The organism is Enterobacter sp. MGH 38 (assembly GCF_000492855.1).
In the GTDB taxonomy this organism is placed as follows: domain Bacteria; phylum Pseudomonadota; class Gammaproteobacteria; order Enterobacterales; family Enterobacteriaceae; genus Enterobacter; species Enterobacter hormaechei_C.
Genome location: NZ_KI535608.1, coordinates 1563629 through 1620758 on the forward strand (window position 1 = coordinate 1563629; position 57130 = coordinate 1620758).

The 57130-nt window shown below is 54.2% G+C and carries 59 protein-coding genes and 1 other annotated feature (1 of these 60 only partly in view); of the genes, 31 read left to right on the top strand and 28 right to left on the bottom strand.

Translation table 11 applies throughout. The features are described 5' to 3' along the window. The 9 genes from L384_RS04080 to pspA all read right to left on the bottom strand — a co-directional run. Positions 1-91, bottom strand: the 5' end (the start) of a protein-coding gene (locus tag L384_RS04080) for a zinc-dependent alcohol dehydrogenase (protein WP_023324788.1). Its footprint begins 962 nt before the window's first position; 91 of the gene's 1053 nt are visible here — the first part of the coding sequence; its start codon is at positions 89-91; its stop codon lies beyond the left edge, outside the window. Between the two features lie 28 nt (positions 92-119). Further along, positions 120-962 carry a carbohydrate ABC transporter permease gene (locus tag L384_RS04075; RefSeq protein ID WP_015570402.1) on the bottom strand — a complete coding sequence of 281 codons (843 nt, stop codon included), beginning with the start codon at positions 960-962 and terminating at the stop codon, positions 120-122. Further along, positions 949-1830: a carbohydrate ABC transporter permease gene (locus L384_RS04070; protein ID WP_003856862.1), complete on the bottom strand. Its 882-nt coding sequence runs from the start codon at positions 1828-1830 to the stop codon at positions 949-951. The genes L384_RS04075 and L384_RS04070 overlap by 14 nt, the downstream gene beginning before the upstream one ends. Before the next feature lie 21 nt (positions 1831-1851). Then, a complete protein-coding gene (locus tag L384_RS04065) occupies positions 1852-3144 on the bottom strand; it encodes an ABC transporter substrate-binding protein (RefSeq protein ID WP_003856860.1) in 1293 nt (430 codons plus the stop codon). A gap of 13 nt (positions 3145-3157) precedes the next feature. Beyond that, positions 3158-4855 (bottom strand): sugar phosphorylase, encoded by a 1698-nt coding sequence (locus tag L384_RS04060; protein WP_023324789.1) that lies wholly within the window; start codon positions 4853-4855, stop codon positions 3158-3160. A 195-nt stretch (positions 4856-5050) separates the two neighbouring features. After that, complete coding sequence (gene pspD, locus L384_RS04055) at positions 5051-5275, bottom strand: phage shock protein PspD (RefSeq protein WP_003856857.1); 225 nt, start codon at positions 5273-5275, stop codon at positions 5051-5053. Positions 5276-5287: 12 nt separating this feature from the next. Then, positions 5288-5647, bottom strand: coding sequence for an envelope stress response membrane protein PspC (gene pspC / locus L384_RS04050; protein ID WP_003856855.1), 360 nt, complete (start codon positions 5645-5647; stop codon positions 5288-5290). Continuing rightward, positions 5647-5871 carry an envelope stress response membrane protein PspB gene (pspB, locus tag L384_RS04045; RefSeq protein WP_003856853.1) on the bottom strand — a complete coding sequence of 75 codons (225 nt, stop codon included), beginning with the start codon at positions 5869-5871 and terminating at the stop codon, positions 5647-5649. The genes pspC and pspB overlap by 1 nt, the downstream gene beginning before the upstream one ends. A 49-nt stretch (positions 5872-5920) precedes the next feature. Further along, positions 5921-6589, bottom strand: coding sequence for a phage shock protein PspA (gene pspA, locus L384_RS04040; protein WP_022651342.1), 669 nt, complete (start codon positions 6587-6589; stop codon positions 5921-5923). Between the two features lie 151 nt (positions 6590-6740). Between pspA and pspF the strand changes: the two genes are divergently transcribed. The 6 genes from pspF to sapF all read left to right on the top strand — a co-directional run bounded on the left by pspF (position 6741) and on the right by sapF (position 13101). Then, positions 6741-7733, top strand: a complete 993-nt coding sequence (pspF, locus tag L384_RS04035; RefSeq protein WP_162184626.1) for a phage shock protein operon transcriptional activator — start codon at positions 6741-6743, stop codon at positions 7731-7733. An 88-nt stretch (positions 7734-7821) separates the two neighbouring features. Continuing rightward, positions 7822-9462 (top strand): ABC transporter substrate-binding protein SapA, encoded by a 1641-nt coding sequence (gene sapA, locus L384_RS04030; RefSeq protein WP_003856847.1) that lies wholly within the window; start codon positions 7822-7824, stop codon positions 9460-9462. Next, positions 9459-10424 (top strand): putrescine export ABC transporter permease SapB, encoded by a 966-nt coding sequence (gene sapB / locus L384_RS04025; protein WP_003856845.1) that lies wholly within the window; start codon positions 9459-9461, stop codon positions 10422-10424. The genes sapA and sapB overlap by 4 nt, the downstream gene beginning before the upstream one ends. Continuing rightward, positions 10411-11301 (top strand): putrescine export ABC transporter permease SapC, encoded by an 891-nt coding sequence (gene sapC / locus L384_RS04020; RefSeq protein ID WP_003856843.1) that lies wholly within the window; start codon positions 10411-10413, stop codon positions 11299-11301. Before sapB ends, sapC begins: the two co-directional genes overlap by 14 nt. After that, positions 11301-12293 (top strand): putrescine export ABC transporter ATP-binding protein SapD, encoded by a 993-nt coding sequence (sapD, locus tag L384_RS04015; RefSeq protein ID WP_003856840.1) that lies wholly within the window; start codon positions 11301-11303, stop codon positions 12291-12293. The genes sapC and sapD overlap by 1 nt, the downstream gene beginning before the upstream one ends. Before the next feature lies 1 nt (position 12294). Beyond that, positions 12295-13101 (top strand): putrescine export ABC transporter ATP-binding protein SapF, encoded by an 807-nt coding sequence (sapF, locus tag L384_RS04010; RefSeq protein ID WP_003856838.1) that lies wholly within the window; start codon positions 12295-12297, stop codon positions 13099-13101. Here the strand turns inward: sapF and L384_RS04005 are convergent. Continuing rightward, the gene (locus L384_RS04005) at positions 13098-13688 is read right to left on the bottom strand and encodes a TetR/AcrR family transcriptional regulator (protein WP_023324791.1); all 591 of its coding nucleotides are present in this window, start codon (positions 13686-13688) and stop codon (positions 13098-13100) included. The two genes, sapF and L384_RS04005, sit on opposite strands and share 4 nt — an antisense overlap. A 132-nt stretch (positions 13689-13820) precedes the next feature. Between L384_RS04005 and L384_RS04000 the strand changes: the two genes are divergently transcribed. Then, positions 13821-14222 (top strand): RidA family protein, encoded by a 402-nt coding sequence (locus tag L384_RS04000; protein ID WP_023324792.1) that lies wholly within the window; start codon positions 13821-13823, stop codon positions 14220-14222. A 47-nt stretch (positions 14223-14269) separates the two neighbouring features. Beyond that, a complete protein-coding gene (locus L384_RS03995) occupies positions 14270-15091 on the top strand; it encodes a helix-turn-helix transcriptional regulator (protein WP_023324793.1) in 822 nt (273 codons plus the stop codon). A gap of 8 nt (positions 15092-15099) precedes the next feature. Here the strand turns inward: L384_RS03995 and L384_RS03990 are convergent, their stop codons facing one another. Beyond that, positions 15100-16440, bottom strand: a complete 1341-nt coding sequence (locus tag L384_RS03990; RefSeq protein WP_023324794.1) for a sensor domain-containing diguanylate cyclase — start codon at positions 16438-16440, stop codon at positions 15100-15102. A gap of 393 nt (positions 16441-16833) precedes the next feature. Between L384_RS03990 and fabI the strand changes: the two genes are divergently transcribed. From fabI to pdeR, 4 genes are all read left to right on the top strand, one after another. Continuing rightward, entirely contained in the window at positions 16834-17622 is a 789-nt protein-coding gene (gene fabI / locus L384_RS03985; RefSeq protein ID WP_003856831.1) for an enoyl-ACP reductase FabI, read from the top strand. A gap of 152 nt (positions 17623-17774) precedes the next feature. Next, a complete protein-coding gene (locus tag L384_RS03980) occupies positions 17775-18761 on the top strand; it encodes a CMD domain-containing protein (RefSeq protein WP_022651347.1) in 987 nt (328 codons plus the stop codon). Positions 18762-18849: 88 nt separating this feature from the next. Then, complete coding sequence (locus tag L384_RS03975) at positions 18850-20784, top strand: exoribonuclease II (RefSeq protein ID WP_023324795.1); 1935 nt, start codon at positions 18850-18852, stop codon at positions 20782-20784. A 204-nt stretch (positions 20785-20988) separates the two neighbouring features. Further along, positions 20989-22980 carry a cyclic di-GMP phosphodiesterase gene (pdeR, locus tag L384_RS03970; RefSeq protein WP_003856827.1) on the top strand — a complete coding sequence of 664 codons (1992 nt, stop codon included), beginning with the start codon at positions 20989-20991 and terminating at the stop codon, positions 22978-22980. Here pdeR and L384_RS03965 read toward each other — a convergent pair. Next, positions 22977-23846: a crotonase/enoyl-CoA hydratase family protein gene (locus L384_RS03965; protein ID WP_003856826.1), complete on the bottom strand. Its 870-nt coding sequence runs from the start codon at positions 23844-23846 to the stop codon at positions 22977-22979. The two genes, pdeR and L384_RS03965, sit on opposite strands and share 4 nt — an antisense overlap. A 191-nt stretch (positions 23847-24037) precedes the next feature. Between L384_RS03965 and L384_RS03960 the strand changes: the two genes are divergently transcribed. The 3 genes from L384_RS03960 (at position 24038) to osmB (ending at position 25491) form a co-directional block, all read left to right on the top strand. Next, positions 24038-24220 carry a YciZ family protein gene (locus tag L384_RS03960; protein WP_003856825.1) on the top strand — a complete coding sequence of 61 codons (183 nt, stop codon included), beginning with the start codon at positions 24038-24040 and terminating at the stop codon, positions 24218-24220. A 37-nt stretch (positions 24221-24257) separates the two neighbouring features. Next, complete coding sequence (locus tag L384_RS03955) at positions 24258-25010, top strand: DNA-binding transcriptional regulator YciT (protein WP_003856824.1); 753 nt, start codon at positions 24258-24260, stop codon at positions 25008-25010. Between the two features lie 262 nt (positions 25011-25272). Continuing rightward, positions 25273-25491, top strand: a complete 219-nt coding sequence (osmB, locus tag L384_RS03950; protein WP_003856823.1) for an osmotically-inducible lipoprotein OsmB — start codon at positions 25273-25275, stop codon at positions 25489-25491. Between the two features lie 103 nt (positions 25492-25594). Here osmB and yciH read toward each other — a convergent pair whose 3' ends face one another. From yciH to pgpB, 5 genes are all read right to left on the bottom strand, one after another. Next, complete coding sequence (gene yciH, locus L384_RS03945; RefSeq protein ID WP_003856822.1) at positions 25595-25921, bottom strand: stress response translation initiation inhibitor YciH; 327 nt, start codon at positions 25919-25921, stop codon at positions 25595-25597. Then, positions 25921-26658 (bottom strand): orotidine-5'-phosphate decarboxylase, encoded by a 738-nt coding sequence (gene pyrF, locus L384_RS03940; RefSeq protein ID WP_003856820.1) that lies wholly within the window; start codon positions 26656-26658, stop codon positions 25921-25923. The genes yciH and pyrF overlap by 1 nt, the downstream gene beginning before the upstream one ends. A gap of 184 nt (positions 26659-26842) precedes the next feature. Beyond that, on the bottom strand, positions 26843-28012 hold the full coding sequence (gene lapB, locus L384_RS03935; RefSeq protein ID WP_003856819.1) for a lipopolysaccharide assembly protein LapB: 1170 nt from the start codon (positions 28010-28012) through the stop codon (positions 26843-26845). A gap of 6 nt (positions 28013-28018) precedes the next feature. Beyond that, positions 28019-28327 carry a LapA family protein gene (locus L384_RS03930; RefSeq protein WP_003856817.1) on the bottom strand — a complete coding sequence of 103 codons (309 nt, stop codon included), beginning with the start codon at positions 28325-28327 and terminating at the stop codon, positions 28019-28021. A gap of 148 nt (positions 28328-28475) precedes the next feature. Continuing rightward, entirely contained in the window at positions 28476-29243 is a 768-nt protein-coding gene (gene pgpB, locus L384_RS03925) for a phosphatidylglycerophosphatase B (protein WP_003856815.1), read from the bottom strand. Between the two features lie 197 nt (positions 29244-29440). On the opposite strand from pgpB, the gene ribA reads away from it, so the two are divergent. Continuing rightward, positions 29441-30031, top strand: a complete 591-nt coding sequence (ribA, locus tag L384_RS03920) for a GTP cyclohydrolase II (protein WP_003856813.1) — start codon at positions 29441-29443, stop codon at positions 30029-30031. Between the two features lie 35 nt (positions 30032-30066). Here the strand turns inward: ribA and acnA are convergent, their stop codons facing one another. The 6 genes from acnA to topA form a co-directional block, all read right to left on the bottom strand. Beyond that, a complete protein-coding gene (acnA, locus tag L384_RS03915) occupies positions 30067-32742 on the bottom strand; it encodes an aconitate hydratase AcnA (RefSeq protein WP_022651350.1) in 2676 nt (891 codons plus the stop codon). Positions 32743-32907: 165 nt separating this feature from the next. Beyond that, positions 32908-33006: a small membrane protein YmiC gene (ymiC, locus tag L384_RS22840; protein ID WP_032103392.1), complete on the bottom strand. Its 99-nt coding sequence runs from the start codon at positions 33004-33006 to the stop codon at positions 32908-32910. A 137-nt stretch (positions 33007-33143) separates the two neighbouring features. Beyond that, positions 33144-33314 carry a hypothetical protein gene (locus L384_RS22650; RefSeq protein ID WP_006810843.1) on the bottom strand — a complete coding sequence of 57 codons (171 nt, stop codon included), beginning with the start codon at positions 33312-33314 and terminating at the stop codon, positions 33144-33146. A 2-nt stretch (positions 33315-33316) separates the two neighbouring features. After that, positions 33317-33457, bottom strand: coding sequence for a YmiA family putative membrane protein (locus L384_RS03910; RefSeq protein ID WP_213808033.1), 141 nt, complete (start codon positions 33455-33457; stop codon positions 33317-33319). 336 nt (positions 33458-33793) lie between these two features. Next, complete coding sequence (gene cysB / locus L384_RS03905) at positions 33794-34768, bottom strand: HTH-type transcriptional regulator CysB (protein WP_006810844.1); 975 nt, start codon at positions 34766-34768, stop codon at positions 33794-33796. A 186-nt stretch (positions 34769-34954) separates the two neighbouring features. Beyond that, the gene (topA, locus tag L384_RS03900) at positions 34955-37552 is read right to left on the bottom strand and encodes a type I DNA topoisomerase (protein WP_003856806.1); all 2598 of its coding nucleotides are present in this window, start codon (positions 37550-37552) and stop codon (positions 34955-34957) included. Between the two features lie 398 nt (positions 37553-37950). Between topA and L384_RS03895 the strand changes: the two genes are divergently transcribed. Continuing rightward, positions 37951-38202: a YciN family protein gene (locus tag L384_RS03895; protein ID WP_003856804.1), complete on the top strand. Its 252-nt coding sequence runs from the start codon at positions 37951-37953 to the stop codon at positions 38200-38202. Between the two features lie 36 nt (positions 38203-38238). Here the strand turns inward: L384_RS03895 and sohB are convergent, their stop codons facing one another. After that, positions 38239-39285 carry a protease SohB gene (gene sohB / locus L384_RS03890; protein WP_023324797.1) on the bottom strand — a complete coding sequence of 349 codons (1047 nt, stop codon included), beginning with the start codon at positions 39283-39285 and terminating at the stop codon, positions 38239-38241. A gap of 252 nt (positions 39286-39537) precedes the next feature. Between sohB and L384_RS03885 the strand changes: the two genes are divergently transcribed. Both L384_RS03885 and cobO read left to right on the top strand, forming a co-directional pair. Continuing rightward, positions 39538-40299, top strand: coding sequence for a YciK family oxidoreductase (locus tag L384_RS03885; protein WP_017384219.1), 762 nt, complete (start codon positions 39538-39540; stop codon positions 40297-40299). After that, the gene (gene cobO, locus L384_RS03880; protein ID WP_023314251.1) at positions 40296-40886 is read left to right on the top strand and encodes a cob(I)yrinic acid a,c-diamide adenosyltransferase; all 591 of its coding nucleotides are present in this window, start codon (positions 40296-40298) and stop codon (positions 40884-40886) included. The genes L384_RS03885 and cobO overlap by 4 nt, the downstream gene beginning before the upstream one ends. Before the next feature lie 36 nt (positions 40887-40922). On the opposite strand, the gene rluB is transcribed toward cobO, so the two are convergent. From rluB to rnm, 3 genes are all read right to left on the bottom strand, one after another. Next, a complete protein-coding gene (gene rluB, locus L384_RS03875) occupies positions 40923-41798 on the bottom strand; it encodes a 23S rRNA pseudouridine(2605) synthase RluB (RefSeq protein WP_023324798.1) in 876 nt (291 codons plus the stop codon). A gap of 97 nt (positions 41799-41895) precedes the next feature. Further along, positions 41896-42516, bottom strand: a complete 621-nt coding sequence (locus L384_RS03870; RefSeq protein ID WP_003856793.1) for an L-threonylcarbamoyladenylate synthase — start codon at positions 42514-42516, stop codon at positions 41896-41898. Further along, positions 42513-43406, bottom strand: coding sequence for an RNase RNM (gene rnm / locus L384_RS03865; protein ID WP_023314252.1), 894 nt, complete (start codon positions 43404-43406; stop codon positions 42513-42515). The genes L384_RS03870 and rnm overlap by 4 nt, the downstream gene beginning before the upstream one ends. A gap of 127 nt (positions 43407-43533) precedes the next feature. Here rnm and trpL point away from each other — a divergent pair, with 127 nt between their 5' ends. The 8 genes from trpL (at position 43534) to yedF (ending at position 51821) form a co-directional block, all read left to right on the top strand. After that, positions 43534-43578, top strand: coding sequence for a trp operon leader peptide (gene trpL, locus L384_RS22550; RefSeq protein ID WP_071524153.1), 45 nt, complete (start codon positions 43534-43536; stop codon positions 43576-43578). Then, positions 43555-43649 (top strand) — a sequence feature (Trp leader region). (Overlaps the previous gene by 24 nt.) Positions 43650-43672: 23 nt before the next feature. Then, complete coding sequence (locus L384_RS03860; RefSeq protein WP_023324799.1) at positions 43673-45235, top strand: anthranilate synthase component 1; 1563 nt, start codon at positions 43673-43675, stop codon at positions 45233-45235. Continuing rightward, positions 45235-46830: a bifunctional anthranilate synthase glutamate amidotransferase component TrpG/anthranilate phosphoribosyltransferase TrpD gene (gene trpD, locus L384_RS03855; protein WP_003856782.1), complete on the top strand. Its 1596-nt coding sequence runs from the start codon at positions 45235-45237 to the stop codon at positions 46828-46830. The genes L384_RS03860 and trpD overlap by 1 nt, the downstream gene beginning before the upstream one ends. A gap of 3 nt (positions 46831-46833) precedes the next feature. Further along, positions 46834-48192: a bifunctional indole-3-glycerol-phosphate synthase TrpC/phosphoribosylanthranilate isomerase TrpF gene (gene trpCF / locus L384_RS03850; RefSeq protein ID WP_003856781.1), complete on the top strand. Its 1359-nt coding sequence runs from the start codon at positions 46834-46836 to the stop codon at positions 48190-48192. A gap of 10 nt (positions 48193-48202) precedes the next feature. Further along, complete coding sequence (trpB, locus tag L384_RS03845; protein WP_003856780.1) at positions 48203-49396, top strand: tryptophan synthase subunit beta; 1194 nt, start codon at positions 48203-48205, stop codon at positions 49394-49396. After that, positions 49396-50205, top strand: a complete 810-nt coding sequence (gene trpA / locus L384_RS03840; RefSeq protein ID WP_023324800.1) for a tryptophan synthase subunit alpha — start codon at positions 49396-49398, stop codon at positions 50203-50205. Before trpB ends, trpA begins: the two co-directional genes overlap by 1 nt. Positions 50206-50379: 174 nt before the next feature. Further along, a complete protein-coding gene (yedE, locus tag L384_RS03835) occupies positions 50380-51591 on the top strand; it encodes a selenium metabolism membrane protein YedE/FdhT (RefSeq protein WP_023324801.1) in 1212 nt (403 codons plus the stop codon). Continuing rightward, positions 51588-51821 (top strand): sulfurtransferase-like selenium metabolism protein YedF, encoded by a 234-nt coding sequence (gene yedF, locus L384_RS03830; protein ID WP_003856774.1) that lies wholly within the window; start codon positions 51588-51590, stop codon positions 51819-51821. Before yedE ends, yedF begins: the two co-directional genes overlap by 4 nt. Positions 51822-52107: 286 nt before the next feature. Here the strand turns inward: yedF and ompW are convergent, their stop codons facing one another. Then, positions 52108-52740 (bottom strand): outer membrane protein OmpW, encoded by a 633-nt coding sequence (ompW, locus tag L384_RS03825; protein WP_003856769.1) that lies wholly within the window; start codon positions 52738-52740, stop codon positions 52108-52110. A 282-nt stretch (positions 52741-53022) separates the two neighbouring features. Here ompW and L384_RS03820 point away from each other — a divergent pair, with 282 nt between their 5' ends. The 4 genes from L384_RS03820 (at position 53023) to L384_RS03805 (ending at position 57116) form a co-directional block, all read left to right on the top strand. Then, on the top strand, positions 53023-53427 hold the full coding sequence (locus L384_RS03820; RefSeq protein WP_023324802.1) for a YkgJ family cysteine cluster protein: 405 nt from the start codon (positions 53023-53025) through the stop codon (positions 53425-53427). Between the two features lie 25 nt (positions 53428-53452). Continuing rightward, positions 53453-54196: a YciC family protein gene (locus tag L384_RS03815; protein ID WP_003856765.1), complete on the top strand. Its 744-nt coding sequence runs from the start codon at positions 53453-53455 to the stop codon at positions 54194-54196. Positions 54197-54209: 13 nt separating this feature from the next. Then, a complete protein-coding gene (locus L384_RS03810; RefSeq protein ID WP_023324803.1) occupies positions 54210-54749 on the top strand; it encodes a septation protein A in 540 nt (179 codons plus the stop codon). A 180-nt stretch (positions 54750-54929) separates the two neighbouring features. Continuing rightward, positions 54930-57116 carry a TonB-dependent siderophore receptor gene (locus L384_RS03805; RefSeq protein ID WP_023324804.1) on the top strand — a complete coding sequence of 729 codons (2187 nt, stop codon included), beginning with the start codon at positions 54930-54932 and terminating at the stop codon, positions 57114-57116. Positions 57117-57130: the final 14 nt, after the last annotated feature.

A 57130-nucleotide genomic window follows, 5' to 3' on the forward strand; every position in this document is an offset into this window, starting at 1 on the left:
CACGAATCTTCACCTCATGTGCTGCAACAGGACGATCTTCGTATTCCACCAGCGCCGCTACACGAGGCGCTGTCGCAACTAATTTTTTCATGACTGACTCCTTGTTAATATCGGCCGCCTCAGCCCTTCACGCCGCCGGCGGTCAAACCACTTTTAATGAAACGTTCAGACAGGGCATACATAATGACGACCGGAAGTGCCGTTACCAGCGATGCCGCCATCATGCGACCCCAGATGTAATCTGGCGTACTGAAGAGCGTGTTCAGCCCCACCGGCAACGTGAAGTTGCTGGCGCTGGACAGGAAAATGGAGGCGAACAGATAGTCATTCCACGCCACCATGAAGCAGTAGACAAAGACCGACACCAGACCCGAGATCGCCAGCGGCACGGTGATGCGGAAGATGATTTGCAGGCGGTTCAGGCCGTCCATCATCGCGGCTTCTTCGATTTCGTCCGGGATGGTGTCGAAATAGCTGCGCAGCATAAAGACCGCGGTAGGCAACGTCTGCGTCACCATGGTGATGATCAGCGCCAGTTCGGTGTCATAAATGCCGAGCGCGGTGATGATTTTGAACAGCGGCACCACCAGCAGGATCCCGGAGAACATATAGACGGTGTAGAAGCTCGCATTGATCGTCGTACGCCCTTTAAAGCGCAGTTTGGATAACGCATACGCGCCCAGCGTGCCGAGAAACACCGCAATGACCGAGGAGGTCAGCGACACCACCATGCTGTTACGGAAGTAATCCACAAACGGGAAAATCAGCGGGTTAAAGATGTCGATGTAGTGCTGTAGCGTCCACTCCTGCGGCAGAATGGTCGGGTGCAGCGAGATCGCCTCTTTCGCGCTTTTGAATGACGTCATCAACATCACAAAAAACGGAAACAGCGTGATAATCAGAAATAGCGCCAGTCCCAGATAAAAACCGATACGGCCCAGAACGCGTTTATTTGTTGCCATTGAGGTTTACCCTTTTTCTGGTCAGCAGAATGACCGCGAAGATGATCACAAACAGCACAACGGAAATGGCGGCTGCTTTACCCAGGTCATTGAACGCAAAGGCGGTTTTGTAGAGATATACGCCCAGAATGTCGACCTTGGTGGTGAGCAGATACACATCCGCAAACATGTAGAACATCCAGATGGTTCGCAGCGTGACCACCGTGGCCAGCACCGGCATGATGGCGGGCAACGTCACGATACGAAAACGCTGCCAGGCATTCGCCCCGTCCATCTCTGCCGCTTCGTACAAGGATTTATCAATGGTCTGTAGAATCGCGAGGAACGAGATAAAGGCGTATGGGAAGTAACGCCAGATGGCGAACAGCACGACCAGGACAAAACTGCTGCCAGGGTTATCGAACCACAGCGGCGCCTGATCGTAGAGATGCAGCAGATCAACGCCCAGGTAGTTCACAATCCCGTAGCCGTTGTTGAACATGTATTTCCAGGCAAATACCAGTGAAATAGACGGCGTCACGTAGGACAGAATCACCAGTGAACGTGCCGTTTTCCGCATGCGGAATTCACGGTTAAAGAAGATCGCTACGGCCAGTCCCAACCCGGTGCTGCCGAGCACGACCAGGGCCGTATACCAGAACGTCATCCACAGGGAGTGCCAGAACGCAGCATCGCCCAGAATGCGAATGTAGTTATCCAGGCCGACGAACACCGCATCAATACGCGGGTTCAGCGGTAAACGTAAAAAACTGATTTCAATGTTGGAAATCATTGGCCAGGCCACCAGGCCCCCCAGCAAAATCAGGCTGGGGGCCAACAGCAGCATGGCGAAAGGCATATCTGAACGACCAGAAAACAACGTCTTCATAATTCCCTTCGCAAAGCGCTCCTATCGTTGTGAGATCAGGTCAGTCAGTTTCTTCTGGCTGTTGCTTAACGTCGCATTGAGATCTTTTTGTCCCACCGTTACGTTATGCACCATGGAACTGATAATGCCGGACCCGGTAACATCTCCCATGCGGGTAAAGTTTTTGTCGCCTACGGCGCCAAATACCTGGACGTTCGGGAACTGCGCAATCAGCTCGTAAGGCAGTTGACCAAAGGCTTTGATCACGTCGTTGTTTTTCCAGCTCTCAGTGCCCACCACGAGTTTGTTCACCGGCAGCGCCGCACCAGGGGACATCATCACCCAGTCAGACGCGTTTTGAGCCTGCTCCATCCAGGTCACAAATTTTTCTGCCGCCTGCGTTTCCTCTTCGGTCTGGCCGGTCGTGATCGTCAACGAGGTGATCATGCCGTACACGGCTGATGATTTTTCCGTCGGGACCACGAACCCCAGGTTGGCCGGATTGCCATCTTTGTAGACCGCGGGCAGGATATAGGTGGAGTAAACGGCCATCGGCGCAGAGCCGTTCATGAAGGCGTCTTTGATCTCCATGACATCATTCGAGCCCGGCATGGTGTTCGCGGCCAGTGCCCGATAAAACGCCAGCGCTTTCGACATTTCAGGGGTATCGATTTTCACGTTGCCGTTTGCATCAAAGACGTTGGCTCCGCCTGACAACGCAAACTGCGAGAAAGCCTGCTCGGTCATGACGCTTTCTGCGGTTGGCAGCGCGATACCGTAATGTTTTTTCGCCGGATCGTTGAGCGACTGACTGGCCTTCAGCAGTTGCTCCCAGTTGTGCGGTTCTTCGATTCCTGCTGCCGCGAGCGCATCTTTGTGATACCAGACGCCGGACAGCCAGGCGCTAACCGGCACCCCCGTCCATGCCTTGCCGTCTTCAGTGCGAACAACGCGTAAAATGCCGTCATAAAAGGTATCTTCACCGACGGCTTTAATCGCGTTGCCGATCGCGTCACGGTCCAGCAGTTGCTCTTTATCCATGACTTTGGCGTAGTCATGGCTGACTTCAATCACTTCCGGCAGCGCGCCGGTACGGGCCAACGTAATGACCTTGGTGTTATAGGCATCTTCCTCAACGGGTACCTGTTTCACCGTAATAGTCGGGTTCTCTTTCTCGAATTTTTCGATCAGTTTCGTAATAACTGCCTGACGCTCCTGTTCTACCGACGAGTGCATAAACTCAATGGTGACCTGAGATGCTTTATCGTCCTTACAGCCTGATAACAGGGCGCACGAAACCAGTGCTGATAACAGCACAATTTTGGGCATTTTCATTTTAGGGTCCTTTTTAGTTTTCTTTAATCCACATTACCTGCCATGGATTGAGGTTCAGTTCCGTACCGCTAATATCGTGTCCTGATAGTAATTCCCTACCAAAGAGTGTTTGTCCATAAATGGTCTGCATTTTAGTGCTAAAATTAAATAATGCTGTCATTCGCTCGCCATTTTCAGCAACACGAACAATTTTAAGGATATGTTCGCCGATTGCGTCAAAAATAGCCTGACTATCCGGATGGAACGCACTCTCGCCGCGACGAATAGCAATAAGCTCACTCAAACGAGAATAAATTTGATAACGAATACTCTTCTTATTATTGAGTTCCAGATCAACCTGACCTGCGGTGTATTTCTTCCTGTTTATTGCGCGGTTATATCCAAGACGTTCGACACCTTCATAATCGTTACGCGAACCGAGAATGCTTTGAATATATACAGCCGGTACGCCAGGAAAACTTAACAACACAGCATGCGCCAGGATGAACCGCGCAATGCGCTCATCATCTGAGCTGTCTCGCAAACTCAACGCATCAAGATAGGTGACATTAATTTCATAGGGGCTTCGCGTACCGTCAGGATTATTTTTCCAGTTGACCAGCGCGCCTTCCTGCTGAAGCTTTTCAACCAGCGAGAGGAGCTCTGATTCCGGAAGGATGCCGCGTAACGGGTTCAAACCGATACCATCATGCGAGGCCAGGAAATTAAACCAGGTGGTATGAGTTGAAGGCAGCGCCAGTGACCCCGCCCACTGGCATAGGGCTTTAACATCCTGACGATGAACAGCATGCAGCACCAGCGGAGGTAAGGAAAACTGATAGACCATCTGGGCTTCATTTTCACCATCACCGAAGTAAGAGACATTGTCTTTGTGGGGAACATTTGTCTCAGTGATGATCACCGTTCCAGGCGCCACAGCGTCCGTAATGGCGCGGAACAGCTGGATAAGGCAATGGGTTTGTTCCAGATGGATACAGGTGGTTCCCGGGATCTTCCACATAAACCCGACCGCATCCAGACGGATATAACGCGCCCCTTCCATGAGGTAATGGAGCAGAACGTCAACCATGGCAATCAGCACCTGCGGCGAGGCGAAATTGAGATCGATCTGGTCATCGCTGAATGTGGTCCACAGATGACGAACGCTGCCATCATGAAGCGTGAACGGCGTCAGCAGCGGTAATGCGCGTGGACGCGTCACCGCGGATAAATCGGTTTCGAGGTCGACAGAAATAAAGAAATCTTCGTAGCCCGGCTTCTGCGCAAGATAATTAGCAAACCATTCGCTTTTCGCTGACATATGATTGCAAACGAAGTCAAACATTAAGCTGGCTGACTGTTTTAATTCTGCGACATCTCGCCAGGTTCCTGTTTCAGGAGCAACCTCGTGATAATCAATGACGGAAAATCCATCATCCGAAGACCACGGATAAAAAGGTAACAGATGGACATGGGAAAACGTACGAGAAAGCCATTCATTATAGAACCGGGTAAATACCGGCAACGCTTGCTCCCCTTTTGTGGAGAACTGATCGGCATAGGTAATCAGCACAACGTCTTTTTCATCCCAGCCTGACTTACGCTTTTCCGTAATATTAGCCGCCGCTTTTTCAAGCTTAGTTAATAACACGTTAAGGTGTGCATCTGAAAATGATTCACCGTAGATATGATTGATGAGTTTTTTAATTTTTGCGTTCACATTATTTTCCATGGTAGCGGTCCCACGGAGTGGCAATCTACTCCCATGAAAAATAACTGTCAACGGACCCGGGGGCAGAAAGCAGCATTCTCAGCGCAGCGCAACGCATTATTGTGAGCTGCCGCAAAGAAAGCAGAAAAGCAGAAGAAACGCAGAAAGGAAAGTCATGCCCCTTCTCTGGGGGAGAAAGGGCTTATGCGGGAGGATCTAGCGTGACAAGTAGCGCCGGGAAACGCGTTTTGCCAGTTTCTGTAACAGCGGCTCCAGAGCGACCGCCAGCATCATTCTGACCGGCTTGCGGGCAACAGACTTGATCGCCCAACCCGCCACACCGGCCGGGCCATAACGTAACGCCGTCATCAGAACCAGTTTACCTGCGATTTTCAGGCCGGGTTTTACCTTCTGACCGGCCTGTTGCCAGTTTTGTTTCATGTAAGTTCTCTCTTAAAGCTGACGAAAACGACTTCTCAGCGTAAAGGTATCGGAGGTGACATAACGTTCCATCTCGCGCAATCGCTTCTCCCCTGCGCTCAGCTGTTCATCCACCGCGTTCAGGAGATCGCTGCTGGTTGGCGTGTTCTCAGCATTCAGCTCACCTTCCGGCATAGGATCGAGTACAAACGACAGAATGATGTATGCCACCAGTGTAATAAAGGCCAGACCGAAGAAAATCGACAATACGGTGACCACACGCACCAGTTTTACCGGGACATCCAGATAGTGCGCCAGCCCGGCGCAAACGCCCCGAACCATGCCCTGCTGTGGGATCCGCCACAGTTTTTTATTCAGATTCAGTCCAGCCATTACCGTTCCCTCCAGTTTGGGTGTTCCGCGTCCAGGATGGCTTCCAGCGCCTGAATACGTTCGCGCATTTTATTTGCCTCGGCAGAGAGCTGCGCCAGCCGCTGTTGTTCACTCTGCGACAGCTCACCGCGTGAAGAGCGGTTGCTGTAGTGCAGCCATAACCAGATGGGCAGAACAAACAGCACGAAAATGGTCAGGGGTATAGCCAGAAAAAGCGCGCTCATGTGTACTCCTTGTCTAACGATGCGGCACGCTCAGGTGCCGCAGGAATTATTATTGGTTGTCTTGTTTCATTTTGGCTTTCAGCGCAGCCAGTTGCTCGCTAATTTCATCATCGGCCTTCAGGTCAGCAAACTGCTGATCCAGGGTTTTCTGCTTACCGATGCTGTGGCTTTCGGCTTCCGCTTCCATGTGGTCGATACGACGTTCAAACGATTCGAAACGCGCCATTGCTTCATCCAGTTTGCCGCTGTCCAGCTGGCGACGCACGTCGCGGGACGAGCTTGCAGCCTGGTGGCGCAGCGCCAGCGCCTGTTGACGTGCACGGGTTTCGCTGAGTTTGTTTTCAAGCTCACCAATCTCTTTCTTCATACGCGTCAGAGTATCATCCACCAGCGTCACTTCATGTTCCAGCGTGGCAACCATGTCGGTCAGCTTCTGCTTCTCAATCAGCGCAGCGCGGGCCAGATCTTCTTTATCTTTACGCAGCGCCAGTTCCGCTTTTTCCTGCCACTCGTTAAGCTGGGCAGTCGCCTGCTCGATACGACGTGTTAACTGCTTTTTCTCTGCCAGCGCGCGGGCGGAGGTGGAGCGTACTTCAACCAGCGTGTCTTCCATCTCCTGAATCATCAGGCGCACCAGCTTCTGCGGATCTTCCGCTTTCTCCAGCAGCGAGTTGATGTTGGCGTTCACGATGTCGGCAAAACGAGAAAAAATACCCATAATTCAATCCTCATAGTTCTGTTATCGGGCGATGCCCTGCTCAACAGATAATACAAATCCCATGCCAACTTTTTATCTTATTGATTTTACTCAATGTGATTGATATTTATCCATCCAGCGGCTATTCTCACCTGGTGAATATCACTAAGGAGTGGTTAATTTCATCATGACTGACTATAAGGATAATTTGCTTGGCGAAGCCAACAGCTTCCTGGAAGTGCTTGAACAGGTTTCGCGCCTCGCGCCGCTGAATAAACCGGTGCTGATTATCGGTGAGCGCGGAACGGGTAAAGAACTTATCGCTAACCGCCTGCACTTTCTGTCTGGCCGCTGGGACGGCCCTTTTATTTCCCTTAACTGCGCGGCGTTGAATGAAAATCTGCTCGACACCGAGCTGTTTGGTCATGAAGCTGGCGCCTTTACCGGCGCACAAAAACGCCATCCCGGACGCTTTGAGCGCGCCGATGGCGGAACGCTTTTTCTCGACGAGCTGGCGACCGCGCCGATGCTGGTGCAGGAAAAGCTGCTGCGCGTCATTGAGTATGGCGAACTGGAACGCGTTGGCGGCAGTCAGCCGCTCCAGGTCAACGTTCGCCTGGTGTGCGCCACTAACGCCGATCTGCCCGCGATGGTGGCAGAGGACAAATTCCGCGCCGACCTGCTGGACAGGCTGGCTTTCGATGTCGTTCAGCTGCCGCCGCTGCGGGAGCGACGTAGCGATATCATGCTGCTGGCCGATCAGTTTGCCATTCAGATGTGTCGGGAACTGGGCCTGCCGCTCTTTCCGGGCTTTAGCGAACAGGCCACTGAGACCCTGCTCGGTTACCACTGGCCGGGCAATATTCGTGAACTGAAAAACGTGGTGGAACGGTCCGTTTACCGGCATGGCAGCAGCGAAACCGAACTGGACAACATTATTCTCGATCCGTTTCGTCGCGAGGATAAACAGCCCCCGGTTCCGGCGACGCGCCAGCAGGATCCGGCGTTGCCGCTCGATTTACGCCAGTTCCAGCATCAGCAGGAACAAAACTTGCTCGAGCAGAGCCTGAAAGAGGCGAAATATAATCAGAAACGGGCGGCTGAACTGCTGGGCCTGACCTACCATCAGTTAAGGGCATTGCTCAAAAAACATCAAATGCGCTGACATTATCAGCACTTACCCCCAGACATTTTTACGAAGCAGGCGTAAGTGCGATACACTTTGCAGATCGAATCTAAAAACCTTAAAAACTATGCGCCTGGTTTTATCGTCCCTGTTTGCACTCGGTCTGTTCAGCAATCTGGCCTTTGCTGCGCCCGATCGCGCTGTGCCCCCTGATATCCGAGAGAGTGGTTTCGTCTATTGCGTCAGCGGGCAAGTTGATACCTTTAACCCACAAAAAGCGGGGAGCGGCCTGATTGTTGATACGCTGGCCGCACAGCTCTACGATCGCCTGCTCGACGTCGATCCTTATACCTATCGGCTGGTTCCGGAGCTTGCTGAAAGTTGGGAAGTGCTTGATAACGGCGCCACATACCGCTTTCGTCTACGCGATGATGTCGCCTTTCAGCACACTCCGTGGTTTACGCCAACCCGTAAACTCAACGCGGATGACGTGGTTTTCACCTTCCAGCGCATATTCAACCGCAATCATCCGTGGCATAACGTTAATGGCGGGAACTTCCCCTATTTCGACAGTCTGCAATTCGCGGACTCGGTCAAAAGCGTTCGTAAGCTGGATAACCGCACGGTTGAGTTTCGCCTGACGCGCCCGGACGCCTCCTTCCTCTGGCATCTGGCGACGCACTACGCCTCGGTCATGTCAGCCGAATACGCAGATCAGCTGACGAAAAAGGATCGTCAGGAACGTCTCGATCGTGAGCCAGTGGGCACAGGTCCGTTCCAGTTAGCAGAGTACCGCGCCGGACAATACATTCGCCTGCAACGCCACGATCGTTTCTGGCGCGGCAAACCGCTGATGCCGCAGGTAATTGTCGATCTGGGTTCAGGTGGAACAGGCCGACTCTCCAAACTGCTGACCGGCGAGTGCGACGTGCTTGCCTGGCCTGCGGCCAGCCAGTTGACCATTTTGCGCGACGACCCACGCCTGCGCCTGACCCTGCGCCCGGGAATGAACATCGCTTATCTGGCGTTTAACACCGATAAGCCGCCGCTGAATAATCCGGCCGTGCGCCATGCGCTGGCGTTAGCGATCAACAATCAGCGTCTGATGCAGTCGATTTACTACGGGACCGCGGAAACCGCCGCCTCTATTCTTCCGCGCGCCTCCTGGGCCTATGACGGCGAGGCGAAGATTACCGAATATAATCCGGCGAAAGCGCGCGAACAGCTTAAAGCGCTGGGGGCAGAAAACCTGACGCTACAGCTGTGGGTGCCCACCAGCTCTCAGGCGTGGAACCCCAGCCCGCTTAAAACGGCTGAGCTGTTGCAGGCTGATATGGCGCAGGTGGGCGTTAAGGTGATCATCGTGCCTGTCGAAGGCCGTTTCCAGGAGGCGCGTCTGATGGACATGAATCACGACTTAACGCTGGCTGGCTGGTCCACCGACAGTAACGACCCGGACAGCTTCTTCCGTCCTCTGCTGAGCTGTGCGGCAATCAACTCCCAGACCAACTACGCCCACTGGTGTAACCGGGAATTTGATGCCGTGCTGCAAAAAGCGTTGGCGTCTCAACAGCTTGCCTCACGCATTGAGGCCTATGATGAAGCGCAAAATATTCTGGCCAGAGAACTTCCCGTGTTGCCGCTTGCCTCTTCCCTGCGCCTCCAGGCCTACCGTTACGATATTAAAGGGCTGGTACTCAGCCCGTTTGGTAACGCCTCCTTCGCGGGCGTCACCCGTGAGAAAGAACAAGAGGTGAAGAAACCATGATTATATTTACCTTGCGTCGGCTGCTGTTACTGCTGGTCACCCTGTTCTTCCTGACCTTTGTCGGCTTTAGCCTGAGCTACTTTACGCCGCACGCCCCGCTTCAGGGCTCATCCCTCTGGGACGCCTGGCTGTTCTGGTTTAATGGCCTGCTACACTGGGATTTTGGCGTGTCCAGCATTAACGGACAGCTCATCTCCGAGCAGCTGAAAGTGGTTTTCCCGGCCACCATGGAGCTGTGTGTACTCGCCTTTGGCTTTGCCCTCATGGTGGGGATCCCGGTGGGGATGCTGGCGGGCATTTATCGTAATAAGTGGCAGGATAAATTCATCAGCGCGCTTGCCTTAATTGGCTTTTCCATCCCTGTTTTCTGGCTGGCGCTGCTGCTTACCCTCTTCTTCTCACTGACGTTAGGCTGGCTGCCGGTATCTGGCCGTTTTGATCTGCTGTATAACGTGCAAACGGTGAGCGGCTTCGCCATCGTTGACGCCTGGCTTTCTGATTCAGTCTGGCGCGACGAAATGATCGTGAGCGCGCTGCGCCACATGGTGCTGCCGGTGCTCACGCTGGCCGTCGCGCCGACGACCGAAGTAATTCGCCTGATGCGTATCAGCACTATCGACGTCTTCGATCAAAACTATGTGAAGGCCGCCGCCACGCGCGGACTGTCTCGCCTGACGATTCTCCGTCGCCATGTGCTGCACAATGCGTTGCCACCCGTAATCCCACGTCTTGGGCTGCAATTTTCAACCATGCTGACGCTGGCGATGATCACCGAGATGGTTTTCAGCTGGCCGGGCCTTGGACGCTGGATGATCAACGCCATTCGCCAGCAGGATTACGCGGCGATCTCTGCCGGCGTGATGGTGATTGGCTCCCTGGTCATTATTGTTAACGTTGTTTCCGATATTTTGGGTGCCATGGCCAACCCATTGAAGCATAAGGAATGGTATGCCTTACGATAACGTCTACAGCGAAAAGCGCACGCCCGGTGCGCTACGTACCGTGTGGCGTAATTTTTACGGCGACACCACGGCGATGATCGGCTTTTACGGCTGCATTGGCCTCGTGTTGCTGTGCGTTTTGGGTTCGTGGTTTGCACCGTATGGCATCGATCAGCAGTTCCTTGGTTATCAGCTTTTACCGCCGTCGTGGTCGCGTTACGGGGAGGTTTCGTTCTTCCTGGGGACTGACGATCTCGGACGCGACGTGCTAAGTCGTTTACTGAGCGGCGCCGCACCTACGGTAGGCGGCGCGTTCGTGGTCACCCTGGCTGCCGCGATCTGCGGCCTGGCGCTGGGCATTTTTGCCGGCTCAACCCACGGGCTGCGGTCGGCCGTGCTTAACCATATTCTTGATACCCTGCTCTCTATTCCTTCGCTGCTGCTGGCGATTATCGTCGTGGCTTTCGCGGGGCCGCACCTCACCCATGCGATGTTCGCCGTCTGGCTGGCCATTCTGCCGCGCATGGTGCGTTCGGTTTACAGCCTGGTTCACGACGAGCTGGAAAAAGAGTATGTCGTCGCCGCCCGTCTGGATGGCGCCACCACGTTTAATATTTTGTGGTTTGCCGTGCTGCCTAACATTGCCGCCGGGCTGGTGACGGAGATCACCCGCGCCCTGTCGATGGCGATTCTGGATATCGCAGCGCTGGGCTTCCTGGACCTTGGCGCGCAGCTTCCCTCCCCGGAATGGGGCGCCATGCTCGGCGATGCGCTGGAGCTGATTTACGTTGCGCCGTGGACGGTCATGCTGCCGGGCGCGGCCATCATGGTGAGCGTGCTGCTCGTTAACCTGCTGGGCGACGGGATCCGCCGCGCAATCAATGCGGGGGTGCAATAATGCCGTTACTCGATATCCGCAACCTCACGATAGAAATTAAAACGGGCGAAGGCTGGGTCAAGGCCGTGGATCGCATCAGCATTACGCTCGCAGAGGGCGAAATCCGCGGGCTGGTGGGCGAATCGGGTTCGGGGAAAAGTCTGATCGCCAAGGCCATTTGCGGCGTGGCGAAAGACAACTGGCGGGTGACCGCCGATCGTATGCGCTTCGACGACATCGATCTGTTGCGTCTCTCCCCGCGCGAACGCCGTAAACTGGTGGGCCATAACGTCTCGATGATTTTCCAGGAGCCGCAATCCTGTCTCGATCCGTCCGAGCGCGTCGGGAAACAGCTGATGCAGAACATCCCCGGCTGGACCTATAAAGGCCGCTGGTGGCAGCGTTTCGGCTGGCGCAAACGCCGTGCCATTGAGCTGTTGCACCGTGTCGGGATCAAAGACCATAAAGACGCGATGCGCAGTTTCCCCTACGAACTGACCGACGGTGAATGCCAGAAAGTGATGATTGCCATCGCCCTGGCGAATCAGCCGCGTCTGCTGATTGCGGACGAACCAACGAACGCGATGGAGCCAACCACCCAGGCGCAGATTTTCCGCCTGCTCACGCGTCTGAACCAGAATAACAACACCACCATTTTGCTGATCAGCCACGACCTGCAAATGCTGAGCAAGTGGGCGGATAAAATTGATGTAATGTATTGCGGCCAGACGGTAGAAACCGCGCCAAGTGAAGACCTGGTGACGACGCCACATCATCCCTACACGCAGGCGCTGATCAGGGCGATCCCGGACTTTGGCAGCGCGATGCCGCACAAAAGCCGTCTGAATACGCTGCCTGGCGCGATACCGCTGCTGGAATCGCTGCCCATTGGCTGCCGTCTGGGACCACGTTGCCCGTATGCTCAGCGTAAATGCATTGAAACACCGCGCCTGACAGGGCCGAAAAACCATCTGTTTGCCTGTCATTTCCCGCTGAACATGGAGAGAGAGTGAAATGGTCGAAACCTTACTGGAAGTACGTAACCTGAGTAAGACCTTTCGCTATCGCACCGGCCTGTTTCACCGTCAGACCGTCGAGGCGGTTAAACCGCTGAGCTTTACGCTGCGCGAAAAGCAGACGCTGGCGATTATCGGTGAAAACGGCTCGGGCAAATCGACCCTGGCAAAAATGCTCGCGGGCATGGTCGAGCCAAGCGGCGGTGAAATACTGATTGACGATCATCCTCTGGAATTTGGGGACTATTCTTTTCGCAGTCAGCGCATCCGGATGATTTTTCAGGATCCGTCGACGTCCCTGAACCCGCGCCAGCGTATTTCCCAGATCCTGGATTTCCCGCTGCGGTTGAATACCGACCTGGAGCCGGAAGCGCGTCGCAAACGGATTGTCGAAACCCTGCGTCTGGTAGGCCTCCTGCCCGACCATGTCAGCTATTACCCGCACATGCTGGCCCCGGGCCAAAAACAGCGTCTCGGTCTGGCCCGCGCGCTGATCCTGCGCCCGAAAGTTATTATCGCCGACGAAGCGCTGGCGTCGCTGGATATGTCGATGCGTTCGCAGCTCATTAACCTGATGCTGGAGTTACAGGAAAAGCAGGGGATCTCTTATATTTACGTGACTCAGCACCTGGGCATGATGAAACACATCAGCGACCAGGTGCTGGTGATGCACCAGGGAGAAGTGGTCGAGCGCGGCAGTACCGCTGACGTACTGGCCTCCCCGCTCCATGACCTGACAAAACGCCTGATTGCCGGACACTTTGGTGAAGCATTGACGGCGGACGCGTGGCGTAAAGATCGTTAGCCGTTGCGTAACCCGCTTGCCAGCAGAGTAAACACCTCTATGGCATGCGGAAGGGTCTTCTGCGGTTCATCACTCGCGGCAATCAGCAGAGCCGCATTCAGCGCAGCGCCGTTCAGCAGATGGGCTGCGACTCTGGCATCCATCTTTTTGATTACGTTGCACTCCATCATTTTTTCGATGGTCTGACGGGTCGACTCAAGGCAGTTGTTCTGGCTGGGCCATTGCGCCGGGTCACCCAGAACAGCCGGGCCGTCAAGAAGGACGATACGCTGAACTTCCGGAACGAGCGCCATTTTGATATAGGCGATGCCCTCCGCCAGCATTCGCTCCCAGTCATCTTCGGCGGCGGCGGCAATCGCTTTCGCGTTTGCTGCCATTTCGCTGTCTATCTGCGCGACCACCGCCGCCAGTAATCCCTTCTTGTCGTTGAAATTATGATATAGCGCGCCGCGTGTTAACCCCACGCTTGCCGTGAGTTCATCCATTGACGCTGCGGCATAGCCTTTTTCAGCAAATGCCTTCCGCGCCGCCTGAATCATTTTCTCGCGATTTTCCTGGGCCGTTTCAGCACGACGTTTTGTAGCCATGGGACTTCCTTCATTAAGCGGTAATTATAATTTGACATACGCGGCGTATGTGGATTACATTTTTGACATACATCGCGTATGTTACTTCTACTGCGTAAGCACAACAATACCTCTGACAGAAAAGGAAAAGCCATGCATCCACGTGACCCCGTCTTTCCGGCTAATCGACATGCCCTCTATGAAGAGCATGGCTATTCAGCAGCAATCCGCTATGGCGATCTGTTATTTGTTTCCGGTCAGGTTGGCAGCCGCAGCGATGGCACACCTGAACCCGACTTCCCCGCTCAGGTGCAGCTGGCGTTCGATAATTTACGGGCGACTCTGGCAGCCGCAGGGTGCACTTTTGACGATCTGATTGATGTCACGACATTTCATACCGATCCTGAAAACCAGTTCCCCGCCATCATGGAGGCGAAAAAACTGGCGTTTCCGCACCCCCCTTACCCAAACTGGACAGCAATAGGCGTTAACTGGCTTGCGGGTTTTGATTTCGAAATTAAGGTTATCGCCAGGATCCCTACGCCCGCGAATTAACATCTGGCAGCAAACTGATTTACCGTTAAGCTATCACTGACGCACAAATGAAAGACAGCATCAGCAACTATATTCTCTCCTGGGTAGAAGAAAATAACTTTACTATTTTACACATTGGTGATTTGGTTGCAGATATTGGATACAGCAGAAGAACCATCGAAACATGGTTTAATGAGAAGTATCGGCTCTCTTTAGGTGAATATATTCTCCGACGGAGGTTAAGCCGTGCCGCCATTATGCTGAGAATGACGTCGATTCCGGTGACGGATATTGCGTATTTATTCCATTACCAGAGCAGTCAGGGATTTTCCAGAGCCTTTAAAAAAATGATGGGGCTGACACCCTCTGAGTACAGATGTGCCAGAGGGTGGAATTTTGACATCTTACAGCCCTCTTTTTTATTAAGCGAACATGAAACGCCTGAGCTCGAGGTCTGCTATCTGGATGAAACGTTTATCTATACGCATGAAATTATCGAGCACGATCATCTTTTTGATACCTCAGTGCATGATATTACTAAAAAAATCAAAAAGCTCCTGACAGAAAACCGCCATGATATCGATAAAATTATTCTGATGCCCCGCCGCCCCGAGTTAGGCAAAAGCCGATCGTATCTGGTCGAGGTATTAATATCGTACGCGTTACAAAGCGACACGGTGACAAATAAAAAATCCTGCATTGTGCGTGGGAGATACGCAAGAATGCCCTTTAGCGGTAGCTGGGAAATCTACAGCGCGTTTAACAAGATTGCCTTCGTTAAGGCGATGGTAAATCAACGCCTGACGTTGCGTGACGGTATTTACCTGATGAAAATTAATGCGTACAGCGACGAGTCTGTCGATTTTGATGTTTTCATCCCCATCCTGTAACCTCAGCTTCATTCAGCCTGTCTGGTAACAATTCTGTTTTTACCGTTGTGCTTAGCCTCATACAACGCCTCGTCCACGTCACGCATAATATCATTGCCGTTGACGTTATTCTGAATGGCTGAGCACACGCCGATACTTAATGTGACCTTTACAGGGAGAGCATAATGATAGCCCGGCCCGGTGCGCTGTTGAACGTTCTGGCGAATACGCTCTGCGACGGCAATAGCCTGCTTACCGTCGGTATCCGGCAGTAGCAGACCAAATTCCTCGCCTCCCAGTCGGGCAAAGATGTCGTTATCGCGAATGCTGTCTTTGATAATATCCACGACCGCCAGAATCACGCGATCCCCCACAAGATGGCCCCAGTTATCGTTAATCGACTTAAAGTTGTCGATGTCCAGCATCATAATGCTGGTCCCCTTTTCTGTCCTGAGCGAGCGGACCCGCGGAAGTGCCTCATAAAAATATTTACGGTTGTAGATCTGAGTAAGCGGATCGCGATCAACCCGATCGCCGAAAATTTTCAACAGGTTAAAGACATGGAATATTAAGGTACAAATCACAAATAATTTGCTGAGGACCTCTACTGCCCGGCTGATATACCAGAGCGACAGATTGTAGGTATCAAGCAGTAAGAGGAAAAAATTGTAAACGATGGCGGAAAGGCAAACCACAATAATACTGTTCCAGATCCCGGACGCCAGGCGTGTCACAGAGATCATATAACAAAGTAAAGCCGACCAGAGCAGGATCAGAACGTTTACGTACCTGATATCCCAGACAGGATAATGATGTTCATCTTCGTATGCTGCAATCGTTAATGTCCAGGCCGGATGGTAGCTGCTTAGATAATGGGCCAGCATCGGAAACATAACCAGTGTCATCATTAATGCTAACGTCATGCTGATCTTATTTCGGAATCTGAGCGTGGATCGTCTCGTGATTTTTTCCACACGGACCGCCAGCGCCAGTAATACGATAAAGCTCAGCTGCCGAAAAAAATAGAATACCGCCGTATCGTTGGTTTTTGCCGCCTGGGTAAAACCAGCATGCTCCGGAAGCTGAATGACAATGATCGTCTCAATGAAATAAACCAGCCCACTAAGAAATGCCAGGCTCAGAATGAATAAGGAAAAACGCGATCGGTCGGAGGCATACAGCATCTGGATAAAAATAAAGATAATGGTATCCAGAAAGAACAGCGCAATCATGACGATCAAATAGGTGGTCATAGGCACCCTGAAACCAGGATTATCATTCACGCAAAAGGAGTTCACCGCGATCATAAGTGCAAAAAGCGCCGCACCTGACAGCATGATCAGTTTTTCGGCCAACGTTATATTTTTCATCTTCCTTCTTACCGCACACAGATAAAGACTCAAAATGGCATAGCCGTTATCGACCCTCGCGCAATTTTAAAGCGTTTAAAGGGCTAAACGGATCATTTTGCGCAAAAGGCGCTGGACACATCAGCATGAGGGCGGCGTCACGGTGCCCGCTGGTTGGATGAGGCGAACCCCGCGTGCGGTGATATACTGCTGGGATACACACGAAACGGCCTGATGAAGAGTCAGTTCAACCTCTTCCGTGAGCCCATTCACGGCGCAGGAGCGAGAAATATCGTGACACATGGGGCTGTGAGTGGGCTATAATTTCGAGCTAATTTCGAATGATTTTGAAATACTGCCTGTAACGCTATGAATTACAAGGCAAAATAAGCAATGAATATAAGGATTAAAGCTATGGGTTTTCTTTCCGGTAAGCGCATTCTGGTGACTGGCGTTGCCAGCAAACTGTCCATCGCATACGGCATCGCACAGGCAATGCATCGCGAAGGCGCTGAGCTGGCGTTCACCTACCAGAACGACAAGCTGAAAGGCCGTGTTGAAGAATTTGCCGCGCAGCTGGGTTCCAGCATTGTTCTGGAATGTGACGTTGCACAAGACGAAAGCATTGATGGCATGTTTGCTGAACTGGCAAAAGCATGGCCGAAATTCGACGGTTTTGTTCACTCCATCGGCTTCGCTCCTGGCGACCAGCTGGACGGCGACTATGTGAACGCGGTTACCCGTGATGGCTTCAAAATCGCCCACGACATCAGCTCCTACAGCTTCGTTGCAATGGCAAAATCCTGCCGCGCGATGCTGAACCCGGGCGCAGCCCTGCTGACCCTGTCCTACCTCGGCGCAGAACGTGCTATCCCTAACTACAACGTTATGGGTCTGGCGAAAGCGTCTCTGGAAGCCAACGTGCGCTACATGGCGAACGCAATGGGTCCTGAAGGCGTGCGTGTTAACGCTATTTCTGCGGGTCCAATCCGTACCCTGGCCGCTTCCGGTATCAAAGATTTCCGTAAAATGCTGGCACACTGCGAAGCGGTTACCCCGATTCGTCGTACCGTTACCATCGAAGATGTGGGTAACTCTGCGGCATTCCTGTGCTCTGACCTTTCCGCAGGTATCTCCGGCGAAGTGGTTCACGTTGACGGCGGCTTCAACATCGCTGCAATGAACGAGCTGGAAATCAAATAAGCTTGTCACTCTCTTCCCGCCAGGGAAGAGAGTTTCTCACCGCCCCGCTCCTAGTTATTCCGTTCTGCTATTTGTTATCACCTAACAATATTTTTCCCCTCATCCGCCTTACGCCAGGATATTGATCGCCATTTTGAGATCAAGGAACGCCCATGGAACAACGCCGTTTTTCCGGCAAAGGCCACTGGTATCATGAAACCCAGTCGAATCATTCGCAGACGGACGTTCTGCCGCTGGTGCCCGAAGCCGCTAACGTCGACGACCGTTTTTTGCTCGATTTAGCCCTGCCCGATGACATTCTCGCAAGCTGTGCTGGTTGGCTTACGCCTGCCCGAACCCTGTGTCATCTTTTGTTCCCGCTTGATACTCCCGTGAACCGTCTGCATACGCTCAGCGCCTACGACAGGCTGAGCACGGCATTAACGGTTGCCCAGGCGTGTGGTGTTCAGCGGCTCTGTAACCACTACGCTGCCCTGCTCGCCCCTCTTCCGGGGCCGGACTCCTCCCGGGAAAGCAATCGACGCCTTGCAGAAATTACCCAGTATGCCCGCCAGTTAGCAAGCTCACCCGATGTGATCGATGACAAAGCCCAAAACCAGCTTGATGAGGTTGGACTCACAACGTATGACATTGTGCTTATCAACCAGATCATCGGCTTTGTCGGTTTTCAGGCGCGAGTGGTCGCGGTATTTCAGGCATTGCTTGGCCATCCGGTACGCTGGTTGCCCGGGCACCACATTCAGCCCCATACGCTGCCGGTCAGCTTCAGCAGATGGACCGCCACGCTACCCGCGGTTGAGCTAAAATATGCCAGTGCGCTTCAGCTTGAGGCGCTCTCACGCTGGCAGGCGGAACCGGCGCTTGAAGCGCTCACCCCTGTGCTGTGTCATGAGCCGATGCTGCTTAATCTGACGGGCGAAATTCTGCTTAACCATCCGCTAAGTGAAGGCCCCGCGTCTTCGATGATCTCAGCCGCTCGTGCGCTGCTCGTCGCCTCTCCGGATCGCTTTAGCGCCGCCCAGTTAACGCCCCTGACCGGGTCAGGTCTCTCGCCAGAGAAGGCCATCAATCTGCTAACCCGAGATGCATTTTATGGCTGGCTGGACCGTCTGCGTGTGGCGCTCGGCAAAGAGGAATAACCATACTCTTTACCTAAAGAGCGCTTGCTGTAGCAGTGAGATTCGCGTAAAACTGTCAGCCGCTCAATGGCTACGAAAATAGAACATTATGTTTCAGGACAACCCGCTGCTAGCGCAGCTTAAACAGCAACTGCATTCCCAGACGCCGCGTGCAGAAGGGGTCGTAAAAGCCACGGAAAAGGGCTTTGGCTTTCTTGAAGTTGATGGGCAGAAGAGCTACTTCATTCCGCCTCCTCAGATGAAGAAAGTGATGCATGGCGACCGTATTTCGGCCGTTATTCATACCGAAAAGGAACGAGAGTCTGCCGAGCCGGAAGCACTGATCGAACCTTTCCTGACCCGCTTTGTCGGGAAAGTGCATAAAAAAGACGATCGTCTTTCCGTCGTGCCGGACCATCCTCTCCTGAAAGATGCTATTCCGTGCCGCGCCGCGCGTGGCGTTGAGCATGATTTTGTTGAGGGTGACTGGGCGGTTGCTGAGATGCGCCGTCATCCTTTAAAAGGCGATCGCGGTTTCTACGCCGAGCTTACCCAATACATTACCTTCGGCGACGACCATTTCGTCCCATGGTGGGTGACGCTGGCGCGCCACAATCTCGAAAAAGAAGCGCCTGATGGCGTGGCGACTGAAATGCAGGACGAAGGTCTGGAACGTCGCGATCTGACGGCGCTGGACTTTGTCACCATTGACAGCGCCAGCACCGAGGATATGGACGATGCGCTGTATGCCGAAGAGACAGTCGATGGCAAACTGCATCTGACCGTCGCCATCGCCGACCCTACCGCATGGATTGTCGAAGGCAGCAGGCTGGACGAGATGGCCAAAGTGCGCTCGTTCACCAACTACCTGCCTGGCTTTAACATTCCGATGTTGCCGCGTGAACTTTCCGACGATCTTTGTTCGCTGCGTGCGCATGAAGTACGTCCGGTGCTGGCATGTCGGATGACCATTGCGGCTGACGGTACCATTGAAGAAGATATTGAATTCTTCGCCGCCACCATCGAATCCAAAGCCAAGCTGGCCTATGACGACGTGTCCGACTGGCTGGAGAACACGGGCAACTGGAAACCCGAGTCGGACAACATTGCCGCACAAATTCGTCTGTTGCACCGCGTCTGCCTGAGCCGCAGCGAATGGCGTCAAACTCACGCGCTGGTCTTCAAAGATCGTCCGGACTACCGTTTTGTGCTGGGTGAAAAAGGTGAAGTGCTGAATATCGTCGCTGAGCCGCGCCGTATTGCCAACCGCATCGTTGAAGAAGCGATGATTTCCGCCAACATTTGTGCTGCACGCGTGCTGCGCGACAAATTAGGCTTTGGCATTTACAACGTGCACACCGGGTTTGATCCGGCGAACACCGAAGCGCTGGCTGCCCTGCTGAAAACCCATGACGTACACGTCGATCCTGAGGAAGTGCTGACCCTGCAAGGTTTCTGCAAACTGCGCCGCGAGCTGGACGCACAGCCGTCAGGGTTCCTCGACAGCCGTATTCGCCGCTTCCAGTCCTTTGCGGAAATCAGCACCGAGCCTGGCCCGCACTTCGGCCTTGGCCTTGAGGCTTATGCGACCTGGACCTCCCCGATCCGTAAGTACGGCGACATGGTTAACCATCGTCTGCTGAAAGCGATCATCAAAGGGGAATCTGTTGCCCGCCCACAGGATGGTACGACATTGCAGATGGCAGAACGTCGCCGTCTCAACCGTATGGCGGAGCGTGATGTCGGCGACTGGTTGTACGCGCGCTTCCTGAATGATAAGGCAGGGACTGATACCCGTTTCCCGGCTGAAATCATTGACATCAGCCGCGGCGGTATGCGCGTTCGCCTGGTGGATAATGGCGCCGTTGCCTTTATTCCTGCCCCGTTCCTGCATGCCGTCCGCGACGAACTGGTTTGTAGCCAGGAAAACGGGACCGTGCAAATTAAAGGCGAAACGGTTTACAAGGTCACTGACGTGATTGATGTCACCATCGCTGAAGTGCGCATGGAAACCCGCAGTATTATCGCGCGCCCTGTCGCCTGATAACCGCGTAAACTTCTGGCCGTTCCGTTAAGGGGTGGCCGGGAGTTCTCTCCTGAATTATCTCCCGCAAAATCATCGTTTTTTCTCACACTTTTCTGTTTCCCAACGCCACATTTCTCCAGAATTATCTACAGTAAAAGAGAGCCGTCATTGTCGACTGCAAATGAATAATTTGTGCGCTACTCAGCAGCCGCGGGAGAAAACGTGATGGACGATCTGGAGCAGAATTTGCTGTTTCGTTACATGGGTACGCATAGCCCCTGGTGGCGACTGACAGCAGACAGCAATGCTCTGCATCTTGCTGCCAGTGAAAGCGCTGACATCATTCAGGTGGTTGCGCTGGATGATGAACAGGCCGCGCTGATCCGCCAGCTCACCGTAATCACCTCCAGCATTGCCATGACCCTGCCTTTGTACGGTGTGGACGTTCCCGTTCATCTTGTCGGCCGTAAAATTAACAAAAATGAGTGGGCAGGAACGGCATCAGCCTGGAACGATACCCCTTCCGTTGCGCGCGACCTGGCGCAGGGGCTCTCCTTCGCCGAACAGGTAGTTTCCGAGGCTAACTCCGTGATTGTGATCCTCGACCAGAACGGGAATATTCAGCGCTTCAACCGTTTAAGTGAAGAATATACGGGCCTGAAGGAACAGGAAGTTATCGGGCAAAACGTGTTCAAACTGTTTATGAGCCGCAGCGAAGCCGCGGCCTCCAAACGCAACATCACCGGTTTTTTTCGTAACGGCAGCTCCTACGAAGTTGAACGCTGGATCAAGACCCGCAAGGGGCAGCGCCTGTTTCTCTTCAGAAATAAATTTGTTCACAGCGGCAGCGGAAAAAATGAAATTTTCCTCATCTGTTCAGGTACCGACATAACCGAGGAGCGTCGGGCCCAGGAGCGCCTGCGCGTTCTCGCCAATACGGATACGATTACCGGTTTGCCTAACCGAAATGCCATCCATGAGCTGATCTCTGATGCCATCACCGCTCGGGGTGATACGCAGGTTGGCGTAGTTTATCTCGATCTGGATAATTTTAAAAAAGTGAACGATGCCTATGGGCATATGTTTGGCGACCAGCTGCTACAGGCCGTTGCGCTGGCGATCCTGAGCTGCCTGGACGAAGGACAAACCCTGGCGCGCCTGGGTGGGGATGAGTTTATCGTGATGGCCACCGATACCTCGCAGGGCGCGCTGGAAGCGATGGCGTCGCGAATACTGACCCGACTGCGTCAACCTTTCCGCATCGGACTGATTGAGGTTTACACCGGCTGCTCGCTGGGCATTGCGCTTGCGCCCCAGCACGGTAACGATCGCGAAAGCGTCATTCGCAATGCCGACACCGCCATGTACACCGCCAAAGAAAATGGCCGGGGCAAATTCTGCGTCTTCTCGCCAGAGATGAACCAGCGCGTATTTGAATACCTGTGGCTGGATACTAACCTGCGTAAAGCGCTGGATAACGATCAGCTGTTAATCCACTACCAGCCCAAAATGACCTGGCGCGGCGAAGTCAGAAGTCTGGAGGCGCTGGTGCGCTGGCAGTCGCCAGAGCGTGGCCTGATCCCGCCGATGGAGTTTATCTCCTATGCAGAGGAATCAGGGCTGATTGTGCCTCTGGGCCGCTGGGTTATGCTTGATGTGGTGCGCCAGGTAGCAAAATGGCGCGACAAGGGGATCAACATGCGCGTCGCGGTCAACGTCTCCGCCCGTCAGCTGGCGGACCAGACCATCTTCAGTGACCTGAAGCAGGCGCTGAAAGACCTGAATTTTGAATACTGCCCGATTGACGTGGAATTAACCGAAAGCTGTCTCATTGAAAATGAAGAACTGGCCCTGTCAGTGATCCAGCAATTTAGCCGCCTGGGAGCGCAAATTCATCTGGATGACTTTGGTACGGGGTACTCTTCCCTGTCGCAACTGGCGCGCTTCCCTATCGATGCCATTAAGCTTGACCAGTCTTTCGTGCGGGATATCCATAAGCAGTCCATTTCACAGTCGCTGGTGCGTGCGATAGTCGCCGTGGCGCAGGCGTTAAATTTGCAGGTCATTGCTGAAGGGGTGGAAAGTGCAAAAGAAGACGCCTTTCTGACGAAGAATGGCGTCAACGAACGGCAGGGTTATCTTTTTGCTAAGCCCATGCCCGCTGCCGCATTCGAGCGATGGCTAAAACGTTATCAGGCCAGGAATGTCCGTTAGCTGGCTTTGCGTAAGCCCGTCGCCTGATGGCGATTTTGCAGCATAACCAGCCGCTCCATGTAGGCGATATCCTTCGGTTCAAGGCAGAAGGCGGCATCAACCCAATCCTCAGTAATGTCCATCAACTCGCTTCGCGGAAGTGGCAGCACGCGCGTACGTGCACGCAGCATGGCCCTTACGCCGTTCAGCTTCGGCTGTAGCGTGTCGATAAACGTCCGCACCGAAACATAGCTCTGTAACGGCTCAAATAAGAGATCCACAAGACCATGCTGCTCATACCATTCCGCCGTATGCGTCTCACCTTTGTAGATCAGCGCCTCCGCCATTTTCATGCCGGCACGACGCGCCACCAGTGAATAGCCGCCCATGCCTGGGAACAGATTGAACGCGATTTCCGGAAAGCCTAATCGGGCATCGCGCTGGGCCAGAATGAAATGATGCGCCAGCGCGGCTTCAAACCCGCCCCCTAAAGCGCTTCCTTCCACCATAGCCAGCGTGACAGCGCCGGTATCAAACCCTCGCGAGGCGGCATGAACGCAGTCCACACAGGCCCGGGCATAGGCGCGTAACGCTTCGCGTCGGTTGTTTTTGATGCACTCAACGAAGAACTGTAAATCACCGCCGGTATTGTAGATGTCGGGGACCAGCGATCCGGTGACCCAAAAATCAACGACAAATCCGGACTGTCGAACCAGCCAGGAGAGATTCATGATCTCCTCGATCAGCGCATGGTTGAAGCAAGGCCGTGGCGTGGCGCGTAACATCATCCACACCGTACGCCGTTCGGCCTCATAATAAGCCGCCAGTTGAGTGAATCGTTCAGCATCAGTAAACAATGTGCAGGTTGTCTGGTTGATAACTGTCATAGTCGAATTCCTCTTATAAAAAAGCGCGTTGCGCGCAGTTTTAGACTAATCCACCCCTACAACCCGCAGCAGACGGGGGTTAAATTTATCACTTTCATTTTTGGACTTTGGTTATTGCATTTTTTACCTTCTCTTTTGAATCAATTTTCTGCATCATTGATAATATTAACTTTTCGCTTCAGGGTGAGCTTATGTCTAACATTGATGCAACAGCCGTGGCGCAGCGTATTGATACTGTGCTGGATATTCTTGTCGCAGGCGATTATCACTCTGCTATCCGTAATCTTGAGATCCTCAAGTCTGAACTGCTGGCTGAGAACGGCGCTGATAACGCTCCAGAATCCACTCAACCTAAAGCCCCGTGGGAAGTGTAACCACGTCGTTTCCGACCTTGCCTTTTAAATGGATGCTATGAACTCCCGACAACAAATCATTTTGCAGATGGTGATCGATCAGGGGCGCGTAAGCGTGGTCGATCTCGCTAAAGCCACCGGCGTTTCTGAAGTCACCATTCGTCAGGATCTGAATCTTCTGGAAAAACAGAGCTACCTGCGGCGTGCGCACGGATATGCCGTTCCACTGGACAGCGACGACGTTGAAACCCGCATGATGAACAATTATGCGCTCAAGCGGGAGCTGGCGGAGTTTGCTGCATCCCTGGTGAATAACGGTGAGACCGTCTTTATTGAAAATGGCAGCAGTAACGCCCTTCTGGCGCGCACGCTTGCCGATCAAAAAGACGTTACCATCATCACCGTAAGCAGCTATATTGCCCATCTGTTGAAGGAAACTCGCTGCGAGGTGATTCTGCTGGGCGGCATTTACCAGAAGAAAAGCGAAAGCATGGTGGGGCCATTAACGCGCCAATATGTTCAGCAAGTTCACTTCAGTAAGGCATTCATAGGTATTGATGGCTGGCAGCCCGACACCGGCTTTACCGGCCGCGACATGATGCGTTCAGACGTGGTTAACGCCGTACTCGCCAAAGAGTGTGAAGCGATTGTGCTGACCGACAGCTCTAAGTTTGGCGCCGTACACCCTTATACGATGGGGCCGGCCTCGCGCTTCAGCCGTGTAATCACGGATGAGCGTTTGCGTGATGAATATCGCCAGCAATTAGAACAAGACGGTCTGACTGTCGATATTGTAAAAAAAACAGCCTGATTATCCTGCTGCGCCCGAATAATGGGCGCACTTAAACCTTTCTCTGAGAGTATTCCGACCCTTCCTTTAAGAGTTTTTACCTGTTGAAACCGTTCTAAACACGTAAAATTAGTATTAGCGATATAACAGGAAGTGACTATCACCTGCGTGATGATGAAACGCCTGCGCGACCAGCTTTCACGGGAACAGAATTTAAGTATGGATATTGTCTATACTTAAAGTGCATTCCTTTCCGTGAATCGATAATTCAGGAGAAAGTATTATGACCTTTACCAGCAAAAAATTAGCCGCCGCTGTTCTGGCAATCACTGTAGCAATGTCCCTGAGCGCTTGCTCTAACTGGTCTAAACGTGACCGTAACACCGCGATTGGTGCCGGTGCTGGTGCGCTTGGTGGTGCAGTATTAACGGATGGTAGTACGCTGGGTACATTAGGTGGTGCTGCCGTAGGTGGTATTATCGGTCACCAGGTGGGCAAATAATCACCATAACGGCTCTCACCGGCATAATAATATATTAAGTATTTTCAGGTCTGACTTACGCACGTAAAAAAAGAGCCACGGCAATGTCCGTGGCTCATTTATTTTAGCCGCCCGCCAGTTTGACTTTCATTCCTTTGGCTTCCAGCAGCGTTTTAATTAAATCTCGTTTATCGCCCTGAATCTCAATAATGCCGTCTTTTACTGCCCCACCGCATCCGCACTTCTTTTTAAGCTCAGCGGCGAGCTTTACCAGGTCTGCATCATCCAGGTCAATGCCGGTGACAAGGCAAACGCCTTTCCCTTTTCTGCCGCTGGTCTGGCGCTGAATTCGCACGATACCATCGCCTTTTGGACGTTCAGCTTTCTCTTTTGGCTCTTCAATGCGCCCGGTATCCGTTGAATAGACCAGACGACTGTTGGCGTCACGCATTATGCCCCCTTTTTCAGTGATGCATTAATCGCTTTCAGGGTCTCTGCCGGATGAGCGGATTGCGTCACCGGGCGACCAATCACCATATAGTCTACACCCGCGCTCAGCGCCTGCTCTGGCGTCATGATACGTCGCTGATCCCCTGACTCGCTGCCTGCTGGACGAATACCTGGCGTCACCAGTTTAAAATCGCGGCCTAACTCAGATTTGAAGCGAACCGCCTCCTGAGCCGAACAGACCACGCCATCGAGACCACACTGTTGCGTGAGGCGCGCCAGACGCTCTGCATGTTCGGCAGGTGACAACGTCACACCCAGGTCGCGCAGGTCGGATTCATCCATACTGGTCAGCACGGTGACGGCGATCAGAAGCGGAGCGTCATTACCAAACGGCACCAGCGCTTCGCGCGCAGCCGTCATCATGCGTGCCCCGCCCGATGCATGTACGTTAACCATCCACACGCCGAGTTCAGCTGCCGCAGCAACGGCGTGCGCAGTGGTATTTGGAATGTCGTGGAATTTCAGGTCGAGGAAAACGTCGAAACCACGTTGATGCAGATCGCGGACAATTTGTGGGCCGAACAGCGTAAACATCTCTTTGCCTACTTTCAGACGGCAATCGCGGGGATCAATGCCATCAACAAAGGCCAGTGCGGCGTCACGGTTATTGTAATCCAGAGCAACAACTACGGGAGAATCGGTAACTACGCGGGAAGTGGAGGATGTAACAGACGTCATGACCAGCCCTTTTCGTCTATGGGCGCGCAGCGGCGCGGAACAGATAAACGGCGTGCATTCTACCTGCCCTCGGGGTAAATGAACAGAATCGAATGCTTTTCCTGCTGAACCCCAGACCGCACGGTGCTGATGGAATTACTGTAACCATTAGTATGTTGTAACTAAAGTGCAGCGTTTTAAAAAATTACTGTCCGTCCAGACCTCGGATTGGCTTAATGGTGGACCACGCCCGGCAGGAAGGGCAATGCCAGTAGAGCGAATAGGCGGTGAAGCCGCATTTCTGGCAGCGATAGCGCGGTTTGCTGCGCACCTGTTCACCCACCATGTCTCGCAGCACCATCAGGCTCTCTTTAGCGCGCCCTTCTTCTGCGTCATTAAGGTGGTAATCCATCAGCTTATGGAAGACACGCATGGTAGGATGACGCTGCAACTGACGGGTAATGTATACCTGGGCGGTATCGCTCCCTTCATGCTCTTCGACGACATCTGACAGCATCAGCTCGGCTGTGGCACCTGTATTCTCTTCAACACAGCGACGCAGAAACGCAACCCACTCGTCCTGCTTACCGAGCTGCTGATAGCAGGTTTGCAGCATTTCCAACGTTTCGCTGACCAGCTCTTTGTCCTGATCGATAACGCGAAGCAGGCTCTCCACGGCTTTGGCGTAATCACCGTTAGCCATAAAGACCCGCCCCATCATGATCGAGATGCGCGCGCTGTTGCGATCGGCCGCTGCGCCTTTCTTTAACAGTGCCATGGCTTTATCCATGTCATCGCTACCCATCTGCTGGAGAGCCAGCTCGCAATAGAAGTGGGCAATTTCGACGCGCTGTTTGTCTTTGCCGAGTTTGACCAGCCGTTCAGCGGTATCAATCGCTTTTTGCCAGTCGCTGGTGGCCTGATAGATTTGCAGAAGCTGCTGAAGCGCACCGATACGGAAGTCCGTCTCATCCACCAGCTGAGAGAACATATCCTCGGCGCGATCGTAAAGCCCCGCGGCCATGTAATCCCGCCCAAGCTGCTGCACGGCCAGCAACCGTTGCTCATAGGTCAACGAAGCGCTTTCCATCAAGGTCTGGTGGATACGAATGGCACGGTCAACCTCTCCGCGCGAGCGGAACAGGTTTCCCAGGGTGAGATGCGCCTCAACGGTGCCGGTATCCTCTTTAAGCATATCGAGGAACAGATCCACCGCTTTATCCTGCTGATTGCTCAGCAGGAAGTTCACCCCCGCTACGTAGTCACGGGAGAGTCGGTTTGCTTCATCCTGTTTTGTTTGTTGCGCGCTTCTGCGGCCCATATACCAGCCATAGGCTGCGGCGACAGGCAAAAGCAGAAACAACAACTCCAGCATATTCGATTATTCCTTGACTACCGGCACACCAGAGCTCGCCGGAATGTCAGACGCAGGCGTAAGTTGATGTTCAAGTCGTTTAATTTTACGTTCAGCGCGAACAAGAGAAACACGAACCTTAAGCCAGAACAGGCCGCATACAAGCCAGCCGATGACAAACCCCGCCGCGAATAACACAGCCAGCAGGCTCGACACCCGGTACTCGCCCTGCGCCAGCAGATAGTTGAAACTTACCTGTTGATCGTTTTGCGCGCCCAATGTGACCGAAATGACAAAAATCGCCAACACCAGTAAGAAAATGAGTAAATATTTCACATGACTTCCCGTTATGTGGTTCGAGCGTATAAAGCGTGTTCAACTCACTGCAATCAGCCTTATAAGCTACCATTTTAGTGGCGGGCGCGAAATGGAAAAAGTAACGCGCCCTACATGGATTTATGGTCAAAATGCGGAATATCAACCTTCAGGTTCCGCCAGACTCCCTTTCGGCTATTTCTTCCTTCTCTTCCGGCGGCGGCGTCAATGGTCCACAAAAACGTTGTGCAAGCCAGGTCGCCAGCGTCACCAGTACCCACGAGATCAGCGTTGCCACCACCAAATCACGCGGCCAGTGCATCCCCAGCAGCATCCGGCTGCCCATTACGCCTGTCGCCCAGACCAGCAAAATCGCAATCGTGAGGGTACGCCGACGCGGCCACAGCAGTCCCACGCCAAGTAGCGCCCAGCTGGCAGCAAACATCGTATGCCCGGAAGGAAACGCAAAGCCGGTCTCTTTTTGCCAGTGTTTGCGTAAAAAGGTCGGGATATCCTGCTGTTCCGCAAGCTGCTCCTTTACCAGCGCACCGCGATCTTTACGCTTTAAATTGTAGAACTCATCCACCGGAACATGGTGCGTTTTTTCCAGCCAGACGACGAAAGGACGGGGTTCCTGCACGCGATCTTTCACCCACGACTTCACCCCCTGCCCGATAAGTATGGCCCCGCCGAGAATGGCAAACAGTACCAGCGCCGCGCGAAGGCGAAAGCGCAGGCACCACAGGAACCAGCCACAGAGCAGCACGTGCGTAATAATCCCCCACGGCTGGGTGACCGTCTCGGTTATCCAGTATAAGGCTTTCAGCCACGTCTCGTTTTGTCCGGGCTGCCACATCCAGCCGGAGAACCAAACGACCAGGGGGATAACGAGCAATACGGCGGCGCCTGCGGCCGTTCGTCTGGCAATTGAAAGCATGTCCTCTCCTTTTTCACTAAGCACCACAATCATAACTGAATTTCATCATTCAGGTGGATATGTCGGATTGTGCGTTTAACGTTTGTAAAGCGTGGTGGTGATTAGGTGAAGTTGCCGGGCTTGTGGCAAAATAGTCCAATACAGAAAGCATAATGGGGCAAAGGCACGAAACGTGTCAGCCTGGTCTGGAGAATCACATGCAGCTTAAACGTGTGGCAGAAGCCAAACTGCCAACCCCATGGGGCGATTTCCTGATGGTGGGTTTTGAAGAACTGGCAACCGGGCAAGATCACGTCGCCCTGGTATTCGGCGACATTTCGGGGCAAACGCCGGTGCTGTCCCGCGTTCATTCAGAGTGTCTGACCGGTGACGCGCTGTTCAGCCTGCGCTGCGACTGCGGTTTTCAGCTTGAAGCCGCCCTTTCTCATATCGCAGAGGAAGGACGTGGCGTTCTGCTGTATCACCGTCAGGAAGGTCGCAATATCGGCCTGCTGAATAAAATCCGCGCCTACGCGTTGCAGGATCAGGGCTACGATACCGTCGAAGCGAACCATCAGCTCGGCTTTGCTGCTGACGAGCGCGATTTCACCCTGTGCGCAGATATGTTCAAGCTGCTGGGCGTGGACGAAGTGCGTCTGTTGACCAATAACCCGAAAAAAGTGGAAATCCTCACTGAAGCGGGCATCAATATCGTGGAACGCGTACCGCTGATTGTCGGCCGAAACCCGAAAAACGCGCATTATCTCGATACCAAAGCCGCCAAAATGGGGCATTTACTGAGCGAGTAAACGCAAAACGCCCGGCACATGTGCCGGGCGAATTTTCAGTCCAGCATCTTACGAATCACATAATGTAAAATGCCGTCGTTCTGGTAATAGGTCAGCTCTGTTGCCGTATCAATACGACACCGGCAATCCAGCACTTCTGTCGTACCATCTGCGCGCGTTAATTTCACCGGAACGGTTTTACCCGGTTGCAGATTTTGCAGACCGCTGATATCAATCTGCTCTTCCCCGGTCAGACCCAGCGTTTTACGCGTCACGCCCTGCGGGAACTCCAGCGGCAGGATCCCCATGCCGATCAGGTTTGAGCGGTGGATACGTTCAAAGGATTCGGCAATCACCACGCGAACCCCGAGCAGACGCGGACCTTTTGCCGCCCAGTCGCGACTGGAACCGGAGCCGTACTCTTTACCGGCAATAACGGCCAGCGGCGTCCCCTCCTGCTGATACTTCATGGCTGCGTCATAAATTGAAATGACCTCTGTATCCGGCAGGTGGCGCGTCATGCCCCCTTCCACGCCCGGAACCATTTCATTGCGAATGCGGATGTTGGCAAAGGTCCCGCGCATCATCACTTCGTGGTTACCACGGCGCGAACCGTAGGAGTTGAAATCGCGACGTTCCACGCCACGGCTTTGCAGATATCGACCTGCCGGACTGTCCGCCTTGATGCTCCCAGCCGGAGAGATATGGTCGGTGGTGACGGAATCGCCCAGCATCGCCAGGATCCGCGCGCCGTGAATATCTTTCAGCGGTGCAGGCTCCGCCAGCATTTCGTCGAAGAATGGCGACAGGCGAATATAGGTGGAATCATCCTGCCAGTCATAGGTATCGGAACCCACCACGTCGATCGCTTTCCATTCCGCTGTGCCTTCGAACACTTCCGCATACTCTTTGCGGAACATCTCGGTGGAAACTTTCTCTACCGCGCGCGCAATTTCACGCGATGATGGCCAGATGTCTTTCAGATAGACCGGTTCATTTTTGCGATCGTGACCAATCGGATCGGTCGCCAGGTTAATGTTCATGTTTCCGGCCAGCGCATAGGCTACAACCAGCGGCGGCGAGGCCAGCCAGTTGGTTTTCACCAGCGGATGAATACGCCCTTCAAAGTTTCGGTTACCAGAAAGTACCGCGCCAACGGTCAAATCACCCTGCCTGATCGCCACTTCAATAGGCTCAGGCAGTGGACCAGAGTTACCGATACAGGTCGTACAGCCGTAGCCCACCAGGTTGAAGCCCAGCTCGTCGAGGTAAGGCGTGAGTCTGGCCTGCGCCAGATAATCGGAAACCACTTTCGAACCAGGCGCCAGAGAGGCTTTAACCCATGGCTGTGGCTTGAGCCCCAGTTCTACCGCTTTTTTTGCCAGCAGCCCGGCAGCCATTAACACACTCGGGTTGGACGTGTTGGTACAGGAAGTGATAGCGGCGATCACCACGGCGCCGTCAGGAAGCTGATACTGATGCCCGTTCAGAACATAGTCCACCGGACGGTGATCTTTTTGCGCGGCGTTAACCTCCAGCTCATTGCTGGCGGCAAAGGCTTTGGGAACGTTGCTCAGGGCGACGCGGTCCTGCGGACGTTTTGGCCCTGCGAGGCTTGCCTCAACGGTGCCCATATCCAGTTCCAGCGTACTGGTAAATACCGGCTCGTCACCCGGGTTACGCCACATGCCCTGCGCTTTGGTGTAGGCCTCAACGAGAGCCACCTGCTCCTCGCTGCGACCACTGAGGCGCATATACTCCAGCGTAACGCTATCAATCGGGAAAAAGCCGCAGGTCGCGCCATATTCCGGCGCCATGTTGGCGATGGTGGCCCGGTCCGCCAGCGGCAAGGAATCCAGACCATCGCCATAAAATTCAACGAATTTACCCACCACACCATGCTTACGCAGCATCTGGGTGACCGTCAGAACCAGATCCGTGGCGGTGATGCCTTCGGACAATTTACCGGTCAGCTTAAAGCCCACCACATCGGGAATGAGCATTGATACCGGCTGGCCGAGCATGGCCGCTTCCGCTTCAATACCACCGACGCCCCAACCCAGAACGCCAAGGCCGTTAATCATGGTTGTGTGTGAATCGGTGCCCACCAGCGTATCCGGGTAAGCCACCCACTCTTTATCCTGCAATTCACTCCAGACGGCTTTGCCGAGATATTCCAGGTTGACCTGGTGACAAATGCCGGTGCCCGGTGGAACAACGCTGAAGCGGCTGAACGCCTGCTGACCCCATTTCAGAAATACGTAGCGTTCATGGTTACGTTCCATCTCCAGACGGACGTTTTCGCCGAAAGCATCGTCGTCACCAAAGTGATCGACGGTGACGGAGTGGTCAATGACGAGGTCTACCGGGGACAGGGGGTTAACCTTAGCAGTATCGCCCCCGAGACGCTTAACGGCTTCACGCATGGCAGCCAAATCCACAACCGCTGGTACGCCGGTGAAATCCTGCATAAGCACCCTGGCCGGGCGATAGGCAATTTCTCTGTCTGCATGTGCATTCTTCAGCCACCCTGCCAGAGCCTGGATATCCTCCTCGGTAACCGAGTCGCCATCCTGCCAGCGCAAGAGGTTTTCCAGTAAGACTTTCAACGACTTGGGTAACCGCGAAATGTCCCCAAGCGTTCTGGCAGCCAGCGGTAAGCTATAGTAGCGCCAGGTTTTATTTTCCGCCTGTAATGTGTCCTTACTGGCTTCGCGTAGGGTTAACGACATAAGCTCCTCCTTAAAAACAGGGATGTCCTGACAATCATCAGGGCTGTAATTAAAGATAACACAAAGATGTCGTAACGTTTTGATAACAACCCAAATTGATAAATTTAGGAATGGTCCAACACGAGGGATAAAACAAAAAACCCCGCCGTGGCGAGGTTTTACGATTTAGTGCAAGGCCAGCCAGAGGAGCTGACACCAGAAGAGGATCGACGCTGAGAATACGCCGAGCCATGACCAGTATTTTACGGTTGTCATGTTATTCATCATAGGGACACCAGACTTTAATTATTTAAGGTTGCGAGGTCTGCCCTCGTTCTATATTGCTGATGTGTATTTATTAAGGAGTACAAAAGCGCACAGTCTTTATTCAGACTATTTGCATCATTACGCAAAATTCAAAATTATTGTTTTTTGGGTTCGTCTTCCGCGAACACATCAATAAAGGCCTGCTGCTGTGGCGTCAGTTTCCAGGAAGCTGGCACGCTGGTTGCTGGCGCCTTACGGGCTTTGTGAGCATTGTCACGAAGCTGACACATCTCTTTTCTCGCTTCTGTACGCACCGTCATGACCATAATCAACCCCAGTAATTCCAGACAAGAAGAGCAACCACCACCCAGAACAGGGCAGAGCCAAGAAAGACCGCCAGCCAGGCTTTACGCTTAAGCACGGGATCCCTTTGCGGTTCTTCACTTCCTGACGGCATTGCTAACCTCATACAATCGACATCGCTTATCATTTAGAGACCAAACAATTGGCACAAGTAATCATCTGATGAGATAAATCCTAAAGAAACTTTAGCCGAAAAGCCAGTGAATTTACGTATCTGGGCCTGGGAAAATTCAATCTTTTGACCCGAAATAAATAATTGAAAAGAATAATTTGCACACCTGTAAATTAGTTTCTACTTTTGTCGCAAATTTGCGACAGTAAAACCATAGTCATTTAATGGGTTATGACGATATATGACAGTGGACGTAGATGATGATAATTCTAATTAAGGTTTAAAGGGTAATGACGGTATCTTTCCGTACCAGAAAGATACCGGGTGTGATTATTTGGCGGGAAGTTTAATGTCTTTAAACATCTCTTCGATGTCTTCATTGGAGCGTAACGCTACAGCTGTATCCACCACGTCGCGCGTTAAATGTGGCGCGAAGCGTTGAATAAAATCATACATATAGCTGCGCAGGAACGTGCTGCGACGAAAACCTATCTTGGTGGTGCTGTGGCTGAAAATATCATGCGCATCCAGACGCACCAGATCCGGGTCTGAGACAGGATCTACCGCCATGCTGGCAATAACCCCAACGCCCAGGCCCAGACGCACATATGTTTTTATGACGTCCGCATCCGTCGCCGTAAAGACAATCCGTGGCGTTAATCCGGCGCGGTTAAACGCGGTGTCCAGTTCAGAACGGCCCGTAAAGCCGAACGTATAGGTCACCAGCGGGTATTGCGCCAGTTCTTCGATTGTCACTTCGCCCTTCCCCGCCAGCGGGTGATCCGGGGTCACGACAATAGAGCGGTTCCAGTGGTAGCACGGGAGCATGACCAGATCATCGTACAGATGGAGCGCTTCCGTCGCGATAGCGAAGTCTGCATTGCCTTTAGATACGGCCTCTGCGATTTGCGTCGGTGAGCCCTGATGCATATGCAGGGAAACGCGGGGATAGCGTTCGATGAAACCTTTGATCACCCCGGGAAGCGCATAACGCGCCTGGGTGTGCGTGGTGGCAATATACAGAGAGCCTTTATCCGGCCAGGTATGTTCCCCAGCGACGGATTTAATGGCGTCGACTTTGGAGAGCACTTCCCGTGCGATGCGTATGATTTCCTGTCCAGCCGGCGTGACCTGAGTCAGGTGCTTACCGCTGCGGGCAAAGATCTGAATACCTAACTCATCCTCCAGCATACGCACCTGCTTGCTGATGCCGGGCTGCGAGGTATAAAGACCCTCTGCGGTGGAAGAGACATTGAGGTTATGATTGACGACCTCAACGATATAGCGAAGCTGCTGTAATTTCATGCCAGACCATCCGATTTAGCGCATGAGTCAATCGCTTAAGACGATTTAATAATAAGAAACGGGTTAACTATAACCACTATATCATTTATAGCCAGGCTGTATAGTACGGAACAAAAAATAATAACTACGTAATAAAAAAGGGCCGGAAGTCCGGCCCTTTCACAGGTAAATTACGGTAAGGGAAGATTATTTCTTGCCTTCAACCCATTTCCCGTCGACGAAGAAGGCTGACCATCCGGTCGCTTTGCCCTCTTTCTCTGCCGCCACGTACTGCTGCTTCGTTTTACGGCTGAAGCGCACCACGGTTTTGTTGCCTTCCGGATCCTGCTGTGGCGCATCGGCCAGGTAACGCAGTTTTTCCGGCAGACGGTCACGGAAGCGGTACAACTCTTCTACCAGCGGCGCACGGGTTTCGCGCGATTTCGGGAAGGTGTTGGCCGCCAGGAATACCCCGGCAGCGCCGTCACGTAGCACGAAATACGCGTCTGACTTCTCACACGGCAGCTCAGGAAGCGGAACCGGATCTTCCTTCGGCGGCGCAACTTCACCGTTACGCAGGATCTTACGCGTGTTTTTACAGTCGTCGTTGGTGCATGCCATGTACTTACCGAAGCGTCCCATTTTCAGGTGCATTTCGGAACCACATTTCTCACACTCAACGATCGGACCGTCATAGCCCTTAATGCGGAACTCACCTTCTTCGATCTCATAACCATCGCAGGTCGGGTTATTGCCACAAACGTGCAGTTTGCGTTTTGGATCGATCAGGTAGCTGTCCATCGCCGTGCCGCATTTCTTACAGCGGCGTTTGGCGCGCAGTGCGTTAGTCTCCGCATCGTCCCCTTCCAGCACGTTGAGAACTTCGTTCTCCGGCACGAGGTTGATGGTGGTTTTGCAACGCTCTTTCGGTGACAGCGCATAACCAGAGCAACCGAGGAACACGCCCGTGGTCGCGGTACGGATCCCCATTTTACGGCCACAGGTTGGGCAGTCGATGCTCGTCAGTACCATCTGGTTCGGCAGCATGCCGCCCTCTTCAGGATCTTTCTCGGCTTTCTCAAGCTGATTGGTAAAATCGCTGAAGAAGCTGTCGAGAACTTTCTTCCACTCTGCCTTATGGCTGGCAACCTCATCAAGGCTGTCTTCCATCTGCGCGGTGAAGTCATAGTTCATCAACTCGCGGAAGTTCGCTTCCAGACGGTCGGTGACAATCTCCCCCATTTTTTCAGCATAGAAACGACGGTTCTCAACGCGAACGTATCCACGATCCTGAATGGTCGAAATGATTGACGCATAGGTGGACGGGCGACCGATGCCGCGTTTTTCCAGCTCTTTCACCAGCGATGCTTCGCTGAAGCGCGCAGGTGGCTTGGTGAAGTGCTGAGCCGGGACCAGATCAACCAGCGACAGCTCGTCACCTTTGTTGACTGAAGGCAGCGTTCTGTCTTCATCACCTTTACGCAGCGCAGGCATCACTTTTGTCCAGCCGTCGAAGCGCAGAATACGGCCGCGCGCTTTCAGGCGGAAATCACCCGCGCCGACGGTCAGCGTGGTGGAGTCGTATTTCGCTGGCGTCATCTGGCAGGCGACGAACTGGCGCCAGATCAGCTGATACAGCTTCTGGGCGTCCGCTTCCATATCTTTCAGCGATTCTGCCAGAACGGAAACGTCAGAAGGTCGAATCGCTTCGTGCGCTTCCTGAGAATTCTCTTTGCTGGCGTACTGATTAGGACTGTCCGGCAGATATTTCTTACCGAAGTTGTCCTCGATATAGCCGCGCACCATGTTGACAGCGTCCTGGCTCAGGTTGGTGGAGTCAGTACGCATGTAGGTGATGTAACCCGCTTCATACAAACGCTGGGCCATCATCATGGTTTTCTTCACGCCGTAACCCAGACGCGTACTCGCCGCCTGCTGAAGCGTTGACGTGATAAACGGTGCGCCAGGCTTGCTGCTGGTCGGTTTGTCTTCACGATCCAGAACCTGATAACGCGCTTTTTCCAGCAGCGCCACGGCGGCCATGGTCTGATCGCGATTTTCAGGTCGGAACGGTTTGTCGTTGTGGTGGCTCACCTGCAACGGCAGCGCATCGCCGCCCGGCGTGGTGACATTCGCATCCACTTCCCAGAACTCTTCCGGGACGAACGCTTTGATCTCGCGTTCACGCTCAACAACAAGACGAACAGCAACAGACTGCACACGCCCCGCAGACAGGCCGCGAGCGACCTTTTTCCACAGCAACGGCGAGACCATGTAGCCTACAACGCGGTCCATAAAGCGACGCGCCTGCTGAGCGTTAACACGGTCGATATTCAGTTCACCCGGCTTTTCAAACGCCTGACGAATCGCATTCTTTGTAATTTCGTTGAACACTACACGGCTGTAGCGTTTGTCATCACCCCCGATCACTTCCCGCAGGTGCCATGCGATGGCCTCCCCTTCGCGGTCAAGGTCGGTTGCGAGATAAATGTGGTCTGCTTTTTCAGCAAGCTGTTTCAGCTCGTTAACGACTTTTTCTTTGCCTGGCAGCACTTCGTAATGTGCATCCCAGTTGTGCCATGGGTTAACACCCATGCGGTTGACAAGCGCGCTACGTTCATCCTTTTTAGGCTTTTTAGCCCCTTTGGTGGAGGTAGAGTCTGCGCTCTTTTTGCTGGCTGAGCCACTGGTCGGCAAGTCGCGAATGTGACCAACGCTGGACTTAACCACGTAGTCATTGCCCAGATATTTATTGATCGTTTTGGCTTTTGCCGGGGACTCAACGATGACGAGAGCTTTACCCATATTCACCTTTACCTAATTTAATTCTTCCAGGAATACGCCGCACGTTGATTTCCCTTCCGCTGACGACGAGCCATTGATATTGCGACGTCGTCAGGGGATATCAACCCCTATGTGTTACCGAACGTCAGAATGGCGACATCCAGGTCATTGAGTTTTCGGGTATTTTTCTCACATCAAAGTTCATTCGTGACGAATTCCCGGTCGAATGTCAAGCAATTCTGTTGCCAGAATGACGAAAGCGCACACTGTACCTGATAAAATTCGTTACGCAACTTTATTAGCATGCAAAAGCAAATCCCGCCAGCCAGCCCCTGTTCCTTATCCCCTCGGATAACAGGGAAAATTTGCCCCCGAAGCGACCCAGGCGTAGACTATTGTCACTGTTTAAGGAGTGGAATATGCAGAATACGACCCAACCCATTGACCGAGCTTCACTGCTTATCGAAGCAAACAAACTCATTCGCGACCATGAAGACACCCTGGCGGGGATTGAAGCGACTGGCGTGGAACAACGTAATGGCGTGCTGGTGTTCAGCGGTGAATACTTCCTTGATGAACAAGGATTACCCACCCCAAAAAGCACCGCCGTATTTAACATGTTTAAATACCTGGCGCATACCCTCTCAGAGAAGTACCACCTGGTCGATTAAAACTAAAAACGCGAGGCATCTGCCTCGCGTTTTTCTTTACAGCAGCGGCTTTTGTCCGCGCTGCAACCAGCGTAGCAGCAGGCGATCCGCGCTTTCTGCCGCGCTATTGGTAAAACGGTCGAGCAGGCGCTTACGTCGGGTGAAGCGCACCCCCACCAGCTCACGGCCGTCCATCAGGTTGAGCAGGAGGTCGTCGCTGGTACCCACTTCATCCACCAGCCCTTTCTCCTGCGCCTGCGTGCCGTACCAGTGTTCGCCCGTAGCCACCTGCTCAATGTCCAGCGTTGGGCGCATGCGGTGCACGAAATCTTTGAACAGATGGTGGGTTTCGTTCAGATCTTCCCGGAACTTCTGCCGTCCCTCTTCGGTATTTTCGCCGAGCAGCGTCAGCGTACGTTTGTACTGGCCCGCCGTATGCAGTTCAATGTCGATATCTTTATTTTTCAGGAAACGATTGAAGTTAGGGATCTGCGCGACTACCCCAATCGAGCCGATAATAGAGAACGGTGCCGCGACGATTTTATCCGCCACGCACGCCATCATATAGCCGCCACTCGCCGCGACCTTATCTACCGCCACGGTGAGCGGTATCTGTTTATCCCGCAGACGTTGTAACTGCGAAGCCGCCAGTCCATACCCATGCACTACGCCACCCGGGCTTTCAAGGCGTACCACCACCTGATCCTGGGCTGTCGCCACGGCCAGCACCGCCGTCACTTCTTCACGCAGTGAGGAGACTTCATGCGCATCCATGCTACCTTTAAAATCGAGCACATAGACGCGCGGTTTTGCGTCAGCCTGTGGCGTGGCGAGTTTAGCTTTCGCCTTCGCAGCTTTGGCGTCCTGCTTATGTTTTTTCTTCTGGGCTTTTAGCCACAGCTTCTGTTGATGATCGTCAAGCAGCGCCAGAGACATCTCCTCCTGCATCTCTTTATACTGTTCGCTCAGGCGGGTAATGCGTAACTCACCACGCTGACGCTTACGCTGCGTCAGGTTGACTATCAGGACGGCAATCACCGCGACAGCTATAACCACCGTCGCGATTTTGGCCAAAAACAACCCATACTGAGAAAGTAATTCCACGCGTTCCACCTTGATTTAACCACGAATCTTTCACGCCAGTGTACAACAGCCCTGCGCAGGCGTCTCGCTCTGGACATTACCTCTGCGAGGCGGCTTCAGGAATCCCCCGTTTCTGGTTTAAATCTTTGCAAATTGTTAATTTCCCAGCGATCTGTCCTGTAGACTGATTGAATTCTGACGCTGTTTCGGGCATAAAGCCGAAAAGTCATAAATAAAGGTGCAAGTCACGCCCAATGCGCCTGAGGAGCCACCGTGCATTATCAGCCACAAAAAAACCTTCTACAGAACCGCATCATTCTGGTTACCGGTGCCAGCGACGGGATTGGTCGCGAAGCGGCGCTGACCTATTCTGAATACGGTGCGAGCCTTATTCTGCTGGGACGTAATGAAGAAAAGCTCAAGGCCGTCGCCCGTGAAATCGAAAACGCCGGCGGTACCCCCACGCCCTGGTATACGCTCGATCTGCTGACCTGTACGCCAGCGTCATGTCAGGCCCTTGCCCAGCGTATCAGCACGCATTATCCGCGTCTGGATGGCGTACTGCACAACGCGGGGTTACTGGGCGAAGTGCGCCCGATGGATGAACAGGATCCGGAGATTTGGCAGCAGGTGATGCAGGTTAACGTCAACGGGACGTTTTTTCTGACCCAGGCCTTGCTTCCTTTATTACTCAACTCCGATTCCGGCTCGCTGGTCTTTACCTCCTCCAGCGTGGGGCGTCAGGGGCGTGCGAACTGGGGGGCTTACGCCGTCTCAAAATTTGCCACCGAAGGAATGATGCAGGTGCTGGCCGAAGAGTACCAAAGCCGCCACCTGCGGGTTAACTGTATTAACCCGGGCGGTACGCGCACCAAAATGCGTGCCAGCGCCTTCCCGACAGAAGATCCGCAAAAGCTTAAAACCCCGGCCGATATTATGCCTCTTTACCTGTGGCTGATGGGTGACGACAGCCGTCGTAAAACCGGAATGACATTCGATGCCCAGCCAGGCCGCAAACCGGGGATATCGCAATGAGTGAAGATCGGCATCAGCAGCGCCAGCAGCGTCTGAAAGAACAGGTTGATGCACGCGTGGCGGCCGCTCAGGACGAGCGCGGGATCCTCATCGTGTTCACCGGCAACGGTAAAGGAAAAACCACCGCCGCATTTGGTACCGCCACCCGCGCAGTCGGACATGGGCAGAAAGTGGGCGTGATCCAGTTTATCAAGGGTGAATGGCCCAACGGCGAGCGTAATCTGCTCGAGCCGCATGGCGTTGAGTTTCAGGTGATGGCGACCGGTTTTACCTGGGATACCCAGAACCGGGAAACCGATACCGCAGCCTGCCTCGCCGTCTGGGAGCATGCCAAAAGAATGCTTTCAGACCCGTCGCTGAACATGGTGTTGCTGGATGAGATCACCTATATGGTGGCTTATGACTACCTGCCTCTGGAGGCCGTGCTGGCTGCCCTGAAAAACCGCCCAGCGCATCAGACGGTTATCGTCACGGGGCGCGGGTGTCATCGGGATATTCTGGAGCTGGCCGATACCGTCAGCGAGCTGCGTCCGGTTAAGCATGCGTTCGATGCGGGTATCAAAGCGCAAATGGGGATTGATTACTGAAGAAAAAAAGCCCGGTATATTCACCGGGCTTTTCGATTAACCGTTGTTATTACGGCTGCCAGAGCGGCGATTGCTGCTACCCTGGCTGTGACGCTTCACCGCACGGCGGATCTGATTCGCCTTCATGCGACGACGATCTTTCTCTACCGCCACTTTCGACGTGGTTTCTGGCGTCAGGCCAACCAGATCGCGCAGGTAGTTGGTTTGCGTCAGATCCAGCTCGGTATAGCCGCCACGTGGCAGGCCTTTCGGCAGCAGAATGTCGCCATAGCGGACGCGAATCAAACGGCTCACCTGGACACCGACCGCTTCCCACAGACGACGCACCTCGCGGTTACGTCCCTCTGTCAGGGTAACGTTGTACCACTGGTTAATGCCTTCACCACCGGTAAACTTGATGGTTTTGAACGCCGCTGGGCCGTCCTCCAGTTGAACGCCACGCGACAGGTCGCGCAGTTTGTTCTCATCAACCTGGCCGAAAACACGAACGGCGTATTCACGTTCCACTTCACGACTCGGGTGCATCAGACGATTTGCCAGTTCACCATCGGTGGTGAACAGCAGCAGGCCGCAGGTGTTCACGTCCAGACGTCCTACGGCAATCCAGCGGGCGCCACGCAGTTTTGGCAGACGGTCAAACACCGTCGGGCGACCTTCCGGATCGTTGCGGGTACACAGTTCGCCTTCCGGCTTGTAGTAAGCCAGCACGCGGCAGATCTGTTCAGCAGACTCTTTCACGGAGATAAGATGGCCGTCAATGCGGATCTTCAGCCCCGGTACGATTTCAACGCGGTCACCGAGCGTGGCGATTTTACCGTCCACACTCACGCGGCCTGCTTCAATAATGGCTTCGATTTCACGGCGCGAACCGTGGCCGGCACGCGCCAGCACTTTCTGTAACTTCTCGCTCATTGAGCTTCCTCAGGTGTCGCCTTCACAGGCGTCGAATCAGGTCAAAAACAGGGCGGCGCCCTGCTTTGATGGCCGCGTAGTATATCTGCTTACACCCTTACAAGAAAGGCTTAACATCGCCCACGCCTTCACGAATGACTTCTGGCGCGTCTTCGGTGAGATCCACCACGGTGGTCGGCTGCTGGCCAAGATAGCCGCCATGGATAATCAGCTCCACCACCTTCTCCAGACGATCTTTGATCTCTTCCGGGTCGGACTCGGTAAACTCACTGCCCGGCAGCATCAGCGATGTGGAGAGCATCGGCTCGCCGAGGGTTTCCAGCAGCGCCTGGGCAATCGGGTTCGACGGCACGCGCATGCCGATGGTTTTACGTTTTTCCTGCAACAGACGACGCGGCACCTCTTTTGTCCCTTTCAGAATGAAGGTGTAGTTACCGGGCGTGTTGTTCTTAATCAGGCGAAAGGCCACGTTATCAACATAAGCGTAGGTCGACAGTTCAGAGAGATCGCGACACATCAGGGTAAAGTTGTGGCCGTCCGGCAGCTGGCGGATGCGACAGATGCGCTCCATCGCCCCTTTGTCCTCAATTTTACAGCCCAGCGCGTAGCCAGAATCGGTTGGGTAGACAATAACGCCGCCTTTGCGGACGATCTCCACGGCCTGATTAATCAGACGTGGCTGGGGGTTATCCGGATGGATATAGAAAAACTGACTCATACTTCCCTCTCTTCAATTTGCTGTGGCTGTTCCCAGAGCTGCCAGACAGGCTCAACGCCCGCGGGTAACCAGAGCTTGCGCCCCAGTTCAATCCACGCGCAGGGCTGATGGAAATCTGAACCCTGTGAGCCAAGCAGGCCAAACTGACGGGCGTAGGTCGCGAGCTGCGAACGTTCATTGGGTGCCTGCTGACACTGGGCAACTTCCATCGCCTCACCGCCGCATTCGGCAAAGTGTGCCAGCAGTCTTTTCAGCCATTTAGCAGAAAGATTATACCGCCCCGGATGGGCCAGCACGGCCTTACCGCCAGAATGATGAATCACATCAATAGCTTGTTTTATTGTACACCACTGTGGGGGAACGTATCCGGTTTTCCCGCGCGCCAGATACTTTTTAAAGACATTCGCCATGGTCGTCGCCTTACCAGCGTCCACCAGAAAACGGGCGAAATGGCCGCGCGTCACCGCCCCACCGTTCGCCAGCTTTCGCGCGCCTTCCAGCGCACCGGGAATATGCGCTTTTTCCAGACGTTCGCCAATCATCTCCGCGCGTTGATTGCGGCGTGTTTTTTGTTCTTGCAAAAAAGCACGCATGGCCGGATGTTCTGTATCGATGTTCAGGCCAACGATATGAATTTCGTGGTTTTCCCAGACCGTCGAGATCTCAACCCCGGCCACCAGATCCAGCGCCAGTCCGCTGCGGACAATCTCGGCGCGCGCGGCGGGAATGCCGTCAGTGGTATCGTGATCGGTTATTGCCAGCGTGCCGACACGCATTTCAACGGCGCGATGGACCAGAGCTTCGGGTGTCAGCAGGCCATCTGAAGCCTGCGTATGGCTGTGTAAATCATAAATTACGGCGTAGGTGGTATCGCTCAAAGCACTTCCCATAACAGGTTGGAGACATCCGAAGCCCCTATGATACCGACTAACCGTGAAATACTGAAATCAGGGGTTGACAACACGCCATCGAACTAGTTAACTAGTACGCAAGTTCACACGAGAAAGGTATCTGAAAATGACAGCACATTTCGCTCTGCACGGTTGGTGGCGTACTTCCTGATCTTCGGGCAGTGTCACGCGTCTGCGATAAGCAAACAGATACCCAGCCCGCTACCCAGCGGGCTTTTTTTTGAACAGAATATGAGAACAACAACATGCAAACAGCCAAACCCCACCTCGAACTGCTGACCTGCGAGGCGGCCTATCGCCATAACCCTACCGCGCTGTTTCATCAGGTGTGCGGTGCACGTCCTGCGACGCTGCTGCTGGAATCTGCTGATATCGACAGCAAGGACGATCTCAAAAGCCTGCTGCTGGTTGACAGCGCGCTGCGCATTACCGCAGCGGGTGATACTGTCACTATTAAGGCGTTATCTGAGAATGGCGCGTCGCTGCTGCCGCTGCTGGATGCGGCTCTGCCTTCAGGTATTGAAAATGAGCGTCATCCGGACCTGAGAATTCTGCATTTCCCACCGGTAAGCCAGCTGCTGGATGAGGATGCCCGCCTCTGCTCGCTCTCCGTTTTTGACGCCTTCCGTCTGCTGCAAAATTTGGTGGCCGTACCGGAAGATGAGCGCGAAGCAATGTTCTTTGGCGGGCTGTTTGCTTACGACCTGGTTGCTGGCTTTGAAGATTTACCCCAAACCGAGCAGGGTAACCGCTGCCCGGACTACTGCTTCTACCTGGCCGAAACCCTGCTGGTGATCGACCATCAGAGAAAATACACCCGCATCCAGGCCAGCCTGTACACGCCGTCTGCGTCTGAGAAAAATCGCCTCGCGCAGCGCATCGCCCAACTGCAACAGCAGATGTCGGAAGCACCGCCCGCACTCCCGGTGCAGCGTGTTGAAAAGATGACCTGCGAGGTGAGTCAGACCGACGATCAGTACGGCGCGGTGGTGCGTCAGATGCAAAAAGCGATTCGTGCCGGGGAGATATTCCAGGTGGTGCCGTCCCGTCGCTTCTCACTGCCCTGCCCGTCGCCGCTGGCGGCTTACGATGTGCTTAAAAAGAGCAACCCAAGCCCTTACATGTTCTTTATGCAGGACAATGATTTCACCCTGTTTGGCGCGTCGCCGGAAAGCTCCCTCAAGTACGACGCCACCAGCCGCCAGATTGAGATCTACCCGATAGCGGGAACCCGCCCACGCGGCCGTCGTGCCGATGGCTCCCTGGACCGCGATCTCGACAGCCGCATTGAACTGGAAATGCGTACCGACCATAAGGAGCTCTCCGAACACCTGATGCTGGTTGACCTGGCGCGTAACGATCTGGCACGCATTTGCACGCCTGGCAGCCGCTACGTGGCGGACCTGACCAAAGTCGACCGCTACTCCTTCGTCATGCACCTGGTCTCCCGCGTGGTGGGTGAGCTGCGCCACGACCTCGACGTCCTGCACGCCTACCGCGCCTGCATGAACATGGGCACGTTGAGCGGCGCGCCGAAAGTCCGCGCTATGCAGCTGATCGCCGAAGCGGAAGGACGCCGTCGCGGCAGCTACGGTGGTGCCGTGGGCTATTTCACCGCTCACGGTGACCTCGATACCTGCATCGTGATCCGCTCCGCCTACGTTGAGGACGGCATTGCCACCGTCCAGGCCGGGGCCGGAACTGTGCTGGATTCTGTTCCGCAGTCGGAAGCCGACGAAACCCGCAGTAAAGCGCGCGCGGTACTGCGCGCCATTGCTACCGCACACCATGCACAGGAGATTTTCTGATGGCTGACATTCTGCTGCTCGATAATATCGACTCCTTTACCTACAACCTGGCAGATCAGCTGCGTGCGAATGGTCACAATGTCGTTATCTATCGCAACCACGTTCCGGCCCAGACGCTGATTGACCGTCTGGCGACCATGCAAAACCCGGTGCTGATGCTCTCCCCGGGCCCAGGCGCACCGAGCGAAGCAGGCTGTATGCCTGAGCTGTTGACCCGTATGCGCGGCAAGCTGCCGATTATCGGCATCTGCCTTGGCCATCAGGCGATTGTCGAAGCCTACGGCGGTTACGTGGGTCAGGCGGGGGAGATCCTGCATGGCAAAGCGTCAAGTATTGAACATGACGGTCAGGCGATGTTTGCCGGGCTGCCGAACCCGCTTCCGGTAGCGCGTTACCACTCGCTGGTTGGCAGCAACATTCCGGCCGGGCTGACCATTAACGCCTCGTTTGAAGGGATGGTGATGGCGGTGCGTCATGATGCGGATCGCGTCTGCGGGATGCAGTTCCACCCGGAATCTATCCTGACGTCCAACGGCGCGCGCCTGCTGGAGCAAACGCTCGACTGGGCGCTGCAAAAGCTGGAGCAGACCAACACCCTGCAACCGATTCTGGAAAAACTGTATCAGGCTCAGACCCTGAGCCAGCAGGAGAGCCACCAGCTGTTCTCCGCCGTCGTGCGCGGCGAGCTGAAGCCTGAGCAGCTGGCCGCTGCGCTGGTGAGCATGAAAGTGCGCGGCGAAAGCCCGCAGGAGATCGCCGGTGCCGCAACCGCGCTGCTGGAAAATGCCGCCCCGTTCCCGCGCCCGGACTACCCGTTTGCCGATATTGTCGGGACCGGTGGCGACGGCAGTAACAGTATCAATATTTCCACCGCCAGCGCCTTTGTGGCCGCGGCATGCGGTCTGAAAGTGGCGAAACACGGCAACCGCAGCGTGTCCAGCCGTTCAGGATCGTCCGACCTGCTGGCAGCTTTCGGTATCAACCTGGACATGAACGCCGAGCGTTCCCGTGAAGCGCTGGATGACCTGGGCGTCTGTTTCCTGTTTGCGCCGAAGTATCACACCGGTTTCCGCCACGCGATGCCGGTTCGCCAGCAGCTTAAAACCCGCACGCTGTTTAACGTGCTCGGTCCACTCATTAACCCGGCGCACCCGCCGCTGGCGCTGATTGGCGTTTACAGCCCGGAGCTGGTCCTGCCGATTGCGGAGACGCTGCGCGTCCTCGGTTACCAACGCGCCGCCGTGGTACACAGCGGCGGGATGGATGAAGTTTCCCTGCATGCGCCCACGCTGGTGGCGGAACTGAATCACGGCGAAGTGCTGAACTATCAGCTTGAGGCCGCTGACTTCGGGTTGACCCCGTACCATCAGGACGCCCTGGCGGGCGGCACGCCGGAAGAAAACCGTGACATTCTCACGCGCTTATTACAAGGTAAAGGTGAGGCCGCCCATGAGGCCGCCGTGGCGGCCAACGTAGCCATGCTGATGCGTTTACATGGCGAGGAAGATCTGAAAGCCAACGCCCAAAAAGTTCTGGCCGTACTGCGCTCCGGTGCAGCTTACGATCGCGTTACCGCACTTGCGGCAAGAGGGTAAATAATGCAGACCGTTTTAGCGAAAATCGTCGCCGATAAGGCCATCTGGGTGGAAGCCCGCAAGCAACAGCAGCCGCTCGCCAGTTTTCAGAATGACGTCGTTCCGAGCAGCCGTCGTTTTTATGATGCGCTTCAGGGCGCGCGTACCGCGTTTATTCTGGAGTGTAAAAAAGCGTCTCCGTCCAAAGGCGTGATCCGTGACGATTTCGACCCGGCGCGTATTGCCGGTATCTACAAGCATCATGCGTCTGCCATTTCTGTGCTGACGGATGAGAAATATTTTCAGGGCAGCTTCGATTTTCTGCCCGTAGTCAGCGGCATCGCGCCGCAGCCGATTCTGTGCAAAGACTTTATTATCGACCCGTATCAGATCTGGCTGGCGCGCTTTTACCAGGCCGATGCCTGCCTGCTGATGCTCTCCGTGCTGGATGACGAGCAGTATCGCCAGCTCTCCGCCGTCGCGCACAGCCTAAATATGGGCGTGCTGACCGAAGTGAGCAACGAAGAGGAGCTGGAGCGCGCCATCGCGCTGGAAGCAAAAGTGGTCGGCATTAACAACCGCGACCTGCGCGACCTGTCGATTGACCTCAACCGTACGCGCCAGCTTGCGCCGCGTCTGGGCGCGGGCGTCACGGTGATCAGCGAATCCGGGATAAACAGCTACGCTCAGGTGCGCGAACTCAGCCACTTTGCCAACGGTTTCCTGATCGGCTCCGCGATGATGGAGCACGACGATCTTAATGCGGCCGTGCGCCGCGTGCTGTTGGGTGAGAACAAAGTCTGCGGCCTGACCCGTGAACAGGATGCGCAGGCCGCATATGAAGCGGGCGCAATCTATGGTGGTCTGATCTTTGTTGAGTCCTCTCCTCGCGCCGTTAATGAGGAACAGGCGCGCAAGGTGATGGCGGCTGCGCCACTGAACTACGTGGGCGTGTTCCGCGATGCGGATATTAACGACGTTGCGGCTAAAGCGGACGCGTTATCCCTGAGCGCGGTTCAGCTGCATGGCGATGAAGATCAGGCGTACATCGATGCTCTGCGACATGCTCTGGCGCCTCAGGTTCAGATCTGGAAAGCGCAAAGCGTTGGCGCCACCCTGCCCGCGCGTAACCTGAAGCATGTTGATAAATACGTGCTCGACAACGGCCAGGGCGGCACGGGGCAGCGTTTCGACTGGTCACTGCTGCGTGGCGAAGTGCTGGACAATGTCCTGCTGGCGGGGGGATTAAGCCCCGATAACTGTGTGGAAGCGGCCAAAACCGGCTGCGCCGGCCTCGATTTCAATTCAGGCGTAGAGTCCCAACCGGGCATTAAAGACGCCAGCAAGCTGGCATCGGTATTTAAAACTCTGCGTGCATATTAAGGAAGAGAAGATGACGACATTACTTAACCCGTATTTTGGTGAGTTCGGTGGGATGTATGTCCCACAAATCCTGATGCCCGCGCTGCGCCAGCTGGAAGAAGCGTTCGTGAGCGCACAGAAAGATCCGGCGTTTCAGGCGGAGTTCACTGACCTGCTGAAAAACTACGCCGGTCGTCCGACGGCGCTGACAAAGTGCCGCAACCTGACCGAAGGCACTAAAACTACTCTGTATCTTAAGCGTGAAGATTTGCTGCACGGTGGCGCGCATAAAACTAACCAGGTGCTGGGCCAGGCGCTGCTCGCGAAGCGGATGGGTAAAACCGAAATCATCGCCGAAACCGGCGCGGGGCAGCACGGTGTGGCCTCAGCGCTCGCCAGCGCCCTGCTCGGCCTGAAATGCCGCATTTACATGGGGGCGAAGGACGTTGAGCGCCAGTCGCCAAACGTGTTCCGTATGCGTCTGATGGGGGCGGAAGTGATCCCGGTGCACAGCGGTTCTGCCACGCTGAAAGATGCCTGTAATGAAGCGCTGCGCGACTGGTCTGGCAGCTACGAAACCGCCCACTACATGCTCGGTACCGCCGCGGGCCCGCACCCGTTCCCGACCATCGTGCGTGAATTCCAGCGCATGATCGGCGAAGAGACTAAAGCGCAGATCCTCGAAAAAGAGGGTCGCCTGCCGGATGCGGTGATCGCCTGCGTTGGCGGCGGATCTAACGCCATCGGCATGTTTGCCGATTTTATCGACGAAACCAGCGTTGGGCTGATTGGCGTTGAGCCTGCCGGCCACGGCATTGAAACGGGCGAGCATGGTGCGCCGCTGAAGCATGGCCGCGTGGGGATCTACTTCGGCATGAAGGCCCCGATGATGCAGACCGATGAAGGGCAGATTGAGGAGTCTTACTCGATCTCTGCCGGGCTGGATTTCCCGTCCGTAGGGCCGCAGCACGCGTTCCTGAACAGCACCGGCCGCGCGGATTATGTCTCCATCACCGATGACGAAGCGCTGGAGGCCTTCAAAACGCTGTGCCGCAATGAAGGGATCATCCCGGCGCTGGAGTCTTCCCACGCGCTGGCGCACGCGCTGAAAATGATGAAGGAAAACCCGGAAAAGGAGCAGCTGCTGGTGGTAAACCTTTCCGGTCGCGGTGACAAAGATATCTTCACCGTTCACGATATTCTGAAAGCACGAGGGGAAATCTGATGGAACGCTACGACAACGCATTTGCACAACTGAAAGCCCGCCAGGAAGGCGCGTTCGTTCCCTTCGTGACGCTGGGCGACCCCGGCCCGGAGCAGTCGCTGAAGATTATCGACACCCTGATTGATGCCGGTGCCGACGCGCTGGAGCTCGGTATTCCGTTCTCCGATCCGCTGGCGGATGGCCCGACCATTCAGAACGCAACGCTACGCGCGTTTGCCGCGGGCGTGACGCCGGGCCAGTGCTTTGAAATGCTGGGGGCGATCCGTCAGAAGCACCCGACCATTCCGATCGGCCTGCTGATGTACGCCAACCTGGTGTTCAGCCGCGGTATTGATGCGTTTTACGCAGAGTGCGCCCGCGTGGGCGTTGACTCCGTGCTGGTGGCTGACGTGCCCGTTGAAGAGTCTGCGCCATTCCGTCAGGCGGCAATGCGCCACAACGTCGCGCCGATTTTCATCTGTCCACCGAATGCCGATGACGATCTGTTGCGCCAGATTGCCTCTTACGGACGAGGTTACACCTACCTGCTCTCCCGTGCGGGCGTCACCGGTGCGGAAAACAAAGCCGCGCTGCCGCTGCATCATCTGGTGGAGAAGCTTGCAGAATACCATGCTGCACCGCCGCTTCAGGGCTTTGGCATTTCCTCACCGGATCAGGTTACTGCGGCGATTGACGCGAAAGCCGCCGGGGCCATTTCGGGTTCGGCTATCGTGAAAATTATCGAGAAGAACGTGGATAAGCCACAGCAGATGCTGGCTGAATTACACGCATTCGTCACATCCATGAAAGCGGCCACGCGCAAGGCGTAACCGTTAACACCGTCTGGCCCCGGCGTCAGGCGGTTTTCCCTCATCTCTTCCTGAAAGAAGCAGGTCAAAATTGATCCTGTCGATATTTTCGGTGTGAATGACTTTCCAAACTTTCGCGTAAGCGTATGATCTGGGCTCTTTTTAGCGTTACCCTTCTGAGTTCAGAGGTTATTCATGTCATGGTATTCCTTCAAACAGACTTACCTGGTTAAGTTCTGGTCACCTGTTCCGGCCGTTATCGCGGCAGGCATTCTCTCTACCTATTATTTCGGTATTACCGGCACCTTCTGGGCTGTTACGGGCGAGTTTACCCGCTGGGGTGGGCAGCTATTACAGCTGGCAGGCGTCCATGCCGAAGAGTGGGGCTACTTCAAACTGATCCATCTTGAGGGCACACCGCTGACCCGCATCGACGGGATGATGATCATTGGCATGTTCGGCGGCTGTTTTGCGGCCGCGCTGTGGGCCAACAACGTTAAGTTGCGCATGCCGAAAAGCCGCATCCGCATTATGCAGGCCGTGGTCGGCGGCATCATTGCCGGGTTTGGCGCTCGTCTGGCGATGGGCTGTAATCTGGCTGCGTTCTTTACCGGCATTCCGCAGTTCTCGCTGCATGCCTGGTTCTTTGCCGTCGCCACCGCCATCGGCTCCTACTTCGGTGCTAAATTCACCCTGCTGCCGCTGTTCCGCATTCCGGTGAAAATGACGAAAGTTAGCGCTGCCTCTCCGTTAACGCAAAAACCCGATCAGGCGCGTCGTCGTTTCCGCCTCGGTATGCTGGTCTTTTTTGCTATGGTTGCCTGGGCGATTTGCACGGCAATGAATCAGCCCAAACTCGGTCTGGCCATGCTGTTCGGCGTCGGCTTTGGTCTGCTGATTGAACGCGCGCAGATCTGCTTTACCTCCGCGTTTCGCGATATGTGGATCACCGGACGCACCATGATGGCGAAGGCGATCATTGCCGGCATGGCCGTGAGCGCAATTGGCATCTTCAGCTATGTTCAGCTCGGCGTGGAGCCAAAAATTATGTGGGCGGGCCCAAATGCCGTCATTGGCGGGCTGCTGTTTGGCTTTGGCATTGTGCTGGCGGGCGGGTGTGAAACCGGCTGGATGTATCGCGCTGTGGAAGGCCAGGTGCATTACTGGTGGGTGGGTCTGGGTAACGTGATTGGCTCTACCCTTCTGGCCTGCTATTGGGATGACGTCTCTCCGGTACTGGCAACAAACTGGGAAAAGGTCAACCTGCTGAATACCTTTGGTCCACTCGGGGGGCTCCTGGTGACCTATGCCCTACTGCTCATCGCCTTCATACTGGTTGTTGCACAAGAGAAGCGCTTCTTCCGACGCGCCACCGCCAAAACTGAAACTCAGGAGAATGCCGCATGAAAGAGATCGTGCCTGATTATCGTCTCGATATGGTGGGTGAACCTTGCCCTTACCCGGCCGTCGCCACGCTTGAAGCGCTACCGCAGCTAAAGAAAGGTGAAATTCTGGAAGTGGTGAGCGATTGCCCCCAGTCGATCAATAACATTCCGCTTGATGCCAAAAATCACGGCTATACCGTGCTGGATATCCAGCAGGACGGACCAACCATTCGTTATTTAATTCAGAAGTGATTTCACGATCGAAAAAGGCCTCTCAGAGGCCTTTTCTAGTTTACTGGCTTTGGCCACCGTCGTCGTCTGAGCTTCGGCAGGCATGAATGAATGGTGAGACGTGTTCCGCAAACGGAACAGATAGCACCGTGAGGTAGGCTATGTGCTGGGCTGAACGTCGTGAACTGAAACTGTTTACCTGCACAAACCGGACACTCAAATTTGATGTTGGGGATATCCCCTCCAGACAGGTGTGTGGAACAACCACCATACAGCAATCACCGGCTGACAGGGGATATATCTTCTGTCAGAAACGATAGCCTGCTGAGAACATAAATACCCACGGATCCAGACGGGTATTGATACTTTGCTGCTGCCCGCCAGCTTTAAAGCGCACGTCCGTATCAATGTCCATATACCAGACAGAGGCGTTGATCAGCCAGTCACGATTAATCAGATAATCCAGACCAACCTGTCCCGCCATGCCCCACGAGTCTTTCAGGCTGAGATCGGAGAGCCCGGCCTCTTTACCAGTATCGTTAAATTTCTCATCAAAGAAGGTGGTGTAGTTAACGCCTGCACCAATATAAGGGCGCACCTTGCTGCTGGAATCGCCGAAGTACCACTGCGCCATCAGCGTTGGTGGCAAATGGTGCACCGTGGCAATGTCCCCGGTCGGTCCTAAACCGACGCGGTGACGGAATGGCGTGGCGGCTAAAAGCTCGACGCCAATGTTATCCGTTGCCATATACGTAAACGTCAGGCCTAACTGGGTGTTATTGCTAACGTTAAACCCGCCCATACCCAGCACATTGTCGGACCCTTCCGTTGGACGTACCGTTGCCGAACCGGCACGAATAAAGAATTCACCTGCTTCATGCGCGTAAGCGCCGCCAGAGAGACTGCTTAAGATGAGGGCTGCCACCGCTAATTTTTTCATATCCGCTCCATCGTTGTGGTTTTAATTGCGGAGGAGAATATACTCACAAATGAGTAATAAGTGATCTAACACAGATCACATTAAAACCAGTAAGTTAACATTCATTGATCTAGGTTAATTTTTGGTGACGCCTCATAAAGCAATAAGTTGTTACCGCGTCAATTTTTGGCATTTCATGGTTACAAAATTTTCTGTTTTCCCTCTCTTGCGCTTCCTGTAGCGGCTGGATAATTTATCGCTCTCACAATGTGATTTGATGCGTTCTACTTTTGCAGGTGTGCCATGAGTGATCATAACCCGTGCATGACGTGCGGAGCCTGTTGTGCGTATTTTCGAGTCTCTTTCTACTGGGCTGAAGCCAACGATGGCGGCGGCACCGTTCCGGTCGATCTCACTGAACCCTTGACCCCTTTTCTGCGCTGTATGCGCGGCACCAACCAAAAACAGAGCCGCTGTGTGGCACTGGAAGGTGAACCTGGGGTATCCACCCGCTGCTCCATTTACGCGGATCGCCCCAGCCCGTGTCGCACTTTCGCGATGTCGGGAGAGGATGGGCAGGTCAATGAGGCATGCAATCGCGCCCGCGCCCGCTATGGATTACCGCCGCTTTACAAAGATATGCTTTTCCATACAAGCCTTGATGCTGCCACCAGCGTGTTATCCGGTGTACAATTGCCGGCTAATTAACACCTGCAATACTCAAGGAGAGTGCATGTCTATCACGGCGAAGTCTGTCTACCGTGACACGGGAAATTTTTTCCGCAATCAGTTCATTACCTTTTTACTGATCGCGTTGTTGTGCGCCTTTATTACGGTGGTGCTGGGTCATGCGTTCTCACCCAGTGATGAACAGATTGCCACGCTGAGCCAGGGGGATCATCTTGCAGGCAGCGCAGGGTTGTTTGACCTTGTGCAGAATATGACGCCAGAGCAACAGCAAATCTTGCTGCGCGCATCTGCGGCATCTACCTTCTCGGGTCTGATTGGCAACGCCATTCTGGCGGGTGGCGTGTTGCTGATGATCCAACTGGTATCTGCCGGCCAACGCGTCAGCGCGTTACGTGCAATCGGGGCCAGTGCTCCGGTGCTGCCAAAGCTGTTTATCCTCATCTTCCTGACCACGCTGCTGGTCCAGATGGGGATCATGTTGGTGGTCGTGCCGGGCGTGCTGCTGGCTATCGTGCTTTCATTCGCGCCAGTAATGGTTGTGCAGGACAAACTGGGCATTTTCACCGCCATGCGCAGCAGCATCAGGCTCGCATGGGCCAATATGCGACTGGTCGCCCCGGCCGTTATCAGCTGGCTGCTGGCCAAGACTCTGCTGTTGCTGTTTGCGCCGAATTTTGCGGTGTTAACGCCAAATGTCGGAGCGGTTGTCGCCAATACGCTGAGCAATCTGATTTCAGCCGTGCTGCTGGTCTATTTGTTCCGCCTGTACATGTTAATTCGTCAGTAACTGGGATCGCAGAATGAAGCAGTTTCTTGATTTTTTACCGCTGATCGTATTTTTCGCTTTTTATAAGCTGTACGACATTTATGCCGGCACGCTGGCGCTGATTGTGGCAACGGCTGTGGTGCTGATTTACAGCTGGGTTCGCTATCGCAAAGTTGAAAAGATGGCGCTCATCACCTTCCTGATGGTGGCGGTGTTTGGTGGCCTGACGTTGTTCTTCCACAATGATGAATTTATCAAATGGAAGGTCACGGTGATTTACGGCCTGTTTGCGGGCGCACTCCTCATCAGCCAGTGGGTGATGAAGAAGCCGCTGATCCAGCGCATGCTGGGGAAAGAACTGACCTTGCCGCAGGCTGTGTGGGAGCGTCTGAATATCGCCTGGGCGCTATTTTTTATTCTGTGTGGTCTGGCGAATATCTATATCGCATTCTGGCTGCCGCAGAATATCTGGGTCAACTTCAAGGTGTTTGGCCTGACGGCGCTGACCCTTATCTTCACCCTGCTCAGCGGCGTTTATATTTATCGCCACATGCCGCAGGATGACAAGCACTGATCCTTCTGGCCAGATCGCCACGCGGTCTGGCCTCTTTTCCCGCCTTCTCTTTTCTCTACATCCTTCCTGCGAAAATGTCTGAATCATGAAGATTTTATGGAGATTGCTGTCATTTGATTGTAATGAGAATGACTATCATTAATATTCGTCATCGCATTTTTAACAAATGGAAATGAGTTGATGAATAATATAATAAGATTTGCCCCGGCTACACTTACGCTCGCCATTCTTTCAACGCTATACCAGAGCGCGCACGCAGCGGAAGATCCTCTCGCCGATGGTGAAACAATGGTTGTTCAGGCCACCGCTGAAGAGGCGCTGAAGCAACAGCCGGGGGTTTCCATCATCACGGCAAAGGACATAGAAAAGGATCCACCGGTTAACGATCTTTCAGAAATTATTCGCAAAATGCCCGGGGTTAACCTCACCGGAAACAGCGCGACAGGCAGCCGCGGCAACAACCGCCAGATCGATATCCGCGGTATGGGGCCGGAGAACACGCTGATTCTGATTGACGGTGTGCCGGTGACGTCACGTAACTCGGTGCGCTACAGCTGGCGCGGGGAGCGCGACACCCGCGGGGATACTAACTGGGTTCCGCCAGAGATGGTTGAGCGCATTGAAGTGCTCCGGGGACCTGCTGCCGCCCGCTATGGTTCGGGGGCGGCCGGCGGCGTCGTCAACATCATTACCAAACGCCCGACCAACGACTGGCACGGCTCACTCTCCCTGTACACTAACCAGCCTGAAAATGATAAAGAGGGGGCGACAAAACGCGCTAATTTTGATCTGAGCGGCCCTCTTGCGGGCGATGCGTTAACGATGCGCCTGTACGGGAATATCAACAAAACCGACGCAGATGCTCAGGACATCAACACCGCGCAAAACGGCTCTTACGCCGCCGGACGTGAAGGCGTGCGCAACAAGGACATCAATGCCCTGCTCTCCTGGAAACTCACGCCACAGCAGATTATCGATTTCGACTACAGCTACAGCCGCCAGGGCAATATCTACGCGGGTGATACTCAATACAGCAACAGCAACGTCAGCCCTGACGGTCTGGTGTCGTCCCTGTATGGACACGAAACCAACCGAATGTACCGCCAGTCTTATGGCATTACGCACAACGGCATCTGGGACTGGGGTCAGTCAAAGTTCGGTGTCTATTATGAAAAGACCAACAACACCCGCCTGGAAGAAGGCTCTACGGGCAAAGTTGAGGGGATGATCAATAGCGATAAATACGATACCAGCCGGCTGGAGTCATACCGTTCAACGGGTGAACTGAACATTCCTTTCTTCTGGCTGGTCGAACAGACGCTAACCGTGGGTGCAGAATGGAATCGTGATGAACTGAACGATCCGGCCTCAATGCAGGCGACAAATGTGTCGGGAGAAGTGATTAACGGCGTTCCCGGCACGGCTTCTGAGCGCAACAGCAAAAACAGCGCTGACCTCACCGGCATCTATCTTGAGGACAATATTGAAGCGCGTCAGGGCACCAACCTGATCCCGGGGCTCCGCTTTGATTATCACAATCAGTTCGGCAGCAACTGGAGCCCTAGCCTGAACGTCTCTCAGGATTTGGGTGACATGTTCAAGGTTAAAGCGGGTATCGCTCGGGTATTTAAAGCGCCAAACCTGTATCAATCCAGCGAAGGCTATCTGCTTTCCACCCGCGGCAATGGCTGCCCGAACAACGTTTCCGAAGGAAGCTGTTACCTGTTAGGTAACCCGGATCTGGATCCTGAAATCAGCGTGAACAAAGAGATTGGCCTGGCCTTTGCGCTGGAAGGCTACGAGGCGGGCATAACCTGGTTCCGCAACGATTACAAAAACAAGATCGTTTCAGGAACGGACGTGCTGGGCCAGACAAGCAGCGGCGCAAATATCCTTCAGTGGCAGAACGGAGGAAAGGCTGTTGTTGAGGGGCTGGAGGGCAATCTCACCGTCCCGGTTATCCGCGACACGCTAACATGGCGTACCAATGCGACGTATATGATTCAGTCTGAAAGTAAGGACACCGGCAACCCTTTGTCGATTATCCCCAAATATACCGTCAACACCATGCTGGACTGGGAGGTTAACAGCAAGCTTTCAGCCAACGTAAGCTGGACGATGTACGGCCGCCAGAAGCCCAGAGAAAACGCTGAAATCCGCAAAGAGGAAAATGCGATGTCCAACAGAGAGATCGGCGCGTATTCCATCGTGGGTATCGGCAGTAACTATCAGCTGACCAAAAACCTGCGCCTGAATGCCGGCATCAGCAACCTCTTTGACAAGCAGATTTACCGTGAAAATGACGGTGCATCGACCTATAACGAACCAGGCCGTGCGTATTACGCAGGCGTGACCCTGTCCTTCTGACCCTAAGGCGCCTG

Coding starts and splice junctions, on each gene's coding strand:
- sapA (WP_003856847.1), top strand. CDS start 7,822: ATGCGCCTGGTTTTATCGTCCCTGTTTGCACTCGGTCTGTTCAGCAAT.
- L384_RS04075 (WP_015570402.1), bottom strand. CDS start 962: ATGGCAACAAATAAACGCGTTCTGGGCCGTATCGGTTTTTATCTGGGA.
- L384_RS03895 (WP_003856804.1), top strand. CDS start 37,951: ATGCAGAATACGACCCAACCCATTGACCGAGCTTCACTGCTTATCGAA.
- L384_RS03960 (WP_003856825.1), top strand. CDS start 24,038: ATGTCTAACATTGATGCAACAGCCGTGGCGCAGCGTATTGATACTGTG.
- pspD (WP_003856857.1), bottom strand. CDS start 5,275: ATGAAACAAAACTGGCAACAGGCCGGTCAGAAGGTAAAACCCGGCCTG.
- sapC (WP_003856843.1), top strand. CDS start 10,411: ATGCCTTACGATAACGTCTACAGCGAAAAGCGCACGCCCGGTGCGCTA.
- L384_RS03860 (WP_023324799.1), top strand. CDS start 43,673: ATGCAAACAGCCAAACCCCACCTCGAACTGCTGACCTGCGAGGCGGCC.
- L384_RS03965 (WP_003856826.1), bottom strand. CDS start 23,846: ATGACAGTTATCAACCAGACAACCTGCACATTGTTTACTGATGCTGAA.
- L384_RS04000 (WP_023324792.1), top strand. CDS start 13,821: ATGCATCCACGTGACCCCGTCTTTCCGGCTAATCGACATGCCCTCTAT.
- L384_RS03990 (WP_023324794.1), bottom strand. CDS start 16,440: ATGAAAAATATAACGTTGGCCGAAAAACTGATCATGCTGTCAGGTGCG.
- pyrF (WP_003856820.1), bottom strand. CDS start 26,658: ATGACGTCTGTTACATCCTCCACTTCCCGCGTAGTTACCGATTCTCCC.
- L384_RS03870 (WP_003856793.1), bottom strand. CDS start 42,516: ATGAGTCAGTTTTTCTATATCCATCCGGATAACCCCCAGCCACGTCTG.
- sapD (WP_003856840.1), top strand. CDS start 11,301: ATGCCGTTACTCGATATCCGCAACCTCACGATAGAAATTAAAACGGGC.
- L384_RS04065 (WP_003856860.1), bottom strand. CDS start 3,144: ATGAAAATGCCCAAAATTGTGCTGTTATCAGCACTGGTTTCGTGCGCC.
- sapB (WP_003856845.1), top strand. CDS start 9,459: ATGATTATATTTACCTTGCGTCGGCTGCTGTTACTGCTGGTCACCCTG.
- trpB (WP_003856780.1), top strand. CDS start 48,203: ATGACGACATTACTTAACCCGTATTTTGGTGAGTTCGGTGGGATGTAT.
- L384_RS03910 (WP_213808033.1), bottom strand. CDS start 33,457: ATGAGGTTAGCAATGCCGTCAGGAAGTGAAGAACCGCAAAGGGATCCC.
- ymiC (WP_032103392.1), bottom strand. CDS start 33,006: ATGAATAACATGACAACCGTAAAATACTGGTCATGGCTCGGCGTATTC.
- L384_RS03810 (WP_023324803.1), top strand. CDS start 54,210: ATGAAGCAGTTTCTTGATTTTTTACCGCTGATCGTATTTTTCGCTTTT.
- L384_RS04070 (WP_003856862.1), bottom strand. CDS start 1,830: ATGAAGACGTTGTTTTCTGGTCGTTCAGATATGCCTTTCGCCATGCTG.
- pspB (WP_003856853.1), bottom strand. CDS start 5,871: ATGAGCGCGCTTTTTCTGGCTATACCCCTGACCATTTTCGTGCTGTTT.
- trpD (WP_003856782.1), top strand. CDS start 45,235: ATGGCTGACATTCTGCTGCTCGATAATATCGACTCCTTTACCTACAAC.
- L384_RS04060 (WP_023324789.1), bottom strand. CDS start 4,855: ATGGAAAATAATGTGAACGCAAAAATTAAAAAACTCATCAATCATATC.
- yedE (WP_023324801.1), top strand. CDS start 50,380: ATGTCATGGTATTCCTTCAAACAGACTTACCTGGTTAAGTTCTGGTCA.
- rluB (WP_023324798.1), bottom strand. CDS start 41,798: ATGAGCGAGAAGTTACAGAAAGTGCTGGCGCGTGCCGGCCACGGTTCG.
- L384_RS03980 (WP_022651347.1), top strand. CDS start 17,775: ATGGAACAACGCCGTTTTTCCGGCAAAGGCCACTGGTATCATGAAACC.
- cobO (WP_023314251.1), top strand. CDS start 40,296: ATGAGTGAAGATCGGCATCAGCAGCGCCAGCAGCGTCTGAAAGAACAG.
- L384_RS22650 (WP_006810843.1), bottom strand. CDS start 33,314: ATGGTCATGACGGTGCGTACAGAAGCGAGAAAAGAGATGTGTCAGCTT.
- yciH (WP_003856822.1), bottom strand. CDS start 25,921: ATGCGTGACGCCAACAGTCGTCTGGTCTATTCAACGGATACCGGGCGC.
- ribA (WP_003856813.1), top strand. CDS start 29,441: ATGCAGCTTAAACGTGTGGCAGAAGCCAAACTGCCAACCCCATGGGGC.
- osmB (WP_003856823.1), top strand. CDS start 25,273: ATGACCTTTACCAGCAAAAAATTAGCCGCCGCTGTTCTGGCAATCACT.
- pspC (WP_003856855.1), bottom strand. CDS start 5,647: ATGGCTGGACTGAATCTGAATAAAAAACTGTGGCGGATCCCACAGCAG.
- acnA (WP_022651350.1), bottom strand. CDS start 32,742: ATGTCGTTAACCCTACGCGAAGCCAGTAAGGACACATTACAGGCGGAA.
- sapF (WP_003856838.1), top strand. CDS start 12,295: ATGGTCGAAACCTTACTGGAAGTACGTAACCTGAGTAAGACCTTTCGC.
- L384_RS04005 (WP_023324791.1), bottom strand. CDS start 13,688: ATGGCTACAAAACGTCGTGCTGAAACGGCCCAGGAAAATCGCGAGAAA.
- L384_RS03975 (WP_023324795.1), top strand. CDS start 18,850: ATGTTTCAGGACAACCCGCTGCTAGCGCAGCTTAAACAGCAACTGCAT.
- L384_RS03820 (WP_023324802.1), top strand. CDS start 53,023: ATGAGTGATCATAACCCGTGCATGACGTGCGGAGCCTGTTGTGCGTAT.
- pspA (WP_022651342.1), bottom strand. CDS start 6,589: ATGGGTATTTTTTCTCGTTTTGCCGACATCGTGAACGCCAACATCAAC.
- lapB (WP_003856819.1), bottom strand. CDS start 28,012: ATGCTGGAGTTGTTGTTTCTGCTTTTGCCTGTCGCCGCAGCCTATGGC.
- ompW (WP_003856769.1), bottom strand. CDS start 52,740: ATGAAAAAATTAGCGGTGGCAGCCCTCATCTTAAGCAGTCTCTCTGGC.
- trpCF (WP_003856781.1), top strand. CDS start 46,834: ATGCAGACCGTTTTAGCGAAAATCGTCGCCGATAAGGCCATCTGGGTG.
- cysB (WP_006810844.1), bottom strand. CDS start 34,768: ATGAAATTACAGCAGCTTCGCTATATCGTTGAGGTCGTCAATCATAAC.
- L384_RS03955 (WP_003856824.1), top strand. CDS start 24,258: ATGAACTCCCGACAACAAATCATTTTGCAGATGGTGATCGATCAGGGG.
- trpA (WP_023324800.1), top strand. CDS start 49,396: ATGGAACGCTACGACAACGCATTTGCACAACTGAAAGCCCGCCAGGAA.
- L384_RS03805 (WP_023324804.1), top strand. CDS start 54,930: ATGAATAATATAATAAGATTTGCCCCGGCTACACTTACGCTCGCCATT.
- yedF (WP_003856774.1), top strand. CDS start 51,588: ATGAAAGAGATCGTGCCTGATTATCGTCTCGATATGGTGGGTGAACCT.
- pgpB (WP_003856815.1), bottom strand. CDS start 29,243: ATGCTTTCAATTGCCAGACGAACGGCCGCAGGCGCCGCCGTATTGCTC.
- rnm (WP_023314252.1), bottom strand. CDS start 43,406: ATGGGAAGTGCTTTGAGCGATACCACCTACGCCGTAATTTATGATTTA.
- L384_RS03815 (WP_003856765.1), top strand. CDS start 53,453: ATGTCTATCACGGCGAAGTCTGTCTACCGTGACACGGGAAATTTTTTC.
- L384_RS03995 (WP_023324793.1), top strand. CDS start 14,270: ATGAAAGACAGCATCAGCAACTATATTCTCTCCTGGGTAGAAGAAAAT.
- topA (WP_003856806.1), bottom strand. CDS start 37,552: ATGGGTAAAGCTCTCGTCATCGTTGAGTCCCCGGCAAAAGCCAAAACG.
- fabI (WP_003856831.1), top strand. CDS start 16,834: ATGGGTTTTCTTTCCGGTAAGCGCATTCTGGTGACTGGCGTTGCCAGC.